Annotated in this window: 37 protein-coding genes; 15 read left to right on the forward strand and 22 right to left on the reverse strand. The window is 34.6% G+C overall.

What is annotated here, in order from left to right; translation table 11 throughout:
• Positions 1-107: 107 nt before the first annotated feature.
• From ACJMLO_RS08100 to aroA, 5 genes are all read right to left on the reverse strand, one after another.
• Complete coding sequence (locus ACJMLO_RS08100; RefSeq protein WP_405295670.1) at positions 108-488, reverse strand: transcriptional regulator; 381 nt, start codon at positions 486-488, stop codon at positions 108-110.
• 12 nt (positions 489-500) lie between these two features.
• The gene (gene cysE / locus ACJMLO_RS08105) at positions 501-1,208 is read right to left on the reverse strand and encodes a serine O-acetyltransferase (RefSeq protein WP_405295672.1); all 708 of its coding nucleotides are present in this window, start codon (positions 1,206-1,208) and stop codon (positions 501-503) included.
• 66 nt (positions 1,209-1,274) lie between these two features.
• Complete coding sequence (cysK, locus tag ACJMLO_RS08110; protein ID WP_405295674.1) at positions 1,275-2,222, reverse strand: cysteine synthase A; 948 nt, start codon at positions 2,220-2,222, stop codon at positions 1,275-1,277.
• A gap of 149 nt (positions 2,223-2,371) precedes the next feature.
• The gene (nth, locus tag ACJMLO_RS08115) at positions 2,372-3,001 is read right to left on the reverse strand and encodes an endonuclease III (protein ID WP_405295676.1); all 630 of its coding nucleotides are present in this window, start codon (positions 2,999-3,001) and stop codon (positions 2,372-2,374) included.
• Positions 2,994-4,316 carry a 3-phosphoshikimate 1-carboxyvinyltransferase gene (gene aroA / locus ACJMLO_RS08120; protein WP_405295678.1) on the reverse strand — a complete coding sequence of 441 codons (1,323 nt, stop codon included), beginning with the start codon at positions 4,314-4,316 and terminating at the stop codon, positions 2,994-2,996. Before aroA ends, nth begins: the two co-directional genes overlap by 8 nt.
• A gap of 281 nt (positions 4,317-4,597) precedes the next feature.
• Between aroA and ACJMLO_RS08125 the strand changes: the two genes are divergently transcribed.
• Positions 4,598-5,341, forward strand: a complete 744-nt coding sequence (locus ACJMLO_RS08125) for a CPBP family intramembrane glutamic endopeptidase (protein WP_405295680.1) — start codon at positions 4,598-4,600, stop codon at positions 5,339-5,341.
• Between the two features lie 137 nt (positions 5,342-5,478).
• Here ACJMLO_RS08125 and ACJMLO_RS08130 read toward each other — a convergent pair whose 3' ends face one another.
• Positions 5,479-8,124 (reverse strand): C1 family peptidase, encoded by a 2,646-nt coding sequence (locus ACJMLO_RS08130; RefSeq protein ID WP_405295682.1) that lies wholly within the window; start codon positions 8,122-8,124, stop codon positions 5,479-5,481.
• Positions 8,125-8,343: 219 nt separating this feature from the next.
• Between ACJMLO_RS08130 and ACJMLO_RS08135 the strand changes: the two genes are divergently transcribed.
• Positions 8,344-8,496, forward strand: a complete 153-nt coding sequence (locus ACJMLO_RS08135; RefSeq protein ID WP_405295684.1) for a hypothetical protein — start codon at positions 8,344-8,346, stop codon at positions 8,494-8,496.
• 113 nt (positions 8,497-8,609) lie between these two features.
• Here ACJMLO_RS08135 and ACJMLO_RS08140 read toward each other — a convergent pair whose 3' ends face one another.
• The 3 genes from ACJMLO_RS08140 to ACJMLO_RS08150 are packed head-to-tail and all read right to left on the reverse strand — an operon-like array spanning position 8,610 to position 12,818.
• Positions 8,610-10,745, reverse strand: a complete 2,136-nt coding sequence (locus ACJMLO_RS08140; protein WP_405295686.1) for a GH3 auxin-responsive promoter family protein — start codon at positions 10,743-10,745, stop codon at positions 8,610-8,612.
• Between the two features lie 15 nt (positions 10,746-10,760).
• A complete protein-coding gene (locus tag ACJMLO_RS08145; RefSeq protein WP_405295688.1) occupies positions 10,761-11,057 on the reverse strand; it encodes an STAS domain-containing protein in 297 nt (98 codons plus the stop codon).
• Positions 11,058-11,069: 12 nt separating this feature from the next.
• The gene (locus tag ACJMLO_RS08150; RefSeq protein WP_405295690.1) at positions 11,070-12,818 is read right to left on the reverse strand and encodes an MATE family efflux transporter; all 1,749 of its coding nucleotides are present in this window, start codon (positions 12,816-12,818) and stop codon (positions 11,070-11,072) included.
• A 245-nt stretch (positions 12,819-13,063) separates the two neighbouring features.
• Between ACJMLO_RS08150 and ACJMLO_RS08155 the strand changes: the two genes are divergently transcribed.
• The 4 genes from ACJMLO_RS08155 (at position 13,064) to ACJMLO_RS08170 (ending at position 19,178) form a co-directional block, all read left to right on the forward strand.
• Complete coding sequence (locus tag ACJMLO_RS08155) at positions 13,064-14,995, forward strand: PP2C family protein-serine/threonine phosphatase (RefSeq protein ID WP_405295692.1); 1,932 nt, start codon at positions 13,064-13,066, stop codon at positions 14,993-14,995.
• 43 nt (positions 14,996-15,038) lie between these two features.
• Complete coding sequence (locus tag ACJMLO_RS08160; protein WP_405295694.1) at positions 15,039-16,853, forward strand: PP2C family protein-serine/threonine phosphatase; 1,815 nt, start codon at positions 15,039-15,041, stop codon at positions 16,851-16,853.
• A gap of 58 nt (positions 16,854-16,911) precedes the next feature.
• Positions 16,912-17,484: a sugar O-acetyltransferase gene (locus ACJMLO_RS08165; RefSeq protein ID WP_405295696.1), complete on the forward strand. Its 573-nt coding sequence runs from the start codon at positions 16,912-16,914 to the stop codon at positions 17,482-17,484.
• 491 nt (positions 17,485-17,975) lie between these two features.
• Entirely contained in the window at positions 17,976-19,178 is a 1,203-nt protein-coding gene (locus ACJMLO_RS08170; protein WP_405295698.1) for a hypothetical protein, read from the forward strand.
• A gap of 64 nt (positions 19,179-19,242) precedes the next feature.
• Here the strand turns inward: ACJMLO_RS08170 and ACJMLO_RS08175 are convergent, their stop codons facing one another.
• Positions 19,243-21,957, reverse strand: a complete 2,715-nt coding sequence (locus tag ACJMLO_RS08175; RefSeq protein ID WP_405295700.1) for a valine--tRNA ligase — start codon at positions 21,955-21,957, stop codon at positions 19,243-19,245.
• 225 nt (positions 21,958-22,182) lie between these two features.
• On the opposite strand from ACJMLO_RS08175, the gene ACJMLO_RS08180 reads away from it, so the two are divergent.
• Positions 22,183-22,539 (forward strand): hypothetical protein, encoded by a 357-nt coding sequence (locus tag ACJMLO_RS08180; RefSeq protein ID WP_405295702.1) that lies wholly within the window; start codon positions 22,183-22,185, stop codon positions 22,537-22,539.
• Between the two features lie 15 nt (positions 22,540-22,554).
• Positions 22,555-24,210: a phenylalanine--tRNA ligase subunit beta gene (pheT, locus tag ACJMLO_RS08185; protein WP_405295704.1), complete on the forward strand. Its 1,656-nt coding sequence runs from the start codon at positions 22,555-22,557 to the stop codon at positions 24,208-24,210.
• Between the two features lie 182 nt (positions 24,211-24,392).
• On the opposite strand, the gene ACJMLO_RS08190 is transcribed toward pheT, so the two are convergent.
• Genes ACJMLO_RS08190 through ACJMLO_RS08200 form a run of 3 tightly spaced genes read right to left on the reverse strand, consistent with a single transcriptional unit; the run spans position 24,393 to position 26,887 of the window.
• Positions 24,393-24,653 (reverse strand): winged helix-turn-helix domain-containing protein, encoded by a 261-nt coding sequence (locus tag ACJMLO_RS08190; protein WP_405295706.1) that lies wholly within the window; start codon positions 24,651-24,653, stop codon positions 24,393-24,395.
• Positions 24,654-24,688: 35 nt separating this feature from the next.
• On the reverse strand, positions 24,689-25,093 hold the full coding sequence (locus tag ACJMLO_RS08195; RefSeq protein ID WP_405295709.1) for a secondary thiamine-phosphate synthase enzyme YjbQ: 405 nt from the start codon (positions 25,091-25,093) through the stop codon (positions 24,689-24,691).
• Between the two features lie 54 nt (positions 25,094-25,147).
• Complete coding sequence (locus ACJMLO_RS08200) at positions 25,148-26,887, reverse strand: NosD domain-containing protein (protein WP_405295711.1); 1,740 nt, start codon at positions 26,885-26,887, stop codon at positions 25,148-25,150.
• A 395-nt stretch (positions 26,888-27,282) separates the two neighbouring features.
• On the opposite strand from ACJMLO_RS08200, the gene ACJMLO_RS08205 reads away from it, so the two are divergent.
• Positions 27,283-30,255, forward strand: a complete 2,973-nt coding sequence (locus ACJMLO_RS08205; RefSeq protein ID WP_405295713.1) for a right-handed parallel beta-helix repeat-containing protein — start codon at positions 27,283-27,285, stop codon at positions 30,253-30,255.
• A gap of 33 nt (positions 30,256-30,288) precedes the next feature.
• Here ACJMLO_RS08205 and ACJMLO_RS08210 read toward each other — a convergent pair whose 3' ends face one another.
• From ACJMLO_RS08210 to ACJMLO_RS08225, 4 genes are read right to left on the reverse strand one after another with little or no spacing between them, the layout of a single operon-like run.
• Positions 30,289-30,504: a hypothetical protein gene (locus tag ACJMLO_RS08210; RefSeq protein ID WP_405295715.1), complete on the reverse strand. Its 216-nt coding sequence runs from the start codon at positions 30,502-30,504 to the stop codon at positions 30,289-30,291.
• 8 nt (positions 30,505-30,512) lie between these two features.
• Positions 30,513-31,199 carry a ribose-5-phosphate isomerase RpiA gene (rpiA, locus tag ACJMLO_RS08215; RefSeq protein ID WP_405295717.1) on the reverse strand — a complete coding sequence of 229 codons (687 nt, stop codon included), beginning with the start codon at positions 31,197-31,199 and terminating at the stop codon, positions 30,513-30,515.
• Positions 31,199-31,636 (reverse strand): UPF0179 family protein, encoded by a 438-nt coding sequence (locus tag ACJMLO_RS08220; RefSeq protein WP_405295719.1) that lies wholly within the window; start codon positions 31,634-31,636, stop codon positions 31,199-31,201. Before ACJMLO_RS08220 ends, rpiA begins: the two co-directional genes overlap by 1 nt.
• Positions 31,637-32,680, reverse strand: coding sequence for an NAD(P)-dependent glycerol-1-phosphate dehydrogenase (locus tag ACJMLO_RS08225; RefSeq protein WP_405295721.1), 1,044 nt, complete (start codon positions 32,678-32,680; stop codon positions 31,637-31,639).
• 142 nt (positions 32,681-32,822) lie between these two features.
• Between ACJMLO_RS08225 and proS the strand changes: the two genes are divergently transcribed.
• Genes proS through thiD form a run of 3 tightly spaced genes read left to right on the forward strand, consistent with a single transcriptional unit; the run spans position 32,823 to position 35,643 of the window.
• The gene (proS, locus tag ACJMLO_RS08230) at positions 32,823-34,226 is read left to right on the forward strand and encodes a proline--tRNA ligase (RefSeq protein ID WP_405295723.1); all 1,404 of its coding nucleotides are present in this window, start codon (positions 32,823-32,825) and stop codon (positions 34,224-34,226) included.
• 7 nt (positions 34,227-34,233) lie between these two features.
• Positions 34,234-34,908 carry a 2-phospho-L-lactate guanylyltransferase gene (cofC, locus tag ACJMLO_RS08235; protein WP_405295725.1) on the forward strand — a complete coding sequence of 225 codons (675 nt, stop codon included), beginning with the start codon at positions 34,234-34,236 and terminating at the stop codon, positions 34,906-34,908.
• Complete coding sequence (gene thiD, locus ACJMLO_RS08240; protein WP_405295727.1) at positions 34,909-35,643, forward strand: bifunctional hydroxymethylpyrimidine kinase/phosphomethylpyrimidine kinase; 735 nt, start codon at positions 34,909-34,911, stop codon at positions 35,641-35,643.
• On the opposite strand, the gene ACJMLO_RS08245 is transcribed toward thiD, so the two are convergent.
• The 4 genes from ACJMLO_RS08245 to ACJMLO_RS08260 all read right to left on the reverse strand — a co-directional run bounded on the left by ACJMLO_RS08245 (position 35,644) and on the right by ACJMLO_RS08260 (position 39,663).
• Positions 35,644-36,396 (reverse strand): ABC transporter ATP-binding protein, encoded by a 753-nt coding sequence (locus tag ACJMLO_RS08245; protein WP_405295729.1) that lies wholly within the window; start codon positions 36,394-36,396, stop codon positions 35,644-35,646.
• Positions 36,397-36,404: 8 nt separating this feature from the next.
• Positions 36,405-37,154: an ABC transporter permease gene (locus tag ACJMLO_RS08250; RefSeq protein WP_405295731.1), complete on the reverse strand. Its 750-nt coding sequence runs from the start codon at positions 37,152-37,154 to the stop codon at positions 36,405-36,407.
• Positions 37,155-37,239: 85 nt separating this feature from the next.
• Positions 37,240-39,375: a heavy metal translocating P-type ATPase gene (locus tag ACJMLO_RS08255; RefSeq protein ID WP_405295734.1), complete on the reverse strand. Its 2,136-nt coding sequence runs from the start codon at positions 39,373-39,375 to the stop codon at positions 37,240-37,242.
• Positions 39,376-39,396: 21 nt separating this feature from the next.
• Positions 39,397-39,663, reverse strand: coding sequence for a DUF6110 family protein (locus tag ACJMLO_RS08260; RefSeq protein WP_405295736.1), 267 nt, complete (start codon positions 39,661-39,663; stop codon positions 39,397-39,399).
• Between the two features lie 282 nt (positions 39,664-39,945).
• Here ACJMLO_RS08260 and ACJMLO_RS08265 point away from each other — a divergent pair, with 282 nt between their 5' ends.
• Positions 39,946-40,875 (forward strand): CPBP family intramembrane glutamic endopeptidase, encoded by a 930-nt coding sequence (locus tag ACJMLO_RS08265; RefSeq protein WP_405295738.1) that lies wholly within the window; start codon positions 39,946-39,948, stop codon positions 40,873-40,875.
• 9 nt (positions 40,876-40,884) lie between these two features.
• Here ACJMLO_RS08265 and ACJMLO_RS08270 read toward each other — a convergent pair whose 3' ends face one another.
• Positions 40,885-41,085 carry a MoaD/ThiS family protein gene (locus ACJMLO_RS08270; protein ID WP_405295740.1) on the reverse strand — a complete coding sequence of 67 codons (201 nt, stop codon included), beginning with the start codon at positions 41,083-41,085 and terminating at the stop codon, positions 40,885-40,887.
• Between the two features lie 345 nt (positions 41,086-41,430).
• Here ACJMLO_RS08270 and ACJMLO_RS08275 point away from each other — a divergent pair, with 345 nt between their 5' ends.
• On the forward strand, positions 41,431-42,441 hold the full coding sequence (locus ACJMLO_RS08275; protein ID WP_405295742.1) for a TIGR00268 family protein: 1,011 nt from the start codon (positions 41,431-41,433) through the stop codon (positions 42,439-42,441).
• Between the two features lie 12 nt (positions 42,442-42,453).
• Positions 42,454-43,173, forward strand: a 720-nt coding sequence (locus tag ACJMLO_RS08280) for a HesA/MoeB/ThiF family protein (RefSeq protein WP_405295744.1), incomplete at its 3' end; no start/stop codon positions are given.

Genomic DNA, 43,173 nt, shown 5'->3' on the forward strand with positions numbered 1-43,173 from the left:
CTGCAGCCACACACCTAGCCACTCGGTAAACTTGCCAGTAAAACTAAAAGTATAATAAAATATTGGTGGTTAATAGTTTAAATACTTTACTATTTTTTCCAATATTTTTAGCATTTACTAACTTCAGAACCTAAACAAGATTCACAATCTTCCCCAAGTTCGGACTTGTCGATATTAAGCTGTCTTAAAACATCCACAGTTTCAACATGCTTACAAATAGCACAAGTTCTTCCAATTAATTGAGCTTTTGTGGCGGTTCCATCAGACAATTCCTTAGCAAAGTCCCGAATCAATCCTCTTACATTATCATCTAGCTTAATTCCACTACCACGTTTATCAGTAATGTACTGAGATACTGCAGGCTGAGTAATATCCATAAGTTCTGAAACATCTTTCTGTTTCATTCCCAAATTCAAAAGTTCCTTTGCTAATTCTGATCTGATTGCAGGTATTACATACCATACCACGATTTCACAAGGCGGTTTCATAAAAAATCCCTTCTATTTTTTAAACAAATCCTCTAAATCTTCTTGTTCATCTCTAATATCATCTGTTAAACAAATTTCATGTTTATCGAACAATATTTTAAAGCGTTCATCATTTTCTTGGAGGTGCTTTTCAAGAGTTCTGATTGCATCAGCAACTGGGTCGGGAAGTTTTCCATGGTCAAGATCGACTTCCTTGTGAGATACGCCTTTACGTTTAACAATGCGTCCTGGAACGCCCACACAAGTTGATTCCGGCGGAACATCCTTTAGGACAACAGCACCGGTACCGATTTTAGAATATTCTCCAATTGTAATATTTCCCATCACCTTGGCACCAGCACCAACAATAACTCCACGTTCAACAGTTGGATGTCTTTTGGTTTTTTCTGTACTGGTTCCTCCGAGAATTACTCCCTGATACAGCAATACATCATCACCAACTATTGCCGTTTCACCGACAACAACACCCATTCCATGATCAATGAAAACTCTTTTACCAAATGTCGCACCAGGATGAATTTCAATCCCAGTAAGGAACCTTGCTATATTAGAAATAATACGTGCCAAGAGCTTTAAGGAATGATTCCATAACCAATGACTTAGTCTATGAAATAATAAAGCATAAAATCCCGGATAGCAGAGAAAAATCTCTAATGTAGAACGCGCTGCAGGATCTTTTTCTTTAATAGCTTTAATTTCATCCCTCAAATTATTAAACATTTGGTTAAACCTCTAAGATTTAGATATGATTATAATTTTTATAACATATAGTATAAATAATTATTCTTATTCAAATAACCATTCTACTGAGAGATATCTTTCACCATTATCAGGTAAGATAGCAATTATTCTTTTACCTTTGTTTTCTTCTTTTTTAGCCAATTCCAATGCCGCCCAAGTTGCTGCTCCAGAGGAAATACCTGAGAATATACCTTCCCCACGAGCAAGTGCAAGCAAGGTTTTTCCCGCATCTTCATTTTCAACAGGAATGATTTCATCGATTACGCTTTCATCATAAATAGAAGGAACAAAACCTGCACCGATACCCTGGATTTTGTGAGGACCTTTTTCACCTTTACCAAGAGTTTGTGAGTCTTTTGGTTCTACTGCAACAATTTTAACATCCGGAACTTCTTTTTTGAGAACTTTACCAATTCCGGTTATTGTTCCTCCGGTTCCGACACCACCGATTACAATATCAACTTTACCTTCAGTGTCTCTGAGGATTTCCTGAGCGGTAGTTTCAGCATGGATTTTAACATTTGCGGGATTGTCAAACTGACCCAATATAATTGAATCCGGAGTTGCCTCATTAAGCTCGTTAGCTTTTGCGATTGCTCCACCCATTCCATCTGCACCAGGAGTCAATACCAATTCAGCACCTAAAACACTTAGGAATTTTCTTCTTTCAACAGACATGGTTTCAGGCATGGTTAAAATTAATTTATAGCCTTTAGCGGCTGCAGCAAATGCAAGACCAATTCCTGTGTTTCCACTGGTTGGTTCAATGATTGTTGAAGTAGGCTTAAGCAAACCTTTCTCTTCGGCATCTTCAATCATTGCAACTGCAACACGGTCCTTGACACTACCTGTTGGATTGAAGGATTCGATTTTTACGTCCACTTCTGCTTCCAAGTCTTCAGTTAAGTTATTTAATCTTACGATTGGAGTATTTCCAATAGCATCAGTTATGCTATCAAGCACTCCTCTTTTTAATTCTATAATATTTGCCATGATTTTTTCTCCTTATATTTAATTTATTTTAAGGCATATTAAAAGGGTTATTTTTAAGTCAATATAACATTCGTTATAATAACTATTGTTATATAACATTGTTTTACTTTATAAATGTTTTGGTTAAACTAAATTTTAAAAAGAAAAAATTAAATGTTTTCTTCAAAATAGTCACAAATATCGGTACATGGACAAATCTCACACTGAGGACCAATCGGTTTGCAGATATTCTGACCAAACTGTACCATCAAATCATTCAACTTAACCCATAAATCCTTAGGAGCTATCTTTGAAAGTTCTACCTCAGTTTCTTCGGGATCTTTAGTATCAACCAAACCCAATCGATTAGAAATTCTGTGAACATGAGTGTCAACCGGAATTGCCGGCAGGTCAAAAGCAAACACCAAAACACAATTTGCAGTTTTCCTTCCAACTCCCGGAAGTTTTACAAGCTCCTCCAATGTGTCCGGAACTTCACCGCCATACTGGTCAATTAGAATCTGAGAGACTTCCTGAATCCTTGCTGCCTTAACATTATAAAAACCCGCAGGTTTGATTAACTCCTTTATGTCATCTATTGGAGCATCAACAACCTCATAAATATCTTTATACTTGTTAAACAAATTTTCAGTAGCCTGGTCTGTATTTTCATCCCTTGTCCTTTGAGATAAAATTGTTCTAACCAATACCCTATACGGATTCTGATCAAGAAATGTCCTTATCTCAAATGTATTCTCAAGCTGATTTATAAGTTCAATTACACGCTCTTCCTTATTCATTTTTTAACTCCAATTCAAATCCAAGTTCTGCCATTGATTCAATGAAATTAGGGAATGACACATCAAAGACTTCCCCGTTTGTAATTTCAATGTTATGCCTAAGGCCAATTAAGCTGAATGCCATTGCCAATCTGTGGTCACCGTGGGAGTCTACAACTCCTGAAGTCACACCCCCAGTTATGCTCATACCGTCTTCCCTTTCAGTTAATTTACATCCAAGTTTTTCAAGTTCACGACATGTTGTATCTATCCTGTCAGTTTCCTTTACTCTTGCATGAGCGACACCAGAAATATTGGTTGTGCCTTCAGCCATTGCCGCTAAAACTGCAACGGTTATTAATAAATCCGGAGCATTTGAGAGATTGACATCAATTGCCTTTAAGTTACCCTCTGAAGCAATTTCCACATAATCATCGCCACGAATGATTGTTGCACCCATCTTCTGCAAAATATCAAGAATATATTTATCTCCTTGCTTGGAATCCCTAAATAAATTTTTGATTTTGGCTTTTCCACCATTAATAGCTATTAATGCAAGCAAATAAGACGCTGATGAATAATCTCCCTCGACAGTGTAATCGCAAGCAACATAATCCTGTTTTTTTACGACATATTCATCAATTCTGCATCCCTGATAATCCTTATCGCAGTTGTCATGCTTTAGATAATATCCCTTTAATGTTTTAACTCCAAATTTCCTCATTATATCCAAAGTCATATTAACATAAGGCTTTGACTTGAATTCCGGCAGAACATATAATCTGGTTCCATGTTCAGATAATGGAGAGGATATTAAAATTGATGATATGAACTGTGAACTGACATTTCCCATAATATTGGTTTCTCCACCACGATAACCCGGCCTGATTAAAATCGGTGCCTTATCATTATCATTTAAGGATTCGGTTTCAACACCCAAGGGCATTAATGCATTCATCAACAAACCCATTGGACGAGTTTTTAAAGAGTCATCACCGGTCAAAGTAACTTCATTATCACTTAACGCTGAAATGGAAGTCATTAATCTTAAGGTAGTTCCGGAATTTGCCAGATCAATTGGTTCAGCGGATGAATTGTGGAGTTTGCCTCCAGTCCCTATAATCTCCAAATAATCATCAGTTTTATTTATTTTAGCACCTAAAGCTTCACAAACTCTGATTGACGCTAAAGTATCTTCTGAATATAACATGTCATACAGTTTTGATGTTCCTTTAGCCAGACTGGCCAGAATTACTGCCCTGTGTGAATAACTTTTTGAAGGTGGTGCCTTAACAACACCGCCGATTTTCGAAATATTTTTTACCCTAAGATTCATCTTATCAACCAAAAAGATATTTTGCTTACCTATCTCTTCAAACTTTGCTATAATTATGTTTGAATTAATTGGTTAATTAAATTTTTGGAAGACATTTTAAGAAATGGATATAAACATAGTTTAACAGTAATATATGAACAGTTATTAAACTATTAATCATGACCGAAAAAGAAATTACAGAATATATAACATTTCCAAAAACTTTTGAAAAATATAAATGGTATAAACCGATACTAGTTTTCATTGTGGGCCTGGTAATATATATAATATTAAATTTAATATTGGCAGTAATTTTTGATGCAGTATATGGAGAAAACTTAATCAATAGCATCATGGAAGGAGGATATGAAGTTTTAAATACAGAACTGGGTGAAATTTTCAGTGATTTGGGAGTGATTATTTTGATTCCGTCACTTTACATTGCAACTTTAATCGTTAGGGACAGACCATTCTCTTCATATTCATCTTCAAGAGGCGGATGGAATTTCAAGCTCTACCTGAAAGCACTGATAATTCCGTTTGTAGCTTTCCTGATACTGGGAGGAGTGGAAGCTGCAATAAAAGGGCCTGAGGGAACTTATCATTTTTCAATAGGATTTTTAATAATTACCCTGATTTGCGTCCCTCTCCAGTGCATTGCCGAAGAGTACCTATACCGTGGACTCATTATGCAGACATTCGGATCATGGTTTAAAATACCTGTGGTTGCATTAATTCTGCAGGCAATAGTATTTGCAGTATCTCACGACTACAACCTATTTGGAAACATTGAAATATTATTTTCAGGAATTATTATGGGATTTTTAGCATGGAAAGCCAATGGTATAGAAGTGAGTTCCGCATTGCATACAGCAAACAACCTGTCCATTTCATTACTCATCATGCTGGGAATTCAGTCAGCAACCTCAAATGCAGAGCTGACAGATGTGGTAATATCCATTGTTTTTGAAGTAATTCTATGTGCAATTATATATTACATTGGTAAAAAAACCGAATGGTTCGGGGAAATCCCTGAAAACAGTTAAAATACAAGATTATTCAATGAATAATCTTTTTCTTTTTTTAATAATGAATAATGTGAGTGATTTTTTCCAGATATGTTAATTTTAGTCCAAAAATTTTAAACACCAGTTAAATTACTGTTGTGATGATTTCTACATCATCAACCCACAGTATAGACTTTAAGACAAACCGTTTTGTTTTCTAAACTAATATCACTCCATGAATTGCCGTCTTCACTGATTAAGGACATGTTAGGCATATAGTGCTGTCTTGAATAGGCCTGATATGGAAGAGCATTATTTTTAAATACTACTTTAAAATCATCACCGGTTTTAATTGGAACGTACTTGTCCAGAACTATAGTTTTAAATCCTGCAAAATCACTGATTCCACTTTGATTGTGAACTTTTTGCCCATTCACATAGATGTCAAACGAATATTGGATTCCGGACTCGTTGAAGTAGGTTCCAACAGCACCAATGTTTTCGGAATATTTTGAGGTGAACTCGTTTGAATATTGAGTGTATTTTCCATCAAACCCGCAAAGACCGGTTAAATCTGTTTGGTAGTTTACATGATAATCATTGTCATTTTCAAATATGTATGATACCGCTGCCGGCTGAGGCACGATTGCGTTCATGTCCGGCGCTAAAAATGAAGGATTATAGTATGATATCCAGACATAACCTCCCTGACCCATGAATGTTCCCTCATTTTCGCTTAACTTACTATTTTCTGAATCCTTTACAAGCCATGCCCCATTTCCTTTAGGTATTGTTCCCTTTTTAACTCCATCAGTTCCATTAAAGTTTTCAGCAGGATAATTATCATCCCAACCTACTACCGGAACAAAATGCACGTTTCCCGCTATGTCATCAACAGTATAATCTGTAGCATTATAATTAAATTTATTAATGGAATACTGGGCAGATGCTGCACCATTATTGATTACAGCACTTTTAAGCAGTTGATTTGTATCGTTTCTTCCGCCAAAGACAATCATTGCATCTTGAAGATGAATTCTCTCATCTGTTTGAACAACACTGGAAATCATACCCCTTTCATCAAACGGATCGTCTTTTGAAGTGACAATCCCATACCAGCTTAATGAATGGCCCAGCCCACTGTATGCAAAGCCCGTATGATTGTTTCTAAGGTCTCCTTCGGAATAATATTTCAATTGAAGATTATTAATATTGTCTTCTGATAGGTTGTATAGTTTACCGGTTGATTTTAAAAGTGAGGATTCCAATGCCGCTGCAGTGGCAAATGCCCAGCATGAGTAGCTGTCCCCCTGGTATTTAATTGGGCTTGTCCATCCTTTTTCACGACTGTCAAACTTGGAAGGCAGTTTAGTGACAGCACTGCTGTTATTAACCAGGTTAAGGTGTACTCCCTTGTTTTCAACAGAGGTTATATAATCCGTATTGTTCATAAGAAATTTATCGGTTGAATTGACTTTTTTAATAGCAGAATCGCCGCTTGCAAAGTTTCCATATATTGCAACTCCTCCGTTTTTAAATGTTGAATCATGAACCTTGGCGGCAGCATCATTTGCATAAATTATGCTTTCATTGCCGGTGGCGTTTGAATTTACATTATTTCCAGTGAAATTTGAATTTCCAATTGTTAAGTTTCCATAATCAAAATAAACCGCTCCGGCATTAGATTCTGCACTGTTATTTATCAAACTGCAATTGTTTAAGGTTAGATTGGTCCAGGTAGTATAGATTGCCCCACCAAGATCATTTGCTTTGGAATTAATAAAATTTGTGTTGGAAATATCTATCAGCCCACTTTGGGCTACAAAGGATCCTCCAAATCCTGAAACAGAATCGGTGAAATTACAATTGGATATGTGCATAGGACCTGACTTATATTCATCGTCAGCGCTGAAATCCATATAGACTGCGCCTCCATCATGATTTGAGGAAGTATTGGAGAATGCACAATTGTCAATTATCATATCTTCGCCCTGTCGATACAAAAAAGATTCATTTCCTAAGTTTGATTGAACCATATAGTAGGCTCCAAGAATTGCGCCTCCGCTTAAATCGGAATGTACATTTCCAAATGTTGAATTTTTAACTGACAGGCAAACCCCCTTGAAATTAACTGCCCCATATTTAGTGCTTATATTTTCAAAAGTAGAATTTTCAATAAACAAATCATTTCTGTCAACGGTTATAGAAGCTTCCTTATAATCAACATTATGGAAATGAGAATTATAAACTGCAGTATTTACATACGATGCAGCGAGGACGCTTGAATCAAAATCACAATTATTTAAAATCAGATCATGTGATTGTGGCACCTCAAATGAACTCGAATTATCTCCAGGATTATCGTTGGTAAAATTAACATTGTTTAAGTTGAATTTACTCCCCAAATCAAGTGAGACTGACATATTGCAGTTAACAAATGTCAAATCATTAATTGTAACGTTTACATTTGGATTTGGAAAATTCAATGAAACTGTCTTGTTGGAACAGTCTATAACATGATTATTACCATTTATCACAAAATTGTCTTTAAAGAAAATCAAAGTCGATTCATTATCGCTTTCACCATACTTATAATCATTTTTCATATCAAAAGTATCATTACAATCTTTCATATCCTTAGATAAATCATTAAATGATTTATAATCTGTTCCCAATAGTTCTCCTATCCAATCATTAATATTGAAATCAAACGGATTAGATGAATCCGCATCATTGTGATTATCACTTGCTAAAACTGTTGTGATGTTGAAAATGATGCATATTATAAGAATAATTACAAGATATTTTGATTTAATCTTCATCCCCTTACCTCACCATTCAATTATATAATAGTCTATACCTACTTATTAATTAATTATATTGTTTTTAATGATAAGTCCAAACAACACACGAATAACACTGTAAAAGTATCAGAAATAACATGAAAAATAAGAAAAAAGAAATGAATTTGGTCGAATTTTAACCAAAAAAATTCCGGCTCCCAAATAGGTTTAGTTAAATTCATTGGAGGGTGCATTGTTATGGGTATTCAGTTGGGGATAGTCAGCATAATTACAGATTTGGTTATATTTGTGCCTTATGTTGGATTCATTGTATATTTATGTTTTGTCATACCTGTAATCTATCTAATATACAATTATTCTTTAGGACTGCACTATTCTGATTTATCATAGGGGAATGGCGAAGATGATAATTTAGAGAAATTTGAAAGAGAACTTCAATATATCAAATGGATTGCTACATTGAACAAAGGAAAAATTCTGTCTAAATTGAGAAATTGGACGAATTAAAATATCTTTTCAATGGTTAGAACATTATGATTGTTTTCATAATTATAATCAATCTTATCTACATTTTTCCGAACTATTGTTAGTCCTAATCCCCCAATCTCCCTTTGATCTGCATCAAGAGTCAAATCAGGAGTCTCCTTGTTGAGAGGATTGAACTCCATTCCCTCATCTATAAAACTCATTATTATCTTCAAAGGACTTTCCAAAAGTGCATATTTGATTTTTATTTCTCCTTCTTTTTCATATGCATAATTACAGATATTTATAAATAATTCCTCAATAACCAATTCCAATTGCAATATGGACTTCATTGGAATTCCTTTATATTCGAGGAATTCTTCAATTCTTAATAAAAGTGAATCTAAATTGTCCACTTTAGATTCTAAAACAATTTCTTCCATATTTAAACCCCTGGCTCGATCTAATTCTTCATCAATTAAAATATTGAAGAAATTCAAATCTTGTTCATCCCTTAATATTCTAGGAGGTTTAACTTGAGCGGGAGAAGTTCCTCTAGCAACTTTTAATTCTTTATAGAGTATATAAGTTTCCGGTTGCAACAAATGAAGCTCTGTTTTTCCAAGTAAAGTTTTTTCAATTTTATTGCATAAAACCGGGTCTGTTGCACAGAAATTCTCATTCAATCTTTCCTGAAGAATTTCTTTTGTTAGGTCTTCAGGAAAATCCTCCACTTCCATCAAATAGACATATTTCATAGGCGATGAGCCGCAATCGGCATAAACTGAAAAATCGACTAAATCAAATCCGAAATCCTTTTCAGTTTTATATGCTGCCGCCCTTAAGTTTTCTTCATTAACCTTCTCACCAGCCAAACTTAAACATTGATCCAGCCTATATAAAAATTCAATCTTTGGTGTGTCATTATATCTTCCGGTACAGCGAACAACATCCTTCATCCTGTAACGGTAAAATCCGGACAGATTAGTAGTAATGACCTCATATTCTTTTCCTTCTTCCAGTTTATCCAAAGTCACGATTTTACTGTAGTCCCCATCGGCATCCAATGGCAAAAATTCATAAAACATGCTGTCAGGTATGAGAATTGCATCACGACTGTTCAATTCTGTGAAAAGTGAAAATATGCCTTCAGATGCAGTTAACCCTATTATTGCAAAATTAAAGTCAGGTCCTGTGAAATCTTTTATCTTTTCAAGATAATTCGCAAAACCTCCACTTCCACAACCTATTAGAAGCAGCATTCTTGGCCAAATTTTAGGAACGATAGGTTCATCAAAACCTTCTTTGAATATTTTTCTAAGTTCTTCTGCTCTTTCAGGCATCGGTTCGATTTTTCCAAGTAAACTTTTGCGAACTTCCTCCGACATCTTTACAGAATCGTCAACAGTGCCGTTTTCAATATCCCTAACCAAGAGTTCCCAATTACCTTTAATGTAACGTAGAACTTCTAAAAACAGACTAACAAAACTTGTTATTGTAAATGAAATGTCCGGATTGATTAGTGCAAAACGTGCATTAATATAACGAATGTCAGTTCCAACCTGAGGAATTAAAGCTTCAATTGGAGAGGTGGTGAACTCAGATATTTTATCACCAAAACCACTCATTATCTTGCCTGAAATAGAGCCATAAGTATCACCAGATGGCAATGTAGATATAGAGAGTTCAGTTAAATTTAAAAATGGATATTTAATCCAGTCAAGGCCGACCTTTTCGGCAAACAGATTAAACAGATAAGCATAATTATATTTCATATTGAGTTCCTGATTAAGAGAGGAAGTAGGTATCCTTTTAGGGTTTCCCATTGTACCTGATGATTTTGCATAATGATTTACTTCATAGGATGTCAATAGATTTTTCTCACCATTTTCAGTCATCCTATAAATATAATCCGCATAGCTATCATAATCAGTTATAGGGACCTTATTTTGATATTCTTCAACACTTTTAATGTTTGCAAAATCAAATTTTTGGCCATACTCAGTTTCCTTGTTATCCTCAAGAATTTTCATCAATAAATCAGTATTATATTTCATAGGGTCCTGTGTCATGACATCCAATGATTCACGAACCTTATTCCCATTCGAAATACATTTTAAGTAAAATTGTTCTGGAAAGGATAATTTAGAAATATCTATATTGCTTAAATCCATTATTCAACCTCATACCTATTCGATTGTCAATATATCTACGAATCCAGTTGATTCAAATACCTCCATCACAATATCCTGAACATTGGTTACTTTCATAGACCCCTGTTTGTTCATTTTCTTTTGAGCAGACAGGATTATTCTAAGCCCAGCACTTGAAATATATATTAGTTCAGATAAATCAAAGGTCAACTCTTCAACATCAGTTAAGTCATCTTTTAGCGATTCTCTGAGTTGGGGGGCACTTTTTGTATCCAATCTGCCAACCAATTTAACATCTAATTTTTTTCCGTCTTTTTGCTTTTCTATATCCATAAATTCACCGATCTAATTTTTAGGAATGATAATCTTGTTGTTATTTAATTTAAGATTATGATTATAATTTATATCTGTTGAAAAGTTTTTGATAATCTTAATTCCATAAAACTCCTCTTTTTTCCAGTAATCTCCTCCCATATCAAAAGGAACACCATTATCCTGGAAATAAATAATGATTTCTTCCGTATTTTTGTAAAGAATCCGGATATTTAAATATTTATTTTTATCAGATTTATATGCATGGGTAAGAATATTATTTCCCATCTCTTCAAGAAGCAACTGTATTTTCAGTTTAGTTTTATTATCCAAGTCATTACCCTTCAGTTTTTCATCAATATTTTCTACGATATCCAGCAACTCCTCTTCAGATTCAATATATGCTGTAAAAGTGTCTTCAGATGGAAATTCATTTTCTTCCACAATAACAAAATCGCCTAATGATTTGGGGAATTTTTTAGTCTTTAGTTTGATTATGAACGGCAAACTAATCAATGTAACAATTTCACACAATACGAAACTTATCCAGATACCATCCCCTCCAATTAGAAATGAGAATATGCCTGAAAATGCAGATAAGAATAAGAAACTATGGGCAAAGCTTATGTAATTGGCAATTTTTAGCTGTTGTGTTGCATTATAAAAGTTTAAAAAAATGAAGCATAATCCAGAAAACGGCAAAGACCATGCAAATATTCTAAGGCCCCTTACTGCAGTACCATACACCTCGGGATTATTTCCAAACATATTAACGAAATACGGAGCGAAAATAAACAGCAATATGGAAATAATAAAAATGAAAATTAATGCATATTTTATTGATATTTCAAGTAACTGTTCCAAATGTGTTTTATCATTTTCACCATAAAATACACCGCCTAATGCTAAAGTAGTTGATCCAATTCCAATGCCGACACTGCATAACAATACATAAACGTTTGATTGTACGGAAAGTGCACCCAAAAATATTACTCCTCCAACCATCGCTCCCAAATTATTTGTAATTATTGTTCGAAGCATGTTATAAACTTGATTTAAAGCTGTAGGAAGTCCGGATTTAAATATTTGGGAGAGTTCCATTTTAAATTCCAAATTTTTTTGGAACTTATATGAACTTTTTTTTGAGAGAAAATGCATTAATAGGAATAATGCTGTAATTGAAGTGCTTAATGCGGTTGCAAGTCCAATACCAAATATATCCATTTTTAAAATCAATACGAATACAAAATCCAAAATAAGATTTAATATAAATAATATTAAACCGGCATAAAGGCCCAATAGAGGATAACCATCGATTCTTGAATAGTTTACAAAAATATATAAAAACATCAACGGCAAAATTCCTAAAAACAATCCTCTCATAATTGATACTGTTGCAGTGAACGATTCGCTGGAAGCTCCAAGTATCTGAGCAACATCTGATGAAAAAACAAGCAATAAAGCTGTTAAGATTACACCGGCAATAAATGCAACAATACATGTCACTGAGAAATTGTTGTTGACTCTATTTTCATCAGCCATATTATTGGATGCGACAATGGATCCTCCAAATGAGAAGATGTATCCTATCGCCAAGTTGGCATAAATAATGGGCATTGCCAAACCGAATGCCGCAAGACCAATCTTGCCAAAAAAATTGCCGACAATTATTCCATTAAGAAGAACAGTCAGAATAGTGAGTACAACAGATATTACTGTGCCGAATAAATAGTTTTTAAAAAAGAAATTCAATAATTTATTTTCACTACTCAATAAATTCATAATTCTACCAGCTGAAAATATACACATTACTATTTTTAAGTTTCAAAATATATATATATCTATATCAATTTTCATTTCATTTCCAATTTCAATGCTGAAGACTAACAGATTGAAAATTATTTAAAGAAATCGAATTAGAAATGTAAATTAAAAAAGAAATTCCAATTCGTTCGACAAAATACAAACATTTTTTAAAAATTAATTGAAAAATGTTATATATTTAAATATTCAAGATATATAATTAGATGGTTCCCGAAAAGATAAGAAAATTATTCAACAATACAACATTCATATTCATTTTCACATTTTGTGTTGAATTGATATTGAACTACCTATTTGAATACCAAAGGATAGGCGGAAATTTTATATTTATAGATATGGCTTTTGCTCCAACATTTGGTTTAATGTTTGGTCCCGCAGGAGCTTTGGGTTTTGCATTTGCAACATTAACTGGGGAACTAATAGAGGGAATAGGTTTTCCTACTCCGATTATTGATTTTGCAACCACCTTTTTCATTTCAATACTCGCATATAAATTATGGTATTCAATACTTAATAAAGGAAAAATAGACACTCCAAGATTTAACTCAACACACAATATCGTTAAATTTTTTTCAATAACTGTAATTGTTTCAATTGTATACTTCGCATTACTGGTCATTTCCTTTTCGCTCTATCCTGGTTTAAATTATACATATTCCGTTACCGATGTAGATTTTAACGTGCCATATCTTCTAAATATAATCACATTTTCCATAGTGTTTGGACTATTGCTGATTAGCTCTTTCAATATCCTTAAAATACCTTTACGAACTCCTAAAAGAAGGATTACAAAAATTAATATAAACCCATATTATCTTTTAACAGTACTTTTAATATGCGTTGCTTATATCATGTTTAAGGAATTTATTGTGAGTATTAGATTTATAAAGCATATTTTCTTCTTTGTTTTAATAGTAACTTCAATATTGATATATTTCAATTCTTTCGATGTGGAAATTAAAAAGGGAAATGACAATTATTCAATTATTGAAGAAATAATACTGATATTTTTAATCATCATTACCATTACAATCGTATTGAACTTCGGATACTTCAAGATGTTAATCCTTTCGATTGCCCCTGGACTAGACCCGTCATATCAGCTTTTACTAATGGTTTCATTCACAAGCGTGCTAATATTATTAATTTCCTTAATCCATATCCGATACATTGAAAAAACTATCACTGATCCTCTTTATGCCCTAATCAATACTGCAGACAATTACTTTAAAGCCGAAAATAGGGGCGAGACAATTGTCAAGGTGAAAAAATACATTGGAAAGGACAGTATCGGATTATTGGCCAATTCATTTGTAAGGTCATATTATAAGATTAAAAATAATCTAAATCAAATTCAGATAACAACTTCCGAAAAGGAAATATTTAAAACAGAATTTGATATAGCAAGCAAAATCCAATCAAACATGGTGCCATATAATTTCGATGATTTTTCAGAGCATGAACCCTTTGAAGTCTATGCCTCCATGAAACCTGCAAGTGAAGTTGGAGGCGATTTCTATGACTATTTCAAAATCGATGATGACAATGTATATCTTGTCATAGGCGACGTTAGCGGTAAAGGGATTCCTGCAACCTTATTTATGGTCAAGACAATGTATCTAATAAAAAATCATTCGAAATTTAATAATGACCTATCTCAGATGATAGAAAAGGTAAACAATTTGGCCTATGAAAGAAATGATGAAGAGTTGTTTGTAACAAGCTGGATTGGAAAACTGAATTTGAAGAGTGGAAAATTGTCTTATGTTAATGCCGGACACAACCAGCCCTTAATTAAACATGATTCCAATGATTTTGAGTATCTGGATACTCGTCCGAATTTGGTCATTGGAGGAATGGAAGACATGAAATATACAGAACATGAAATTAATTTAAACCCTGGAGACATGATATTCCTGTATACTGATGGAGTAACTGAAGCCAATGACAATTATGATGAATTTTATGGAGAAAATCGTTTAAAAGAAATAATCAATAAAAATAAAGATGAGAAATTAAGCGACATAATAAATGAGATCAATAAAGACATTAACAAATTCTGCAATAACAACGAACAATTTGACGATACCACAATGATGATTATAAAATATCAAGGGCGGGTGGAAAATGATTAGTAAAGAACTTTTTAAATCACGAAAATTTATTATATTAATATCCATGATTGTAAATATAGCATTTATTTTAATCGGATTCCTCTGCTTCGATAATAATTCAATCCACTTAGAATTATCATCCTTACCCACATTAGGCTTATTGTTAGGTCCATACTCAATATTAGGATTTACCATAGTTGAAATCATATATTGGGTCTTATTTTTGGACATGACCAATCCTTTAACAATACTGCTGAGCGCTTCAACTATTATTGTATTGGGAATAATACCTTGGAAACTGTGGTACTCAATAAAGCATAAAAAAGGTTTTGAAATACCAAATTTAAACAGTTTTTTCAATTTCCTTAAAATAATAATAATTATTCTAGTCATGATTTTACAGACATACCTGTTCACCAATCAGATATTTGACCTGACCATCAAATTGAATCTTGAAAGTTATTACATGATATTTGTATTGGGAATAATCCTTCTTTTGTTGGGAATTGGAATATTCGGAAAATTAAATGTTGCAGCATATACTCCAAAAAAACAGTTCAAAAAGATTCTGCCGATGAGAATTTATGATTTGCTCTTCTTGATTTCAATAATTCTTTCAATATTTACATTAGCAAATTCAAATATTTGGTCTTTGGCCTTCGTTTTATTGTTATCAACAATTTTCTTATTTAAACCATTTGATGAGGATGTTTATAAAATAAACAATATCCAAGAACTTTCAATGTTTTATAAGACATTCATTTCAATATTCGTTGTCCTAATTATAATCCCTACAATTCTATTGATCTCCTTAACAATAAGCGGATTTTACGAATACAATGTTACATCTGAATTTTTAAATTATCTGATGATTATATCCGGGTTCTTCCTGGCCATTTTAATACCATTAGTAATTTATATGTTATTTTTGGAAAAACAGGTTATAAAACCGATTAATCAATTATCCTCATATCTTTCTGAAGAAATAAGTGATGATAACGATTTAGAGGATTTGGTTAATAATCTAAATTCGATTACAGTTAATAATGAAATAAAATCATTATCTGACTCCTTGCTTAACATGCAAAAGGAATTCGTAGTCTACTCCAACAACCTATTGGATTTAACCAAAGAAAAAGATAGATATGAAACAGAACTCAAATTAGCTCACGAAATTCAATATTCAATGGTTCCAACAGACTTTGAAGAGTTCAATGAAAATAATAATTTAAGTCTTTGGGGATTTATGAAAGCTGCACGCAAGGTTGGAGGGGACTTCTATGACTATTTCAAAATCGATGATGAAAACGTTGGATTTGTAATAGGCGACGTTAGTGGAAAAGGTGTGTCAACTGCCTTGATCATGGTAAAAGCAATGACATTAATTCGTGATTATGCCACATATTATTCAGATCTATCCGAAGTATTCTATGAGGTCAACAACGAACTCTGTAAAGACAATATTGAAGAATTGTTCATCGGTTGTTGGCTTGGAAAACTTAATACAAAAACCGGAGAATTATCTTATGTTAATGCAGGACACAAAAAACCATTAATCAAACGAAATGAGGGTAATTTTGAGTTCCTGGATGCAAAACCTGGACTGCTTTTAGCTGGAATGGAAGATATACATTATGAAAAACATGCCCTGCACTTAAAACCTAATGATTCATTATTCCTATATACCGATGGAATCACTTATGCAAACGACGGGCATAACGGATTTTATGGAGAGGAGAATCTTCAAAAAATCATAAATCAAAATAAGGATAATGAACCAAGCATCATTATAAAAGCCATTGAAAATGATATCAACAAATTCTGCAACAATCAAGAACTCGTTGACGATATAGCAATGCTTATCATTAAAATGAAGTGATTGAAAGTAATTTCTAATACCCATAACTCTTTTAATTTAAATTGACAAATATTTGTCTATGAAAGAAATTGAAAAAATGAAAGCAGGATTAGAATACTGTTACGACGATGAAGAAATCTCATTAATGAAATTAAAAGCGATACAAAATGCCAACATATTCAATTCACTTCCAGAAGATGATTTGGACAAACAGCATGAAGTTCTAAAAGAGATTTTAGGTTCCGTAGGCGAAAAGGTTTGGATAGCAAAACGCTTCTGTTTTGATAACGGAAAAAACATTTTCATTGGAAATAATTTTACAGGAAATTTTAATTTAACAATTCTGGACATTAAAGAAGTTTACATTGGCGATAATGTTATGATTGGTCCAAATACATTGATAACTACTGTCAACCATCCTTTAAACCCACAAGCCCGAAGAGAGCATATGGCTCAGGGAACTGAAATCAGAATAGGCAATGATGTATGGTTGGGCGGCAACGTTACTGTTCTTCCAGGAGTTACCATTGGAGACAATGTCGTTGTTGGCGCTGGAGCAGTCGTAACAAAAGATATTCCTGACAACAGTCTGGCTGTAGGCGTTCCTGCAAGAGTCATTAGGAAATTAGTCGACAGAGATGAGGAATATTGAATTACAACAGAAATTAAAAAAATATGGTCAATGAAAACCGAAAGGACCTCCACTAGTTATCCTCATCTCCACTGTTTATTTTTAATATAAGTAGTATATATACTTTAAATAGACTAAAAACAATATTTACTTCCGCCAATAAATTTTTTAATAAACATCTAACTATTTCTGCAAAATCAAAATAAAAATATCGGAGATGAGTTTTTGTATGCATGTCAGAAAGGAATTTATTTGAAAAAAAGGAACCCCCAAAAAGTCAATGAAGCACAATTCCTAAATCAAATGAAAAAAGAGATTAACTCATCTCCATTAGTTATTTATATAATATCTACTATATATAGTTTAAATAAGTAAATAACAATATTTACATTGGAATATTAAATTTTAAAGCAATTACAATATTGTTTTTAAGGTATTGCTCAAGAGAAAATATCAACATTTAAATAATTCCACTAACAATTTATACACATATACCAAATTGTGGTGATACAATGAGTGAAAATATTAAAAAGGATTTAGCTCAAGCAAAAAACAATTACCAAAGCAAAAACTATAGTGATGCAAAAGATCTATATGAATCCCTTTATTTGGAACATCCTGAAGCGTTTACAATCTGGGATAAACGTTTTTACAGTTGGGCGCTCTATCAGCTTTATGTAAAAAATCCTGAAGACGAAACAGATTTGTTTGAAGCAGTAGATTTAATTACAGAATTAGTAAATCAGGAAAATCAATCAAAAAAAGATGGAGCTTGCGCATATACCATGTCAATGATGAAGCTTCTTGATTATTTATACAAACAGAAGGACTATGAGAATATTCTTATTTGGGCAGACAAGCTCAATCCCGATTATTTAAGTACAAAAACTTCTTCATTTACAACCAGTGATGGAAGAGATGTAAAACTTGCATCCAACAAAGAGAAATATTACAACTGGCTTTCAAAATCACTTCAGGAAGTCGAGGACTATGATGAATGCTTAACCGTTTCAAAAGAAGCTTTAGAAAAGTTAAGTCATTTTACAAACAACAGTGACGTTTGGTTTAAATGGAGAATTGCAAGGTCATGTAGGGAACTAGCCGAATATGACGAAGCCATTGAATATCTGAAAGACATCTACAAAACAAAAAAAGATTGGTTTATCAAATGGGAAATCGCTGAAAATTATTTCTTCAAAGGTGAAACAGACAAATCTCTTGAATATGCAGTTTCAGCAGCACTTAGTCAGGGAGACAGTGATAAAAAAGTCAAATTGTATTCACTTTTGGAAGATTTGCTTGAGGAAGACAATCCTGAAATCGCCTTAAAACACGCTTATCTAATCTATTCAATCCGTCTGCATAAAGAATGGGGAATTGAAGAAGATTTAAAGGAAAAAATTCTTGATGCCGGATTTGACACTGAAAACACTGAATACTGGAAAATCGAAAAAGAACTTAAAACATTCTGGAAGGAATTTAAATTCAAAAATCAAGACCCAAATTACGGCGTCATCAATAGGATATTCCCTCATGGAAAATCAGGATTTATCAAGCGAGATGATGGAGAATCATATTACTTCAACAGATTTGAATTCAAGGGCGATCCGAATAAATATAGGGAAGGCGTGAAAGTCTCATTTTATCTAGAAGAAGGTTATGACAAATCAAAAGACGAAGTAAAATTAAATGCAATAAACATTAAGGACATTTAACTGAAGATAGATATTTCCAATTTATCTTCATTATTTTTTAAAAAAAAAAGTTTAAGGAAAGTAATTATCTAATTACTTCCACAATCATGTCTAATTTTTCGGACTGCAGGATATCAACCTTTTTACCAGATGCTCCAACAATCTCCTTTTTAATATTCAACATATCTTCAGGAACTACAATTTCACCGATTGTCAGTTCATGATTTTCCTCTAAAACGGAACCGATTTCATCGATATCAGTAGATTTTAGATAACCGATGATTTTGCCTGCGTCACCCTTGAATGTAGGTCCTATTTGAGACATGTCAGGTTCCACTTCAATGATTTTTTCATGAACTTCAGGCTTTCCGGCACTGATTGCCAAATTATTGATTTTTAAAGTTCCTTTCAAATCATCATCAAACTCATTGAATATTTCAACCAAATCTTCGTCTGAAGTGTAAACGTTTACTTCTGACAATTCGGCATTCAATGGTATTTTAGATGCTGATTTAAATCTTCTCACTTCATCAATCAACTCAACTGTAGTTTCACCTTTGTTTTCCATTTCTGCACTGATCAATTCTTCATGAACTTCCGGCCATAATGTTGTATGGATTGATTCATCTGAGAAGTATTGATAAACCTCTTCTGTAAAGAATGGTGCTATTGGAGCAAGTAATTTTAGAGATGTTTCCACAACTGTTCTTAAAGTGTATTTTGCAGCTTTACGTGATTCATCTGAAACATCAGTATATAATCTGTATTTAACGGCTTCAATGTATTCATCACAGAAATCATGCCAGAAGAATCTTTCGATTGGAGTGATTGTTTGTGCAAAGTTATATTCTGCAAATGCACTATCAACAGTTTTATTTAAGTTATTGAGTTTTGATAAAATCCACAAATCAATAGGACCCAAATTATCCTTAACATCTTCGTAATCAATTTCCTCATCAAAAATCTGCATGCTGATGAATCTGAATGCATTCCAGAATTTTCTCAGGAAACGGTATCCGTGCTTAATGTCTTTCCAGTCAAAAATTACATCAGATCCAGGTACACTGTTTGCGGCCCAAGTCCTTAGTGAGTCTGCACCATACTGTTCAATTACCTCTTCAGGTCCAACAACAAACTCAGGTCTTGATTTGGACATCTTGTTTCCATCTTCACCAAATACCATACCGTTGATTACAATATCGTCAAACGGCTTTTGACCTGTTAAGGCAATACATCTCAAGGTAGTGTAAAATGCCCATGTACGGATAATATCGTGTCCCTGTGGACGGATATTTGATGGGAAATGATTTACATAATCCTCATCAGGCCATCCTGCAATGGATAACGGAGAAATGGATGAATCCATCCAAGTATCCAAAACATCCTCTTCTGCGATAAACTCTTCACAGCCACATTCACATGCATGCTTTGGCTTATCTACAGTTGGATCAATCGGCAAGTCTTCTGCATCTGGCAATATGACTTTTCCACAGTCTTTACAGTACCATACAGGTATAGGGGTTGCAAATATTCTTTGTCTTGAAATACACCAATCCCATTCCATGGAATCTGCCCAGTTTACCATACGAGATTTCATGTGTTCAGGAACCCATTTCATTTCATCTGCTGCAACCTTTGTCTTTTCAATTAAATCACGTACTGCTACAAACCATTGCTTTTTGACAAGAATCTCAATTGGAGTTTTACATCTCCAGCATTGACCTACATTCTGGTCAACCTGCTCCTGTTTTAACAGGTAACCTTCGCTGTCCAAATCTTCGATGGTCTGTTTTTTACATGTCTGCAAGTCCATTCCTTCATATCTGCCTGCAGCACTTGTCAATGTACCTGTCTCATCGATTGCATTGATAATCTCTAAATCATATTTTTGAACCCAACTTACATCAGTCTTATCCCCAAAAGTACAAATCATTACCGCACCTGTACCGAATTCGGGATCTACCTCTTCATCAGCAATGATTTTAACCTTCTGATGTGATAATGGAACTTCAACATATTTTCCTAAAAGGTGTATGTATCTTTCATCTTCAGGATGAATTACAACGGCAACACAAGCAGACATTAATTCAGGACGAGTTGTCGCAATCAAAATGCCTTCATCTTTAGGGTCTGCCTGTTTACCTGATGCTTGTGAAGACACTATATCCTCATATGAATCATCAACTGCAGGAGGGAAGTTAACATAGTTTAAAAATGTGGTATTGTCAGAGTATTCAACCTCTGCAAATGCAATCGCTGTTTGACAGCGAGGACACCAGTTTACAGGGTGAATTCCCTGATAAATCAGCCCTTCATCATACATTTTCAAAAATGAATATTGGGTTTTTCTCATGTATTCTGGAGTCATTGTTACAAACTCACGAGACCAGTCCTGGGAGTAACCCATCGCTTTCATGTCCTTTTTCATGCTTGCAATGTTTTTACCAGTTAAATCAATACAATACTGTCTGAATTGTGCTCTTGAAACATCATTCTTATTGATATTATGAGTTTCTTCGACCTTAACTTCAGTTGGAAGACCATGGCAATCCCAACCCTGAGGGAATAAAACATCAAAGCCTTTTTGTCTTCTGTATCTTGCGTTCATATCAATGTAAACCCAATTTAAGACATGCCCTAAGTGAATAGAACCTGTTGGGTATGGTGGGGGAGTATCAATAATGTATCTAGGACGAGATCCATCTCCAATGTATTTGTAGATGTTTTCATCTTCCCATTTCTTCTCCCATTCTTTTTCTTTTTTAAAATCATAGTCTTTAGGAATATCTTCTTTTGACATATATTTTCTCCTAATAAGTAAAGTAAAAATAATATTATTAAATATGTTGTTTATTATTTAAAAAAGTAATTATAAAAAAATCTAAAAGAGAATTAATTCAAGAGTAAAATAATTTTTCAATACCAAAGCAATTTAATCGTTTCACAACAGCGATTGAATAGTTAACTATATTTAATAATAAAATCAAATTATTAATATTATCAAATATTAAAGGACTGTCAAACAATGAATTTATTATGGTTTTTTGTTGCAATTGTGCTGGCTATGAGCGATATACTACACACAACAATCATGTGGAAAGTATTCAATAACTTCTACATAATTTTGGGTGGCTTAATCCAACAGGCCACTAAAACAACTTGGCAAACATGGTTAGCTCACGAGATAATGGAAGCCGGATTTCATTTTATTGTTTTGTCAATAGTTTTCCTAAACCCGATTATAGGAATTCTAGCAGCCCTAATTCATTTTGTAATTGATGTATCCCATACCATATTGATACGCAATATGGGCGAAATAGAACATAGAGCCCTACATTTTGTAGTTGAATCTCTATTTTTCATTTTAATTTATGGATTTTAATAAGGAGTATACCAAATGCCAGTAATAACATTCAAATACCAAGATTTAAAAGATTTAGGAATCGAAATGGAAAAAGATGAGTTAATAGACACATTGCCTATGATGTCTAGCGATATCGAAGACTTTGATGATGAGGAAATCAAAGTAGAATTCTTCCCAAACCGTCCGGACAATTTGTCTGTTGAAGGAGTAGCCAGATCTTTTAAAGGATTCATTGGTCAAGAAACCGGACTTCCCGACTATAAAGTTGAGGAATCTGGCGAATATGTTACTGTCGACAGCGATGTTGCAGCAATCAGGCCATTCATCGGATTTGCAAAAATCGATGAGGTTGACTTTTCAGGCGACAAGCTAAAGTATGTAATGGATTTCCAGGAAAACCTTCACTGGGTTATTGGAAGAGACAGGAAAAAAGTGGCAATTGGTATTCATAATGCAGATGTCGTATCCGGTCCATTCAAGTATATTGCAACTCCAAAAGATGCCAATGCATTTGTTCCTTTGGAAAAAGAAAGCGAAATGACTCCTGATGAAATCTTAACCGAACATGACAAAGGTAAAGCCTATGCCCATTTAATCGAAGATTTTGATAAATATCCATTGATTTTAGATAAGGACGATAATGTTTTGTCCATGCCACCAATCATCAATGGAGAGTTGACCAAACTTAAAGAGGATACTCACAATATCATTGTTGATGTTACAGGTACTGATGAAAGAGCTGTCTACCAGGCATTAAATATCATCTGTTCCTCATTTGCTGAAGTTGGAGGTCAAATCAAGTCAATGGAAGTCAGATACGAAGACAAGACCATAGTAACTCCGGATTTAACTCCACAGGAGATGAACGTTCATGTAGATACCGCCAATGAACTGATTGGAGGAACTAGCTTAACTGCCGATGACATCAAAGAACTGTTATTTAAAGCACGCTTTGATGCTGAAATCATAAGTGACAATGAAGTAAAGGCAATCATTCCCGCCTACAGGGTAGACATCTTGCATGAGGTGGACATTGTTGAAAATATTGCAGTGCAATACCACATAAACGATGTTGTAGCAGAACTTCCCGACATCAATACAGTTGCATATGAAAACGACTGGTTTAAAGCGGAAAGTACAATTCGTGAAGTGATGATCGGCTTGGGATTCCTGGAAGTAATGAGTTTAATGCTTACAAGTGAAAAGGCACATTACGAAAATATGAATCAGGAAGAAAAGCCGCACGTCCAGGTTGCAAAACCTATTACCATTGACAGAACCATGATTAGAACCAGCCTGATTAACTCCCTGATGGAGTTTTTAGAAGACAACAAGCACGAAGACCTTCCACAAAAGATATTCGAAATTGGTGATGTGCTATACTTGGACGATACAAAAGAAAACAAAAGCGTTTCATCCAAAAAATTGGCCGGAGTAATCTGTCATTCAACTGCAAACTTTACTGAAATCAAATCCGTTGTAACAAGCCTTTTGTCAAATCTTGGATATACAATGGAAATCTCTGACAGTGAAAACAAAACATTCATTGCTGGTAGGGTGGCAGATGTTGTAGGCAATGCTCAATACGGCAGCATTAAGGGATTCTTTGGTGAGGTATCCCCTGAAGTCATAAGCAACTTCACTTTGGAATATCCGGTTATTGCATTTGAAATTGAATTTTTCAACTAATTCTTTTTCAATACCATAACTTTCTCATTTGTGTTTCCATATATGCGTAGTCACTTACTTTTGAAGGAGTGCCATAATTACTAAATAGAACTATTAGTATTATCAATAGGATAATCATAACTATTAAAATTATTGTCCATTTCTTCAATTATCAAACACCCCCCTCAAAAAACCTAAACTTTTCACTCGATAAATCTAGCTATGTGCTGACCTTTTGGGGTTAATCTGTAAACTCGATTTTTACGTTTGCTTTCATCAATACACTCAACAATGCCACAATCTTTCAATTCTCTTAAAACCTTAGATACATGGTTTGTTCTAATTCCAATATCTCCTGCCAGGTCAGTTGGAATTTTATTGCTTTCATTTAAAGACTTGATAGATTTCTGCCTATATGACGAACTGATTACATAACCATACATCTTAAGTGTCTCATCATCCATCTAAACACCATCCCTGTTCACATCTTAATAATAGTTTAGTCTCCAATTATAGTTAAACTTATGCTTCTGTTGCTTCGAGGCCCATCAAGTTCAACGAAAAAAACAGACTGCCAAGTTCCAAGGTCAAGTTTGGAATTCTTGATTGGCAGACATTCGCTTGAAGAAAGCAAAAATGATTTTAGATGTGATGAAGCGTTATTATCAATCCTATCATGAAAATAGTTAAATTCCTCTGAAATCAGATTGCCTAGACATGATTCAAAATCCTTCAGTAGCCCCGGCTCATTTTCATTTACAACAATGGCTGAAGTGGAGTGTTTTGAAAAAATAGAGATGATTCCATTATCTATATTGATCAAATCGTTGATTTGGGACGTAATGTCAATGATTTCAAATTTCTTGCTGGTGTTTAATTTCAAAGAATGTGTTTCAGTTGCCATAATAATAGTTTGAATTACAAACTATATAATAATAAAAGAAAAAAAGAAAAGAAATTATTCGTACTCTTCCTTACGCCAGTATCCGTAAATAAGCATTCCCATAATAGAAATTATACTTAATACAACAAGACCTGATGTGTCATTGATTTCTTTTGAAATCTTACTAGGAGGCACTATTTCATATGCTTTACCTTCTTGAGAAACTTCACCTTCACTGGCATCACCAGCTTCAACATTACCGTTAGTCAATGCACTTTCACCATTATCGGAAGAATCCTGATAATCTCCAGAGGCATTAGTCCCATAAACCCCAGATTTATCGGAATTTGCATAATGGGCACTATTAGAAGTTCCATCTTTTGAACCGGTACCTTTAGAAACACCTGTGTTGGAGCCGCTTGATGGTTTTGGATTAAATCCTGATGCACCGGCATTTCCTTCCGTCTTGTCTGATGTTGAGGAATCTTCATTTTCGCCTTTTTGGCCGGAAGCGGCTTTATACTTATATGTTACCGGCTTTCCACCAATGTTAACCTGAACATCATATTCCTTATCCGGATCCAAATTAGCATCAATGATTGCTTTTCCATTAACAAACTTCGCAGTGTAGGTATTTCCATCAATGTTTACAGTAGTATCGAATGTTCCAAATTCCTTAACTGCCTGACCTTGGGTATCATACATCTGAAGGCCAATACCATTTTTAACGGATATTGTTCCCATCTTCATTATTCCTGCAAGAAGCATTGGACAGACAAAGGTATTTTCATCATCAGTTGAATCAAACCAATTGTCACCTAACTTAAATACCGGCAAATCGGGATTGTTTTTAGCCTGATAACCTTCATTATGAGCTAAAACATTATATTTTACTTCTAATCTCTTTGAACTGCCTTCTTTTTCAGTCAGAAAGTGCTCACCAAAAAGCAATCCATTTCCAGATTCAAATGCTCCCAATTCATAATCGGTAATTCTGCGATTATATGTAAATGAATTGGCATTTACAATATCGGATGTGGATTGTGAATCAATAAAAATACCATTAGGGTTTTCATAAGCCCGATTATGCTTGATAATATTTCCATTAGACAGATTATACATTGAAATTCCATTAAAATCATTGTGATGAAGTGTATTATTGGTTATGTTACAATAATAAATATTGGATGTTTCAATACCTGATCTTTTATTGTATGAAATTTCATTTTGGAATATCAATGAATTTGCCACATTCTGAAGTTGGACACCATTCATGCTGGCTTTTGAAAGATGATTGTTAGTTAATTTAACCGCCTGAGCATCTCTAACTAAAATTGAGTTTTTTCCGCCAGTTATCACATTATTGCTGATTGTTACATCTCGGGTCGAGTCAACAATTATTCCATAATCGCTATTTGAGGCAATGATAGTGATTCCAGATAAAACACTACCCACTCCATTTGATGTAAAGTAAAATCCGAAAGTATTAGTTATTCCCAAGTTTTTAGCTTTAGCGCTTATTTGATTTGAAGTGTAAACTTTAGAGCCAGTCTTTGATATAATGTTAATCTTTTTATCAACCACCAATGAAATATCATTATATGCACTATCAGTAAACTCGAAAGTATCCCCCTCAATAGCCCTATCAAACATCATCTGAATCTCATCATTTTTCAAATCAGAGGTTATTTGATAATTTGTATTTTCACCAGTAGCCGTTTCATTAGCTTGACACTCATCAGTTGCACTTACAGCCGAAACCATAAACAAACTAATTAAGCATATGAACAAAATATTTAAAAATTTTTTATTCATATCTCTCTCCTCGATATATACTTATAATCAATACAGTACTTTAATCAATGCAAAATCACTTATTAAACATAATCATATGAACTTAATTAACTATTGAGAAAAATTAATTAGTTAAATAGCATTTAGGAAATGCTGAATTCATCGAAGTAATTTTACTTTAATATTGATTATACATTAAAGTATTTATTTAGCATCACTATATAAATTTTGTTAAAATTTAACCAAAAAAAAGAAAAATAAACAATCGATTAGTGCTTTAACATTTCTTAACAATGTTATATATCATATTAAAGACATTTCAATTTAAATATGATAAAAAATACAATATATAATTAGTTGCTTATCGATTTTTTTTATGAATAAGCAATGATTAAATTTTAATGAAGAGTGAAATAATGAATAAAAATAACTTAATATTAGCTATATTATTAGTTTTTGTTGTAATTATAAGCTCAAGTGCAGTATTTGCTGAAGAAATTTCAGATACTGATTCATTACAACAAACTGATGATGTATCAACAATCAGTCAAGGTGACGATGAAAAGTTATCAGCACAACATACTATTAACGCAGGTTCAAGCAGCTCTGAGATACAAGATACAATAAATAGTATGTCCGATGGTGATACATTAAACTTCGAAGAGGGAACATATACTGACATCTGCATTTATATCAACAAAAACATTACTGTAAACGGTAATGGTGCAAAATTAGTCGGATATGACAATCCTTCAATAAATAACACTCCAGAAATAATCTACAAACCAACAAATGAAAGTGGATATGCAATTGCAAACCTTGCAACACTATACATTGTTAAAACTACTGGAGTTACAATTAACGGATTGACAATCATAGGCGGTGCAAACAGTTCCTCAACATATTCCAATGCATTAGTCTATGCAATGAATTCAGATAACATGACATTTAACAACAATGTTTTGGATGGATCTTCATGGGGATTGTATTTACAATATTGTAATGATGGTAAAATAACTAAAAACACAATTCAAAATCAGGAAGTGACCGGAATTCTAAACTTCGGTTCAGCCAGAACACAAATTGAACAAAATAAGATTATCAATGCTAAAAATCACGGTATCGACGTTAGACATGGAACCGGACCAAATGTACAGGTAATTAACAATACCATAATCGCTTCAAAAGAAGGAATTTACCTAATGCACTCAAAAGGACACACCGCAGCAAACAACACATTGATAAACTGTACAATCAGTTCCATTTCATGTTACGGTTCATCCAACATAAAAATTAACGGAAATAAAATGCAAAAATCCAGAATCGGCGTTTTATTAGGCGGAGGATATTCAGACATTACCATAGGTGAAAACACCTTCGCATTAGACAACTTACCATATCCACCAACATTCGTATATTATGTCGCTGAAGCAAAATCAGACTACCAAAGCGCTACAAACATGATGGGTACTTTTAGTGACATGTCCAGCTACTCACCAAACTATGTTGCATATACCGGAATTGATGCTCCTAAAGACATTTCAATTGATTACGATACAATCTTGAAAAAGACCGGAACCGAATGGAATGTTGTTGAAGGGGCTACCAGCGACAATATTCAAACCATGATAAACGGCATGTCAGATGGGGATTCATTAGTATTCACCAAAAATGCAGTTTATAACGACATCTGCATTTACACAGATAAGAACATCAAAATTTTCGGAAACAATGCTACTTTAGTAGGATGTGTAGTATCCAATTTCTCACAGACAACCTACCTAAATAATGTTCCAGCAAAAGTTAAATCAGCAACTGCTGAGGGAGGATATGCAGTGGGATACAATGCAGTGCTATACGTTTTAAACACAACCGGCGTTGTTGTAAGTGATTTGAATATCATAGGACAGTACCCTAAATATGACACTACAAAAGTAAACGCCAATACAAATGAATATAAAACCGCAGGAATCTATGCAGAATCAAACAAAAAATTAGTTATAACCGGATGTGACGTTACTGGCGCATCATGGGGTATTTTCGAACAATACTCTTCCGACAGCATCATCAGTAAAAACACCGTACATGATGTATACACTACCGGTATTATGAACTTTGGTTCCCCTAATGCAATTATTGTAGAAAATACAGTTTCAAACGCCGTTAACCATGGTATCGATACAAGACACGGAACCGGACCTAATGTAACCATTGCATTCAACACAATTACTGGTTCCAAAGAAGGTATTTACCTTATGCATTCAAAAGGACACACAGTTTACAACAATACCATCAAAGATTCAAAAATTAGCGGAATTACTGCATACGGATCTGGAAATGAAGTAATATTCAACAACACAATTACAGGAAGCAGAATCGGTATTCTCCTCGGTGGCGGATACTACAATGTAACCATAGGAACAAATTCATATAAACTGGACTCATTACCTTTCCCACCGACATTCGTAACCTACCTTGCAAGAGCTGACAACAAATATCAGTCAGCAGATAATGTAATCAGAACCTATTCCGATAAGGAAAGTGTTACCCTTAACGCAGATGATGTTTCAGCAGGATACAAAAAAGGAAACCTGAATGTAACTTTAATTGACCAAAACGGAAAAGCAATAGCCAAACAGAATATTATAGCAAACATTGACGGAGTCAATTATACTGCTACAACTGATGAAAAAGGTATTGCAAGCATTCCATTGGATTTAACTGCAGGCAATTACACCGCAAAAATTTCATATGCCGGAAATGATAACTATGCATCTGCAAATGGAAATGCAACAGTTACAGTTACTGATGATAGAACCTCTGCCACATTAACTGCACCTGAAAAATCAGTCTATCTGCAAGAAATTGAAAAAGGTTCATCCTACAAGGTTACACTTAAAGCAGGATCTACTCCATTAGCAAGTAAAGAAATTGTTGTTAACTTAAATGGTGTTGATTACAAAGCAATTACCGATGCAAATGGTGTTGCTACTGTAACCCTTAAGGCTACTGCAACAGGTTCTTTAAAGGCTACAGTTACTTTCGATGGTGACGATGCATACAAAGCAGCAACTGCAACTGCAACTGTAAAAATCACCAAAGAAGCAAGTAAACTTACTGCTAAAAAGAAAACATTCAAGGCTAAAAAGAAAACCAAAAAATATGCAGTTACCTTAAAATCCAAATCAGGTAAAGCTATCGCAAATGCAAAAGTTACCATTAAAGTTAAAGGTAAAACCTTTAAAGCAACTACAAACGCAAAAGGTAAAGCTACATTTAAGATTACCAAATTGACTAAAAAAGGAACTTACAAATCTACAGTCAGCTTTGCAGGTAACGCATACTTCGATAAAGTAGCTAAAAAAGTAAAAATAACAGTTAAAAAATAAGAGATTTAATAAATCTCTTTTAATTTTCTTTTTTTAATAATATTTCTTTCTGCGGTCCACAGCAGTGTAAATAATGAATAAACCTAGGATAATTATCACAATTTGCGGAAATATTGCCGCAACGATTGCCGGAATTATCCCTAATGTCGCAAGCAACCATAATACACCATAAAATACAATCATGGCTCCCAGAACAATGGCTGCCTTGTAAATCAAATCTTTCATATCAGGAATATCAAAAATAGGCACATTATCACCTATAACTCTTTAGTACCTTCAGGAGTTCCAACAATTACCTTATCGACCATCTGTGAGAATATTCCGTTCTCCACAACGCCTGGAATGGTATTCAAGTCAATTTCCAGATGTGCAGGAGAATCTATCTTTTCAAATTTGGCATCGATTACAAAGTTGCCGTTATCTGTTATTACCGGACCGTCTTTTCTTTGAGCCATTCTAATCTCACAAGTTGCCCCCATATCTTCCAGTTCTTTGATGACTCTGCGTGATGCATCAGGAAGCACTTCAACAGGGACTGGAAAATCACCTAACTCCTCAACAACTTTGGATTCATCAACAATGACAATGAATTTATCTGCAGCATAATCGACAATCTTTTCTTTGGTATGGGCGGCTCCCCCTCCTTTGATTAGATTGAACTCGGAGTCGACCTCATCTGCTCCGTCAACTGACAAGTCAATGTCATGCTCTTCAAGGGTTGTTATTGGAATGTTGCATTCCTTTGCCTTTAATAATGACTGGAATGATGTTGGAATTCCCATGACATTAATTCCCTCATCGGCAATTCTCATTCCTACTTTTTCGATGAAATAATGGGTTGTTGAACCTGTTCCAAGTCCCAAAACCATTCCATCTTCAACATATTCTGCAGCCTTGTAGCCTGCATTCCTTTTACTTGAATCATTACTGCTAGCATTTTTCACTATACCACGAACCCTAAAGTAAGTTTATTAAGTTTTAAACCTTTTTTGCATTCCTCTTTATGTTTACCAAGATTTTCCAACACGATGCATTTGTCGTCTTCAATCAATCCGTCAGGAAAACACAAGTCATGGAAATCACATTTCTCATCACAGTCGGGAGCATTAAATGTGAATGTTGAACCTTCAAAGATGTTTTTGGAAGTGGTCAATACATCTATTTTAGCCCTGTCAATTTCAACAGGAATTACAGCCCCACCAGAATGAATCGGACATTTCTGTTCATTTTCCTTCACGTCAGTAACCACATATTTCCTGTTTAATTCCAAGTTTCCAACGCAAGATGATTTAAATCTGCAGTTTTCACATTCATCAGCAGGACCTAAAAAAACAAATTCCTGACCTTCTTTTGCTAAATCTTTACCTATCAATGTAATCATTTAAATCACCTCTGTCTTATGAGCCAATTCATAGGCGGCTTCTTTAGAAATTCCGTTGTCTCCCAAGATAGTATATCTCTCAGGCCTGATTTTATGAGCCATCACCAATGCCTCGATAATATCATCATCTGCAATATTCAATTCCTTTGCAGTTGTTGGAGCCTGTACTGATTTTAAAGCTTCCCTAATTGCTTTCCAATCTCCACCATGAAGATACATCATCATTATTGTTCCAATACCGCACTGCTCACCGTGAAGGGCAGGCCTGTCTAAAATCTTGTCCAGCGCATGTGAGAAGAGATGTTCAGATCCGCTTGCCGGACGACTGGAACCTGCAATGCTTATTGCCATTCCTCCGCTGAACAGGGATTTCATAACTATTCTTGCACTAGGCTCAAGATTGGGCTTGATATTGGCAATATTGTCAGTAATCAGATGAGCAGACATTATTGACAATGCTGCAGCGGACTCTGAAAATGACTCATTTTTCAATCTATGCGCCAATTCCCAATCCTTAATAGCAGTAAAGTTTGCAATCAAATCGGCACATCCTGCAGCAAGCAATCTGAATGGTGACTGTGCGAGGATTTCAGAATCTGCAATTACAGCTATCGGGGAGTGTGCATTAACAGATATTGAAGTATTAGGATTTTTTATTGATGCCATAGGAGATACAATACCGTCATGTGAAGCGGTTGTTGGCATGGAAACAAAATATACGCCCTGATTATATGAAGAGAGTTTAGCCACATCAATAACTTTACCTCCGCCAATGCCTAAAACAGTAGTATCCGGTGTAATGTATTGTTCAACTTCAGATATTGAATCTTCAGACGCATTGTTAACTTTTACAACATCATATTCAATATCCTCTTTTTCAAGGCTTTCGATTACAGGTACTGCACCTACATCATATGTATGAGACCCTGTAACGATTAAAATCTTTTTGTCTAAATGCAGAGATTTACAAATCTCACCAGTGTCTTTTATAATACCCGGATCGATGTAAACTTCACGAGGCATTTGTATTTTCCTATTGCTCATAATATCTCCTGAATTAAATTATACATTACTTATATATGTAAATGATAATTATAAATAACTTTCTTAATGATTGTTTAAATCAAATAATTTAATACTTATTAAAAACAGATAATTTAATATTATAAAAATTATTCTAGGTGATATGGTGGAAAATTTTGACGAATGGTTTCATGACATTTTAGAACAAGCAGACATTACTGATTCAAGATATCCTATTAAGGGAATGGCAGTTTGGAGACCATACGGTTTTCAGATAAGAAAACACTCAATGAACATTATTAAAAAATTATTGGATAAGGACCATGAAGAAGTACTGTTCCCAATGCTTGTTCCTGAAACTGAGCTTGCAAAGGAAGGTATTCACGTTAAGGGATTTGAGGATGAAGTATACTGGGTTACAAAAGGTGGGCAAACTGACTTAAACGAACACCTTGCCCTAAGGCCAACCAGTGAAACTGCAATCTATCCTATGTATTCCCTTTGGATTAGGACACACATCGATCTTCCAATTAAGATGTATCAGATTGTAAACACATTCAGATATGAAACAAAACACACAAGGCCTTTAATCAGAGTAAGGGAAATTACTACTTTTAAAGAAGCACATACCGCCCATGCAACAAAAGAGGAATCCGACAAGCAGATTCAGGACTTCATTGAAATGTATAAGGAATTCTTTGATGATTTGGGAATCCCATATCTGATATCAAAAAGACCTGAATGGGACAAGTTCCCAGGCTCTGACTACACAATGGCCTTCGACGTTATAATGCCAAACGGTAAAACCCTGCAGATTGGTACAATCCATAATTTAGGCCAGACTTTTGCCAAAACTTTCGATATAACCTTTGAAGATAAGGACGGAGAACATAAACTTGTTTATCAAACCTGTGCAGGAGTATCAGATAGAGTTATCGCATCAGTCATTGGAATCCATGGAGATGACAAAGGTTTGCGCCTGCCGCCAAAAGTATCACCTAACCAAGTAACAATAATCCCAATCTTATTTAAAAAAGGAAAGGAAGAGGTCTTGGCAAAATGCTCAGAAATTAAGGACATCCTTGAATCCAACGGCCTAAGAGTCAATATTGATGACAGAGACATCAGACCGGGCAAGAAATTCAATGATTGGGAATTGAAGGGAACTCCAATAAAACTTGAATTGGGACCTCGTGATTTGGAAAACAACATTACAATAGCAATGAGAAGGGACGAAGAAGAGAAAATTGAAATACCTTTGGATGATTCATTGGCTGACAACATCATTGAACTTCTAGACAAATCATCCGAAAGCCTATCTGCCCAGGCATTGGCTTTCCAGGAAGAACATGTCAAATTTGCAGAAAGTTTGGATGAAATTCCAGAATTAATAGAATCCGGAAATGTTGTTAAATTCCTGTGGTGCGGAGATGAAGATGTCGGCCATGAAATTGAAGAAAAAACCGGTTATGACGTCTTGGGCATTCAGGAAGAAGTGTCCGAAGGCAAATGCATAGCCAGCGGAAAAGATGCCAAATACGTTGCCCTAATAGCTAAAACATACTAGTGATACTATGGATAACATTCATGCAATAATACCTGTTACTACATTCAAAAATGCAAAAACAAGATTATCCCCTTTTCTATCCGATGAAGAAAGGGAAAAACTCTTGAAAGTGATGCTTCATGACGTTACCGATGCTTTAAAAAGACACGTTGATAAAATATTAATCATCAGCCGTGACGAAGATGTTTTAAGCTATGCAAAAAGTCTGAATGTAGAAACCGTTCTGGAAAATGAAAATTCCAATTTAAACAAGGCACTGACCCAGGCAATGAAATACTGCAAAGGGAAGACCAGAAAAATCATGATCGTTCCAAGCGATGTTCCCCTGATTGGAAAAACCAATGTCAAAATGGTAATCGATGCTGCAAAAAGTCTGGACTTTATCATTGTCCCATCAAAAGGGGGCGGAACAAACATGATAATTATGAAACCTATGGCCATCCGCACCCGCTATGAAGGGTTCAGCTATAAGGAGCATGTCAATATTGCCGAAAAGAAGAAACTGAATCCGCAGGTTCATGATTCATTCTTCATGGCATTGGACGTGAATACCACTGAAGATTTGGGAGAAATCATGATTCATGGTGAAAAGACACACACAAGACAATACCTGAAAGAATTAAAGGTCAATGTTGAATCTTTCCGTGGAAGCGAACGTTTGAAGGTTACACGAGCTGATTAGATGATTGTGATGAGCATTGCCGGCGTGGACCCGTCAGGAGGTGCCGGGGTTTTTGCCGATTTAAAGACATTTCAGGCAATTGGCGTTTATGGAACCGGTATCGTAACTGCCCTAACTTCTCAAAATCCATATAAGTTCTTTTCAACACTTCCAGTCAGTGAAGAATATATATGTGAACAGATTGATTCCGTAATGGATTCCTATGATGTGGAATTCATTAAAACCGGAATGTTATACTCACCAGAAATCATCAAATCAGTTTCAAAAAAGATTAAAGAGTATAATCTAAAGGCAGTTGTTGACCCGGTAATGGTTGCAACATCAGGTGGAGACCTGACTAAAGAGGATTTGGCAAACGCCTTAAATAAATACCTGCTTCCCCAAGCTGTTTTAACAACACCGAATATCTCAGAAGCCGAAAAATTAACAAAGTTAAAAATAAATTCAAAAGAAGATGCAGCAGCCGCTTCGCATAAAATTAAATGCGACAGTCTAATCACCGGAGGCCATTTGGATGGCATAAACACCATCAATATTGATGGGGAAGTTTCAACAGTAAAACAAGAATTAATCAAAACCGATAATCTTCATGGAACCGGATGCAACTTATCAGCGGCCATAACCGCATATCTGGCAAAAAATAATGATTTAAATACTTCCATTTTAAATGCTCTGGATTATGTCTATGAAGGAATAAAAAATGGAAATTATGGGACATTAATAGCCAAATTATAACTATTCTCCCATATCTAATTTTTCTACAATTGATTCTTGAAGTGTAATGAATTCTTCTGAATCCCTTTTTCTTGGTCTTTCAATATCCACTTCAACGATATTGTCAATTCTTCCAGGATTTTTACCCATGATAACAATTTTATCCGCCAGATATACTGCTTCATCAACATCGTGAGTTACAAAAACTATTGTGTTTTCAAATCTTTTCCAAACCCCAATCAGCTGTTCTTGAAGCCTGTGCCTGTTTTGCATATCCAATGCAGAAAATGGCTCATCCATGAGCAGGATTGGTGAATGATTAAGCAGGGACCTGATTATTGCAACCCTTTGCTTCATACCCCCTGAAAGTTCATGAGGGTAGCTATCCTTAAAGTCAATCAGGCCAACACTGGTCAGGTATCTCTCGGCAGCCGCAATATTTTCCTCTTTTGTACCCTGTTTTGTCATCTCAAGACCAAATGTTACATTCTGCAGTACAGTTAACCATGGGAATAATGAATATTGTTGGAAAATTACTGCCCGATCACCTGATGGTTCCTTAACAACTTCACCATTTGCAATAATCTCTCCGGAACTTGGATGATCAAGACCTGCAATCAATCTTAATAGAGTGGTTTTGCCACAACCTGAAGGGCCTAAAAGACAAACTAATTCTCCGTCATCAATAGTTAGATTAATATCTTCTAAAACTGATAGTTGATCTGTTTTTTTACTTTTAAATGATTTGTTAATATCTTTCACTTCAATGGACATATCAACACCTACCAGAATATCCTCTCTTGCGCTTTAGTAAATACAAAATCAAAGACAATACCAATTAACCCAATGTCCAACATTCCAACAACGGTCGTACCTGGGTCAAATAAACTAGTTGCTGTTAAAATCATATAACCTAAACCACTACTTGAACCTACCATTTCAGCTGAAATTGTACACATCAAAGCTATACCTATTCCAACTTTCAGTCCTGATACAATATATGGAACTGTTGAAGGCAGAATAACTCTTCTTAAAACGTTCCAATCACTTGCACCCAAAGTCTGGGCAGATTCTATTAAAACCTTATCAGTCCTTTTAACTCCATCAATTGTATAAACCAATATTGGGAATACGCATCCCATAAAAATAATGAATACTGCAGGAAACATACCAATTCCAAACCATAATATTGAAAACGGAATCCAAGCAACAGGAGGAATTGGCCTTAAGACACTGATAACCAAGGTTGCAATATCCTCCAAGGTTTTGTACCACCCAAGCAGAATACCTAATGGAATAGCAACAATTGCTGCTAAAATTAAACCACCAAATACCTTGTATAATGTATCTAAAGTATTTGTAAGAAGTTTTCCACTTAATATTAATGTCCAGGCAGATTCACAAACTGTAATAGGACCAGGCAATATGTATGGATTTACAATACCTAATCCCTCAGTAATTAAATACCAGAAAACAATCAAACAGATTGGTAAAATTAATGGAATAAATTTATTCTTATAATTTTCAAACATTACATCACTTAATAATTTTTATACACTAATAAGTATTGCATTAATAGTATAAAAACTTTAAAAAAAATCAAATAAAAAAGAAAAATTATGAAGCATCAGCCACTTCAATAGCTTCTACTTCAATATTATCATCACCTAAAACAGATTTCGTACTCATCGCACCAAATACCATGGTAGATAAATTATGTATCATTGATGATGTTGACGGCGGGATTACACCCAGCACTCCCATAACCAAGAGTGAGCCATTTACCGCAACAATATTGCGATAGTTGGTGTTGATCTTATCAAGCATTCCAACGCTTAGCTTTCTTAAGGTAACAAGGTCATACAAATCATCAGACAGCAATGATATGTCCGCCACTTCACGGGCAATGTCTGATGAATGCTTCATTGAAACGGATACATCAGCCGCAGCAAGGGCAGGCGAATCGTTTATGCCATCACCAACCATGATTACGGTTTTGCCTTCCTCTTTCAGTTCTTCGACAATCCTTGACTTATCCTCTGGAAGTACCTGCGAACGATATTGTGATATTCCAAGCGCTTCAGCACCTGCCTTAGCACCGCTTTCGCTATCTCCGGTAAGCATTATTATATTTTCAATACCCAATGCCTTTAGCTCCTGAATTACATATTTCGCTTCATTCCTAACCGGATCATCAATACAGATAAGGCCTTCAAGTTTTCCATCAATAGCCAAATAGACCACAGAATGCTTTGATGATTTTTCCGCTATTTTTTTCTCTTGGGTTTTGGTTACTTTGACCTTCTCATCATCAAACAGGAAATGTCCAGATCCAATTACCGCACGTTTGCCGTCATATTCCGTTACAATTCCATGGGCCACAATATATTCAACTTCGCTGTGGTCCTCTTCATGTTTGAGACCTTCCTTTTCGGCCTGTTTTACAATGGCTGTAGCTATACTGTGTGCGAAATGCTCTTCGATACATGCGGCCATCCTTAAAATCTCATCACGCTTGTATCTTCTTGACATTGGAATGACTTCAACAACCTTTGGTGTTGCTTTAGTTAATGTTCCTGTTTTGTCAAATACGATTGTATCGGCATTTGCATAGGCTTCAAGGAATTTGCCTCCCTTAACCATCATCCTGTTGTCTGATGCTTCGCGCATTGCAGATATTATTGATAGAGGTGTTGTCAATTTAATTGCACATGAGAAATCGACCATAAGCACGGATAATGCCTTTGTTGAATTTCTTGTAATCAGATATGTCAGGGCTGTTGCCAGGAAACTATATGGAACAATGGAATCGGCCAATTTTTCAGCCTTGCTTTGAGTTTCAGCTTTCAGTTCCTCGGAATTTTCAATCAGATCAATGATCTTATTCAATCTTGTTTCCTTGTTCATAGAATAGACTTCAACAGTAATGTTTCCTTCTTCCATAACTGTTCCAGCATGTACAGTTTTTCCAAAAGTTTTGTGAACTGCCAACGGTTCTCCAGTCATTGAAGCTTCATTAACCATACCTTCGCCGTCAACTACTTTTCCATCCACAGGAATGACATCACCCATGTGAACCTTGATTTTATCTCCTTTCTTAATATCCATAGCGGAAACTTGCTCTTCAGTTCCATCCTCTCCGACTACCCAGACTGTATCAATATTTAAAGCCAAACTGTCTTTTAAAGTATTTTTAGCTTTTTGTACTGTATAATCTTCTAAAGCGTCGGAGATTGACAATAAGAACATCATGGAACTTGCAGGCTGATATTGCCTTTGCATCAAAGCACCGGCAACTGCAGCACCATCAAGCAAAGCCACATCTACACGGAAGCTTGTCAGACTGTCCAAACCTTCCCAGACATATCTCATAGCATGATAAATGGTTAATGCATTTTTAATCGGCATCGGCAAAAACCATCTTCCAAGCAACCTGCGGGAAATCATTTTTGACAATTTTAAGTAAAAGTCGTCTGTAATTTCTCTTGAAAGCTGAGTCTGTGTTGGTTCGGCCTCAACCAAATCATCCAAGGTGATTCCGTTTAAGATGTCTAAAATCTTCTGCCTGTTTTCAACATCTCCATCATAGTATATAATGATACTGCCGTTTCTGTGAGATGTGAAAACCTCATCGATAAAATCATGATTTAAAAGTAATGAAGCGAGGCCATAGCCTTCCTCTTTAGTGAAAGCCCATTGGCCGGCACGGACCCTTAAGCGAGACCCACCATCATGCATTACTTGATACTTCATTTTCATCACAAAAAATAGTGCTTATTCTTTTGATTCGACATAGATTTCTTTTTTGGTATCAGCGTTTGCATCTACAACAATATCTTCAGCATTTTCTCTCATGTCTTGAAAAGCTTCTTCAGCATCTTTTTTAGCTGAGATTACTGTTGCCATTCCCCTGGTTGCTGCATCTTTAAAAGCTTGTGATTCTATTACTTTTTTACCAATAATGGCTGTTGCAACACCTGCTGCAAAAATTAATGCATGTTTATGTTCTACACACTGTTTAATAATATCATTACGTTTCATTTTTATACCATCCTTTTTTAATTTTTAATTCCCCGAAACAAAAACTTTCAAGAAATAACCTAAAATTTATAATTGAATTTTTCTTAAACAATGAATTGGACATTAAACAACCAAATTTGTCTCCCTTATTGAATGCCAACTCCCTGTCAAAACACAATCTCCATTTTTTAGGTATGACTAAATTTGTTGATAATATTATATAAATATTTTGGAATGCCTAAATTTTTGATAGATACAGTTAAATACAATTAACTAAAAACAATTTTAAAAAAAGGTGGAAATATGAATATTTACAAAAAGTTTTTCTCAAAAATAGGATTCAATTACCTTATATTGGGAGTGTTGGCACTTATTTGCCAGATAATAGTTTTAAATATATTCAATATGATCCATCCACAATATTTAAATGACATTAATTTCATAAGCACATTGTCATCAATCTGCAATTACATTCTACCATTTCCAATCTTTTACTGGTTAATGAAAAAAATAGATGACGTCAAAGTTGAAAAGACCAAGGTTAATGTCAAAACTTTTATCCTATACATTGGAATTACCCTGACACTGATGTGGATAGGCAACATCATCGGACTGATCATTACCTACCTCCTTAGTTCAGGTCTGCAAAGCAATATTGCAAATCCCGTTCAGGAATTAATAAACAGTGCAGACATTTGGTTTAATCTGCTGGTAATTAGCATAATGGCTCCGATATTTGAAGAAATATTATTCAGAAAATTGTTAATAGACCGGACAATCAAATATGGTGCAAAAGTGTCCATAATACTTTCGGCAGTCATATTTGCACTATTTCATGGAAACCTGAACCAATTCTTCTATGCCCTTTTGATGGGTGGATTTTTAGCATACGTTTACATAAAAACCGGAAAGATAATCTACACAATAATACTGCACCTAATCGTTAACCTAATGGGATCAGTGGTGAGTATAGTCATTGCAAACTCTGCTGCATCCCTACAAAGCAGCTTCAACCTATTCGATTTTGGAATTCTTCTGATTTATGTGCTCATCATATTCTCATCATTAATTATTGGCATATACGGATTTTCAAAATTCAAAAAAGCAAGATTCAATGGAAAGAAAACGGAAATTGCACTTAAAAATCCAATTAAAACAATGTTTTTAAATTATGGGATGGTATGTTTTATGGCATTTTTTGCTTTTGAGATAATCTATCAGGTTTTGGGATAGTCCAATAGTTCAACCGCCATATATTATCTGCACCAACTGAATCTCATCACCGTCATCAATAATGCTGTCCTCAATTGTCAATTCCCCATTCTGCTTTGCAACTATAGTTTGAGCAGACAATCCCAAATCATTTAACAAATCCTGTACGGTATAATTTTCAGTTAATTCACGTGATTCATTTATGTCTTTAAACTTTAACTTGAAGTTCATTTTACCACCAACCTCTTTTTTTAACAATTGTTATAATTTTCATTTGATTTAAATTTTATGATTTTTGACAGAACTGCAAAAAATTTCAAAAACTCTGCAAAGTGAATAAAATAACAAAGTATTTATATGTGAAATAACATTATTGATATTATTGGAAAAAATAACTATTGTTATATTTTCCATAGCTCGGGTGAAAACAAAACAACCAATTGTTTTTTTGTCTCCAAAACGTAAAAATATATAAAACACAGAAATATTAATTGAGTGAAATAACTCCTAAATATAAAAAAACTCAATAAAACAGAAGAGCATCTCTGATGCTCTTAACATTTTTAAAGGGATATCATGGACTTAGAGGATAAGATAAATATTGTCAAAAATATTTTAAAGGACAGAAAGGTGGCCATTGGATTTTCAGGAGGGGCCGACTCAACACTGATGGCTTACTTATCTTCAAAAGTTGCAAAAGACACCTTAGCCATTACAATAAATAACCATCTGTTTCCAACAGGATTTATTGAAAATACCAAAAGAGTTACTCAATCCTTTGGAATAAAGCATGAAGTTATAGATATTGATTTTTATGAAGACTCCTACTTCCTGTCCAATGACCCCCGCAGATGTTATACCTGCAGGAATCTAATGTATTCTAAAATAAAGGAATCGGCCACCCAAAAAGGATTTGATTTCATTTGTGATGGAAACAACATTAGTGATCTGGTAATCGACAGGCCAGGAATACTTGTTACATATGGCAAAGGATTTGAAACCCCATTCATCGAAGCCAAATTGGATTCAAAGGAAATCCATGAATATCTGAATGAAAACGATATCCCCTATTCCAGATCAACAACCTGCCTTGCAACCAGAATCCCCACTAATACAAAAACTACAAAAGATAAAATTGACAGAATTAACAACTGTGAAGACTATATCCTATCAAAAACGGATTGTGAAATTGTCAAAGTTAGGGATTTTAATAGCTATTGTATAGTTGAGGTGGACAGGATTGATAAAATTGTTGAAGAGGATAAATTTAAGCTCATCAACAATGAATTAAAATCACAAGGTTTTGAAAAAGTCACATTAAATTTATCGGAAATTGATGATAACGAGTACATCAGTATCGAGTATGCGGAAGATTCATTTTCATATAAACTTCCTTTTACAATAAACCTTGAAGATACAAAAAAACAGATTGATGATGAAATCCTATCAATTGATGAGGAAAAAATAGAGCTGAATAACTTAATCATTAATGAAAATGGACTGATTAAGGGAAATGACTATAAAACTTATGAAGATGCGCTTGATGCATTTATGGAAATACTGCCAAAATTAAGAAGAAATATTTAAAGGTGAGATAATATGCCAACAAGATACATTGGTGATGGATACTGGGAAATTGCTTCCCGTCAAATGAGTATAGTAACTAAAAGCGAACAGCAAAGGTTTAAAGATGCAAAAATCACAGTCATCGGCTGTGGAGGAATTGGTGGAGAGACTATTGAAATGCTTGCAAGAATGGGTATTGGCGAGCTCGTACTGGTCGATAAAGATGCATTTGATCTGTCAAACCTAAACAGACAAACATTGGCATCCATAGCAGATTTGGGTCTTGACAAAAGTGCCGTTGCCGCTGAAAAGGTAAGATTAATTAACCCTTATGTCAAAGTAACCACCTTCAACGAGCATGTTGATCAAACTAACATTGATAAAGTCATAGGGGATTCGGATATCGTAATTGATGCACTTGACAACGTTCTGACAAGAGTTATCGTTTCAAGGACCGCAAAGGAAAAGGGAATCCCTTACGTCCACGGGGCAATTCACGGCACATTAGGTCAAATCACAGTATTTTTACCCAACAGTGACAAGACATATGAGGAAATGTTCAATTTGCCTTCAATAGGAAAAGAATTAACAGAAGAAACTGTTGAAGCTTTGAAAAATGTAACTTCAGGTGTTCCACCAGTAATTGGACCTACACCAAATCTGATTGGTTGTCTTGAAGCGTTTGAAGCTTATAAAATTATTACTGGAGTAGGCAAGGTTACCGTCGCTCCAAAAATATTGACATTCGATTTA

The sequence above is a fragment of the Methanobrevibacter sp. genome (genome assembly GCF_045120835.1).
Classification (GTDB): Archaea; Methanobacteriota; Methanobacteria; order Methanobacteriales; family Methanobacteriaceae; genus Methanocatella.

What these genes read in the sequence shown, in the direction of transcription:
- ACJMLO_RS08170 (WP_405295698.1), top strand. Translation starts at nt 17,976, where the DNA reads ATGAGTGAAAATATTAAAAAGGATTTAGCTCAAGCAAAAAACAATTAC.
- ACJMLO_RS08250 (WP_405295731.1), bottom strand. Translation starts at nt 37,154, where the DNA reads ATGTTTGAAAATTATAAGAATAAATTTATTCCATTAATTTTACCAATC.
- ACJMLO_RS08255 (WP_405295734.1), bottom strand. Translation starts at nt 39,375, where the DNA reads ATGAAGTATCAAGTAATGCATGATGGTGGGTCTCGCTTAAGGGTCCGT.
- ACJMLO_RS08265 (WP_405295738.1), top strand. Translation starts at nt 39,946, where the DNA reads ATGAATATTTACAAAAAGTTTTTCTCAAAAATAGGATTCAATTACCTT.
- ACJMLO_RS08180 (WP_405295702.1), top strand. Translation starts at nt 22,183, where the DNA reads ATGAATTTATTATGGTTTTTTGTTGCAATTGTGCTGGCTATGAGCGAT.
- cysE (WP_405295672.1), bottom strand. Translation starts at nt 1,208, where the DNA reads ATGTTTAATAATTTGAGGGATGAAATTAAAGCTATTAAAGAAAAAGAT.
- ACJMLO_RS08270 (WP_405295740.1), bottom strand. Translation starts at nt 41,085, where the DNA reads ATGAACTTCAAGTTAAAGTTTAAAGACATAAATGAATCACGTGAATTA.
- ACJMLO_RS08100 (WP_405295670.1), bottom strand. Translation starts at nt 488, where the DNA reads ATGAAACCGCCTTGTGAAATCGTGGTATGGTATGTAATACCTGCAATC.
- ACJMLO_RS08155 (WP_405295692.1), top strand. Translation starts at nt 13,064, where the DNA reads ATGGTTCCCGAAAAGATAAGAAAATTATTCAACAATACAACATTCATA.
- cofC (WP_405295725.1), top strand. Translation starts at nt 34,234, where the DNA reads ATGGATAACATTCATGCAATAATACCTGTTACTACATTCAAAAATGCA.
- nth (WP_405295676.1), bottom strand. Translation starts at nt 3,001, where the DNA reads ATGAATAAGGAAGAGCGTGTAATTGAACTTATAAATCAGCTTGAGAAT.
- ACJMLO_RS08165 (WP_405295696.1), top strand. Translation starts at nt 16,912, where the DNA reads ATGAAAGAAATTGAAAAAATGAAAGCAGGATTAGAATACTGTTACGAC.
- ACJMLO_RS08260 (WP_405295736.1), bottom strand. Translation starts at nt 39,663, where the DNA reads ATGAAACGTAATGATATTATTAAACAGTGTGTAGAACATAAACATGCA.
- ACJMLO_RS08195 (WP_405295709.1), bottom strand. Translation starts at nt 25,093, where the DNA reads ATGGCAACTGAAACACATTCTTTGAAATTAAACACCAGCAAGAAATTT.
- ACJMLO_RS08245 (WP_405295729.1), bottom strand. Translation starts at nt 36,396, where the DNA reads ATGTCCATTGAAGTGAAAGATATTAACAAATCATTTAAAAGTAAAAAA.
- ACJMLO_RS08190 (WP_405295706.1), bottom strand. Translation starts at nt 24,653, where the DNA reads ATGGATGATGAGACACTTAAGATGTATGGTTATGTAATCAGTTCGTCA.
- pheT (WP_405295704.1), top strand. Translation starts at nt 22,555, where the DNA reads ATGCCAGTAATAACATTCAAATACCAAGATTTAAAAGATTTAGGAATC.
- ACJMLO_RS08160 (WP_405295694.1), top strand. Translation starts at nt 15,039, where the DNA reads ATGATTGTAAATATAGCATTTATTTTAATCGGATTCCTCTGCTTCGAT.
- aroA (WP_405295678.1), bottom strand. Translation starts at nt 4,316, where the DNA reads ATGAATCTTAGGGTAAAAAATATTTCGAAAATCGGCGGTGTTGTTAAG.
- ACJMLO_RS08150 (WP_405295690.1), bottom strand. Translation starts at nt 12,818, where the DNA reads ATGAATTTATTGAGTAGTGAAAATAAATTATTGAATTTCTTTTTTAAA.
- ACJMLO_RS08275 (WP_405295742.1), top strand. Translation starts at nt 41,431, where the DNA reads ATGGACTTAGAGGATAAGATAAATATTGTCAAAAATATTTTAAAGGAC.
- ACJMLO_RS08225 (WP_405295721.1), bottom strand. Translation starts at nt 32,680, where the DNA reads ATGAGCAATAGGAAAATACAAATGCCTCGTGAAGTTTACATCGATCCG.
- ACJMLO_RS08205 (WP_405295713.1), top strand. Translation starts at nt 27,283, where the DNA reads ATGAATAAAAATAACTTAATATTAGCTATATTATTAGTTTTTGTTGTA.
- ACJMLO_RS08200 (WP_405295711.1), bottom strand. Translation starts at nt 26,887, where the DNA reads ATGAATAAAAAATTTTTAAATATTTTGTTCATATGCTTAATTAGTTTG.
- ACJMLO_RS08220 (WP_405295719.1), bottom strand. Translation starts at nt 31,636, where the DNA reads ATGATTACATTGATAGGTAAAGATTTAGCAAAAGAAGGTCAGGAATTT.
- ACJMLO_RS08135 (WP_405295684.1), top strand. Translation starts at nt 8,344, where the DNA reads ATGGGTATTCAGTTGGGGATAGTCAGCATAATTACAGATTTGGTTATA.
- ACJMLO_RS08140 (WP_405295686.1), bottom strand. Translation starts at nt 10,745, where the DNA reads ATGGATTTAAGCAATATAGATATTTCTAAATTATCCTTTCCAGAACAA.
- ACJMLO_RS08130 (WP_405295682.1), bottom strand. Translation starts at nt 8,124, where the DNA reads ATGAAGATTAAATCAAAATATCTTGTAATTATTCTTATAATATGCATC.
- cysK (WP_405295674.1), bottom strand. Translation starts at nt 2,222, where the DNA reads ATGGCAAATATTATAGAATTAAAAAGAGGAGTGCTTGATAGCATAACT.
- ACJMLO_RS08175 (WP_405295700.1), bottom strand. Translation starts at nt 21,957, where the DNA reads ATGTCAAAAGAAGATATTCCTAAAGACTATGATTTTAAAAAAGAAAAA.
- proS (WP_405295723.1), top strand. Translation starts at nt 32,823, where the DNA reads ATGGTGGAAAATTTTGACGAATGGTTTCATGACATTTTAGAACAAGCA.
- ACJMLO_RS08145 (WP_405295688.1), bottom strand. Translation starts at nt 11,057, where the DNA reads ATGGATATAGAAAAGCAAAAAGACGGAAAAAAATTAGATGTTAAATTG.
- thiD (WP_405295727.1), top strand. Translation starts at nt 34,909, where the DNA reads ATGATTGTGATGAGCATTGCCGGCGTGGACCCGTCAGGAGGTGCCGGG.